At 36.2% G+C, this 57,671-nt stretch carries 54 protein-coding genes (2 of these 54 only partly in view); 33 read left to right on the top strand and 21 right to left on the bottom strand.

The genetic code is table 11. The features are described 5' to 3' along the window. On the top strand, positions 1 to 992 hold the 3' portion of the coding sequence (gene lpdA, locus ACMAYL_RS06600; RefSeq protein WP_103216323.1) for a dihydrolipoyl dehydrogenase. 397 nt of this gene lie to the left of the window's left edge; only the last 992 of its 1,389 coding nucleotides appear in the window; its start codon lies beyond the left edge, outside the window; the stop codon is at positions 990 to 992. A gap of 19 nt (positions 993 to 1,011) precedes the next feature. Beyond that, positions 1,012 to 2,652, top strand: coding sequence for a 2-oxoglutarate dehydrogenase, E2 component, dihydrolipoamide succinyltransferase (sucB, locus tag ACMAYL_RS06595; RefSeq protein WP_412470891.1), 1,641 nt, complete (start codon positions 1,012 to 1,014; stop codon positions 2,650 to 2,652). A gap of 48 nt (positions 2,653 to 2,700) precedes the next feature. Here the strand turns inward: sucB and ACMAYL_RS06590 are convergent, their stop codons facing one another. The 3 genes from ACMAYL_RS06590 to ACMAYL_RS06580 all read right to left on the bottom strand — a co-directional run bounded on the left by ACMAYL_RS06590 (position 2,701) and on the right by ACMAYL_RS06580 (position 4,721). Continuing rightward, positions 2,701 to 3,273 (bottom strand): glutathione S-transferase N-terminal domain-containing protein, encoded by a 573-nt coding sequence (locus tag ACMAYL_RS06590; RefSeq protein WP_103216325.1) that lies wholly within the window; start codon positions 3,271 to 3,273, stop codon positions 2,701 to 2,703. 8 nt (positions 3,274 to 3,281) lie between these two features. Beyond that, entirely contained in the window at positions 3,282 to 3,896 is a 615-nt protein-coding gene (locus ACMAYL_RS06585; protein ID WP_412469909.1) for a hypothetical protein, read from the bottom strand. Positions 3,897 to 3,989: 93 nt separating this feature from the next. Next, a complete protein-coding gene (locus tag ACMAYL_RS06580; protein ID WP_412470890.1) occupies positions 3,990 to 4,721 on the bottom strand; it encodes a class I SAM-dependent methyltransferase in 732 nt (243 codons plus the stop codon). Positions 4,722 to 4,841: 120 nt separating this feature from the next. Here ACMAYL_RS06580 and ACMAYL_RS06575 point away from each other — a divergent pair, with 120 nt between their 5' ends. After that, positions 4,842 to 4,976: a hypothetical protein gene (locus ACMAYL_RS06575; protein WP_255407605.1), complete on the top strand. Its 135-nt coding sequence runs from the start codon at positions 4,842 to 4,844 to the stop codon at positions 4,974 to 4,976. On the opposite strand, the gene ACMAYL_RS06570 is transcribed toward ACMAYL_RS06575, so the two are convergent. Beyond that, positions 4,956 to 5,708, bottom strand: coding sequence for an endonuclease I family protein (locus ACMAYL_RS06570; RefSeq protein WP_158246750.1), 753 nt, complete (start codon positions 5,706 to 5,708; stop codon positions 4,956 to 4,958). The two genes, ACMAYL_RS06575 and ACMAYL_RS06570, sit on opposite strands and share 21 nt — an antisense overlap. 133 nt (positions 5,709 to 5,841) lie before the next feature. Then, positions 5,842 to 6,660 (bottom strand): endonuclease I family protein, encoded by an 819-nt coding sequence (locus tag ACMAYL_RS06565; protein WP_412469906.1) that lies wholly within the window; start codon positions 6,658 to 6,660, stop codon positions 5,842 to 5,844. Between the two features lie 233 nt (positions 6,661 to 6,893). Here ACMAYL_RS06565 and ACMAYL_RS06560 point away from each other — a divergent pair, with 233 nt between their 5' ends. Continuing rightward, the gene (locus ACMAYL_RS06560) at positions 6,894 to 7,298 is read left to right on the top strand and encodes a hypothetical protein (RefSeq protein WP_103216330.1); all 405 of its coding nucleotides are present in this window, start codon (positions 6,894 to 6,896) and stop codon (positions 7,296 to 7,298) included. A 1-nt stretch (position 7,299) separates the two neighbouring features. Here ACMAYL_RS06560 and ACMAYL_RS06555 read toward each other — a convergent pair whose 3' ends face one another. Beyond that, entirely contained in the window at positions 7,300 to 8,547 is a 1,248-nt protein-coding gene (locus tag ACMAYL_RS06555) for a replication-associated recombination protein A (RefSeq protein WP_103216331.1), read from the bottom strand. Between the two features lie 163 nt (positions 8,548 to 8,710). Here ACMAYL_RS06555 and rpsU point away from each other — a divergent pair, with 163 nt between their 5' ends. Continuing rightward, on the top strand, positions 8,711 to 8,935 hold the full coding sequence (rpsU, locus tag ACMAYL_RS06550) for a 30S ribosomal protein S21 (protein WP_021266202.1): 225 nt from the start codon (positions 8,711 to 8,713) through the stop codon (positions 8,933 to 8,935). A gap of 252 nt (positions 8,936 to 9,187) precedes the next feature. Here rpsU and ACMAYL_RS06545 read toward each other — a convergent pair whose 3' ends face one another. Both ACMAYL_RS06545 and ACMAYL_RS06540 read right to left on the bottom strand, forming a co-directional pair. Continuing rightward, positions 9,188 to 10,009, bottom strand: a complete 822-nt coding sequence (locus ACMAYL_RS06545) for a hypothetical protein (protein ID WP_103216332.1) — start codon at positions 10,007 to 10,009, stop codon at positions 9,188 to 9,190. A gap of 57 nt (positions 10,010 to 10,066) precedes the next feature. Beyond that, positions 10,067 to 10,612 (bottom strand): hypothetical protein, encoded by a 546-nt coding sequence (locus ACMAYL_RS06540; RefSeq protein ID WP_412469905.1) that lies wholly within the window; start codon positions 10,610 to 10,612, stop codon positions 10,067 to 10,069. A 211-nt stretch (positions 10,613 to 10,823) separates the two neighbouring features. Between ACMAYL_RS06540 and ACMAYL_RS06535 the strand changes: the two genes are divergently transcribed. Both ACMAYL_RS06535 and ACMAYL_RS06530 read left to right on the top strand, forming a co-directional pair. After that, entirely contained in the window at positions 10,824 to 11,120 is a 297-nt protein-coding gene (locus ACMAYL_RS06535; protein WP_412469904.1) for a hypothetical protein, read from the top strand. 11 nt (positions 11,121 to 11,131) lie between these two features. Next, positions 11,132 to 11,506, top strand: coding sequence for a hypothetical protein (locus tag ACMAYL_RS06530; protein WP_412469903.1), 375 nt, complete (start codon positions 11,132 to 11,134; stop codon positions 11,504 to 11,506). A gap of 3 nt (positions 11,507 to 11,509) precedes the next feature. Here the strand turns inward: ACMAYL_RS06530 and ACMAYL_RS06525 are convergent, their stop codons facing one another. The 6 genes from ACMAYL_RS06525 to ACMAYL_RS06500 form a co-directional block, all read right to left on the bottom strand. Further along, positions 11,510 to 12,352: a pyruvate, water dikinase regulatory protein gene (locus ACMAYL_RS06525; RefSeq protein WP_412469902.1), complete on the bottom strand. Its 843-nt coding sequence runs from the start codon at positions 12,350 to 12,352 to the stop codon at positions 11,510 to 11,512. A 41-nt stretch (positions 12,353 to 12,393) separates the two neighbouring features. Continuing rightward, positions 12,394 to 13,353: a tRNA (adenosine(37)-N6)-dimethylallyltransferase MiaA gene (gene miaA, locus ACMAYL_RS06520; RefSeq protein WP_412469901.1), complete on the bottom strand. Its 960-nt coding sequence runs from the start codon at positions 13,351 to 13,353 to the stop codon at positions 12,394 to 12,396. Next, positions 13,350 to 15,041, bottom strand: coding sequence for a DNA mismatch repair endonuclease MutL (gene mutL / locus ACMAYL_RS06515; protein WP_103216336.1), 1,692 nt, complete (start codon positions 15,039 to 15,041; stop codon positions 13,350 to 13,352). The genes miaA and mutL overlap by 4 nt, the downstream gene beginning before the upstream one ends. Positions 15,042 to 15,049: 8 nt before the next feature. Beyond that, the gene (locus ACMAYL_RS06510; RefSeq protein ID WP_103216337.1) at positions 15,050 to 15,955 is read right to left on the bottom strand and encodes a GGDEF domain-containing protein; all 906 of its coding nucleotides are present in this window, start codon (positions 15,953 to 15,955) and stop codon (positions 15,050 to 15,052) included. Between the two features lie 111 nt (positions 15,956 to 16,066). Further along, positions 16,067 to 17,293, bottom strand: coding sequence for a hypothetical protein (locus ACMAYL_RS06505; protein WP_412470889.1), 1,227 nt, complete (start codon positions 17,291 to 17,293; stop codon positions 16,067 to 16,069). Then, entirely contained in the window at positions 17,293 to 18,426 is a 1,134-nt protein-coding gene (locus ACMAYL_RS06500; RefSeq protein ID WP_103216339.1) for an acyl-CoA dehydrogenase family protein, read from the bottom strand. The genes ACMAYL_RS06505 and ACMAYL_RS06500 overlap by 1 nt, the downstream gene beginning before the upstream one ends. A gap of 228 nt (positions 18,427 to 18,654) precedes the next feature. On the opposite strand from ACMAYL_RS06500, the gene ACMAYL_RS06495 reads away from it, so the two are divergent. Both ACMAYL_RS06495 and ACMAYL_RS06490 read left to right on the top strand, forming a co-directional pair. Next, positions 18,655 to 18,834 (top strand): hypothetical protein, encoded by a 180-nt coding sequence (locus ACMAYL_RS06495; RefSeq protein ID WP_103216340.1) that lies wholly within the window; start codon positions 18,655 to 18,657, stop codon positions 18,832 to 18,834. Positions 18,835 to 18,954: 120 nt separating this feature from the next. After that, positions 18,955 to 19,641 (top strand): hypothetical protein, encoded by a 687-nt coding sequence (locus tag ACMAYL_RS06490; protein ID WP_146037734.1) that lies wholly within the window; start codon positions 18,955 to 18,957, stop codon positions 19,639 to 19,641. Here the strand turns inward: ACMAYL_RS06490 and ACMAYL_RS06485 are convergent. The 3 genes from ACMAYL_RS06485 to ACMAYL_RS06475 are packed head-to-tail and all read right to left on the bottom strand — an operon-like array spanning position 19,638 to position 21,698. Then, complete coding sequence (locus tag ACMAYL_RS06485; RefSeq protein WP_412470888.1) at positions 19,638 to 20,189, bottom strand: hypothetical protein; 552 nt, start codon at positions 20,187 to 20,189, stop codon at positions 19,638 to 19,640. The two genes, ACMAYL_RS06490 and ACMAYL_RS06485, sit on opposite strands and share 4 nt — an antisense overlap. Next, complete coding sequence (locus ACMAYL_RS06480; protein ID WP_103216343.1) at positions 20,176 to 20,913, bottom strand: flagellar motor protein MotB; 738 nt, start codon at positions 20,911 to 20,913, stop codon at positions 20,176 to 20,178. The genes ACMAYL_RS06485 and ACMAYL_RS06480 overlap by 14 nt, the downstream gene beginning before the upstream one ends. A 2-nt stretch (positions 20,914 to 20,915) precedes the next feature. Further along, a complete protein-coding gene (locus ACMAYL_RS06475; protein ID WP_103216344.1) occupies positions 20,916 to 21,698 on the bottom strand; it encodes a motility protein A in 783 nt (260 codons plus the stop codon). Positions 21,699 to 21,998: 300 nt separating this feature from the next. On the opposite strand from ACMAYL_RS06475, the gene ACMAYL_RS06470 reads away from it, so the two are divergent. The 9 genes from ACMAYL_RS06470 to ACMAYL_RS06430 all read left to right on the top strand — a co-directional run bounded on the left by ACMAYL_RS06470 (position 21,999) and on the right by ACMAYL_RS06430 (position 40,412). Further along, positions 21,999 to 23,885, top strand: a complete 1,887-nt coding sequence (locus tag ACMAYL_RS06470; protein WP_392990892.1) for a hypothetical protein — start codon at positions 21,999 to 22,001, stop codon at positions 23,883 to 23,885. A gap of 3 nt (positions 23,886 to 23,888) precedes the next feature. Continuing rightward, positions 23,889 to 29,048 carry a fibronectin type III domain-containing protein gene (locus ACMAYL_RS06465; protein ID WP_412469898.1) on the top strand — a complete coding sequence of 1,720 codons (5,160 nt, stop codon included), beginning with the start codon at positions 23,889 to 23,891 and terminating at the stop codon, positions 29,046 to 29,048. A 10-nt stretch (positions 29,049 to 29,058) separates the two neighbouring features. Beyond that, the gene (locus ACMAYL_RS06460) at positions 29,059 to 34,050 is read left to right on the top strand and encodes a fibronectin type III domain-containing protein (protein ID WP_412470887.1); all 4,992 of its coding nucleotides are present in this window, start codon (positions 29,059 to 29,061) and stop codon (positions 34,048 to 34,050) included. A 165-nt stretch (positions 34,051 to 34,215) separates the two neighbouring features. Then, complete coding sequence (locus ACMAYL_RS06455) at positions 34,216 to 35,637, top strand: hypothetical protein (protein WP_412470886.1); 1,422 nt, start codon at positions 34,216 to 34,218, stop codon at positions 35,635 to 35,637. A gap of 11 nt (positions 35,638 to 35,648) precedes the next feature. Then, entirely contained in the window at positions 35,649 to 36,191 is a 543-nt protein-coding gene (locus ACMAYL_RS06450; protein WP_412462955.1) for a hypothetical protein, read from the top strand. After that, entirely contained in the window at positions 36,178 to 37,071 is an 894-nt protein-coding gene (locus tag ACMAYL_RS06445) for a hypothetical protein (protein WP_392990903.1), read from the top strand. Before ACMAYL_RS06450 ends, ACMAYL_RS06445 begins: the two co-directional genes overlap by 14 nt. Next, positions 37,061 to 37,681, top strand: a complete 621-nt coding sequence (locus tag ACMAYL_RS06440) for a hypothetical protein (protein WP_103216351.1) — start codon at positions 37,061 to 37,063, stop codon at positions 37,679 to 37,681. Before ACMAYL_RS06445 ends, ACMAYL_RS06440 begins: the two co-directional genes overlap by 11 nt. 11 nt (positions 37,682 to 37,692) lie before the next feature. Continuing rightward, entirely contained in the window at positions 37,693 to 38,289 is a 597-nt protein-coding gene (locus tag ACMAYL_RS06435) for a tetratricopeptide repeat protein (RefSeq protein ID WP_103216352.1), read from the top strand. After that, positions 38,289 to 40,412: a hypothetical protein gene (locus ACMAYL_RS06430; RefSeq protein ID WP_392990906.1), complete on the top strand. Its 2,124-nt coding sequence runs from the start codon at positions 38,289 to 38,291 to the stop codon at positions 40,410 to 40,412. Before ACMAYL_RS06435 ends, ACMAYL_RS06430 begins: the two co-directional genes overlap by 1 nt. 33 nt (positions 40,413 to 40,445) lie before the next feature. Here ACMAYL_RS06430 and ACMAYL_RS06425 read toward each other — a convergent pair whose 3' ends face one another. Then, positions 40,446 to 41,588, bottom strand: a complete 1,143-nt coding sequence (locus ACMAYL_RS06425) for an acyl-CoA dehydrogenase family protein (protein WP_103216354.1) — start codon at positions 41,586 to 41,588, stop codon at positions 40,446 to 40,448. Between the two features lie 181 nt (positions 41,589 to 41,769). Between ACMAYL_RS06425 and ACMAYL_RS06420 the strand changes: the two genes are divergently transcribed. Both ACMAYL_RS06420 and ACMAYL_RS06415 read left to right on the top strand, forming a co-directional pair. After that, positions 41,770 to 43,497: a hypothetical protein gene (locus ACMAYL_RS06420; RefSeq protein WP_103216355.1), complete on the top strand. Its 1,728-nt coding sequence runs from the start codon at positions 41,770 to 41,772 to the stop codon at positions 43,495 to 43,497. Positions 43,498 to 43,499: 2 nt separating this feature from the next. Then, the gene (locus ACMAYL_RS06415; RefSeq protein WP_103216356.1) at positions 43,500 to 43,877 is read left to right on the top strand and encodes a hypothetical protein; all 378 of its coding nucleotides are present in this window, start codon (positions 43,500 to 43,502) and stop codon (positions 43,875 to 43,877) included. Here ACMAYL_RS06415 and ACMAYL_RS06410 read toward each other — a convergent pair. Both ACMAYL_RS06410 and ACMAYL_RS06405 read right to left on the bottom strand, forming a co-directional pair. Next, on the bottom strand, positions 43,867 to 44,697 hold the full coding sequence (locus ACMAYL_RS06410) for an endonuclease/exonuclease/phosphatase family protein (RefSeq protein ID WP_412470885.1): 831 nt from the start codon (positions 44,695 to 44,697) through the stop codon (positions 43,867 to 43,869). The genes ACMAYL_RS06415 and ACMAYL_RS06410 overlap by 11 nt on opposite strands. Positions 44,698 to 44,812: 115 nt before the next feature. Then, complete coding sequence (locus tag ACMAYL_RS06405; protein WP_412462950.1) at positions 44,813 to 45,649, bottom strand: endonuclease/exonuclease/phosphatase family protein; 837 nt, start codon at positions 45,647 to 45,649, stop codon at positions 44,813 to 44,815. 150 nt (positions 45,650 to 45,799) lie between these two features. Here ACMAYL_RS06405 and rlmN point away from each other — a divergent pair, with 150 nt between their 5' ends. Next, complete coding sequence (gene rlmN / locus ACMAYL_RS06400; protein WP_412470884.1) at positions 45,800 to 46,864, top strand: 23S rRNA (adenine(2503)-C(2))-methyltransferase RlmN; 1,065 nt, start codon at positions 45,800 to 45,802, stop codon at positions 46,862 to 46,864. Between the two features lie 2 nt (positions 46,865 to 46,866). On the opposite strand, the gene ACMAYL_RS06395 is transcribed toward rlmN, so the two are convergent. Continuing rightward, entirely contained in the window at positions 46,867 to 47,136 is a 270-nt protein-coding gene (locus tag ACMAYL_RS06395; protein ID WP_146037736.1) for a hypothetical protein, read from the bottom strand. A 158-nt stretch (positions 47,137 to 47,294) separates the two neighbouring features. Here ACMAYL_RS06395 and sppA point away from each other — a divergent pair, with 158 nt between their 5' ends. From sppA to ACMAYL_RS06335, 12 genes are all read left to right on the top strand, one after another. Continuing rightward, entirely contained in the window at positions 47,295 to 48,242 is a 948-nt protein-coding gene (gene sppA, locus ACMAYL_RS06390; RefSeq protein WP_392990913.1) for a signal peptide peptidase SppA, read from the top strand. A gap of 10 nt (positions 48,243 to 48,252) precedes the next feature. Next, positions 48,253 to 49,482 (top strand): hypothetical protein, encoded by a 1,230-nt coding sequence (locus ACMAYL_RS06385; protein ID WP_103216362.1) that lies wholly within the window; start codon positions 48,253 to 48,255, stop codon positions 49,480 to 49,482. Further along, entirely contained in the window at positions 49,482 to 49,871 is a 390-nt protein-coding gene (locus ACMAYL_RS06380) for an SH3 domain-containing protein (RefSeq protein WP_103216363.1), read from the top strand. Before ACMAYL_RS06385 ends, ACMAYL_RS06380 begins: the two co-directional genes overlap by 1 nt. Next, positions 49,871 to 50,725 carry a hypothetical protein gene (locus ACMAYL_RS06375; RefSeq protein WP_103216364.1) on the top strand — a complete coding sequence of 285 codons (855 nt, stop codon included), beginning with the start codon at positions 49,871 to 49,873 and terminating at the stop codon, positions 50,723 to 50,725. The genes ACMAYL_RS06380 and ACMAYL_RS06375 overlap by 1 nt, the downstream gene beginning before the upstream one ends. A 1-nt stretch (position 50,726) precedes the next feature. Further along, entirely contained in the window at positions 50,727 to 51,527 is an 801-nt protein-coding gene (locus tag ACMAYL_RS06370) for a hypothetical protein (RefSeq protein ID WP_103216365.1), read from the top strand. Further along, on the top strand, positions 51,527 to 52,225 hold the full coding sequence (locus ACMAYL_RS06365) for a MotA/TolQ/ExbB proton channel family protein (protein WP_158246752.1): 699 nt from the start codon (positions 51,527 to 51,529) through the stop codon (positions 52,223 to 52,225). Before ACMAYL_RS06370 ends, ACMAYL_RS06365 begins: the two co-directional genes overlap by 1 nt. A 14-nt stretch (positions 52,226 to 52,239) precedes the next feature. After that, positions 52,240 to 52,656: a biopolymer transporter ExbD gene (locus ACMAYL_RS06360; protein WP_392990917.1), complete on the top strand. Its 417-nt coding sequence runs from the start codon at positions 52,240 to 52,242 to the stop codon at positions 52,654 to 52,656. Between the two features lie 133 nt (positions 52,657 to 52,789). Next, positions 52,790 to 53,434, top strand: a complete 645-nt coding sequence (locus tag ACMAYL_RS06355; RefSeq protein WP_392990919.1) for a TonB family protein — start codon at positions 52,790 to 52,792, stop codon at positions 53,432 to 53,434. Between the two features lie 8 nt (positions 53,435 to 53,442). Next, positions 53,443 to 54,765: a TolB family protein gene (locus ACMAYL_RS06350; RefSeq protein WP_392990921.1), complete on the top strand. Its 1,323-nt coding sequence runs from the start codon at positions 53,443 to 53,445 to the stop codon at positions 54,763 to 54,765. Between the two features lie 130 nt (positions 54,766 to 54,895). After that, on the top strand, positions 54,896 to 56,443 hold the full coding sequence (locus ACMAYL_RS06345; RefSeq protein WP_412470883.1) for a sigma 54-interacting transcriptional regulator: 1,548 nt from the start codon (positions 54,896 to 54,898) through the stop codon (positions 56,441 to 56,443). A gap of 78 nt (positions 56,444 to 56,521) precedes the next feature. Then, positions 56,522 to 56,695 carry a hypothetical protein gene (locus ACMAYL_RS06340; protein ID WP_158246753.1) on the top strand — a complete coding sequence of 58 codons (174 nt, stop codon included), beginning with the start codon at positions 56,522 to 56,524 and terminating at the stop codon, positions 56,693 to 56,695. 139 nt (positions 56,696 to 56,834) lie between these two features. Continuing rightward, positions 56,835 to 57,671, top strand: the 5' portion of a protein-coding gene (locus ACMAYL_RS06335; protein WP_103216371.1) for an HD domain-containing protein. It continues 594 nt past the right edge of the window; only the first 837 of its 1,431 coding nucleotides appear in the window; it begins with the start codon at positions 56,835 to 56,837; the stop codon falls past the right edge of the window.

Raw genomic sequence — 57,671 nt, 5'->3', positions numbered from 1 at the left:
TTGAAGGAACAAATATCATCCTTGCAACTGGTGCTCACTACCGCTCATTTCCTGGACTTGAGCACGATGGAAAAAGACTGATTGGTGCTTGGGAAGCAATTAAAATGGAAGAGCTTCCAAAGTCAATTGGGATCATCGGAGCTGGTGCTATCGGTGTTGAGTTTGCTTACTTCTGGAATGCATTTGGTGTTGATGTTCATATCTTTGAACTTCAAAAGAATCTTCTGCCAATCGAAGATGAAGAATCTTCAAAAGTAGTTGAGAAAGCATATAAGAAATACGGAATTAAAATGTCTCTTGGTGTTGAAAAAGTTTCAGCTAAGAACAATGGTAATGACGTAACAATCACTGAAGTAAAAGGTGGTAAGACTGTTGAGCATAAATTTGACATGGGTCTAATCGCTGTTGGTATGACAGGAAATATCGATGGTATCGGACTTGAGACTGTTGGTGTTCAAACTGATCGTGGGTTTGTTGTAGTTAATAATACTTACCAAACAAACGTACCAAATATTTACGCAATCGGTGACCTTGCTGGTCCACCTCTTTTAGCACACGCAGCTTCTCACGAAGGTATTATTGCTGCTGAAGCGATTGCTGGTCTTCACCCACATCCACTAGATAAGATGAATGTTGCTGGTTGTACTTACTGTCAGCCACAAGTTGCATCTGTTGGTTACACAGAAAGAGCTCTTAAAGAACAAGGTATTAAATACTCAGTAGGTAAGGTTCCATTTACTGCAAATGGTAAGGCCATGGCATCTAACGAAACAGAAGGGTTTGTTAAAACTCTTATGGGTGAAGATGGAGAAATGCTTGGTGCACACATTGTTGGTACTCATGCAACTGAACTAATTCACGAGTATGTACTGTTCAGACAAATGGAAGGTGTTGATGAAGAAATGTTCGCAACGATTCACCCACACCCAACTTTAGGAGAATTCCTGGCTGAATCTGTGTTAAACGCTAAAGGTAGATCAATCAATTTTTAATTATATATAAGGACTGAATATGAAAAATGATATCGTAATGCCACAAATGGGTGAGTCTATTACAAACGGAACGATTACAAAGTGGCACAAGCAAGTTGGTGACACAATTGAAATCGATGAAATCCTATTAGAGATCTCGACTGATAAAGTTGAATCGGAAATTCCATCTCCATTCTCTGGAAAGATCGTTGAGATTCTTTTTGAAGAAGGTGAGACAATTGATGTTGGTGTAAAAATCGCAGCAATTGATGATGATGCAAATGCAGCTGTTTCAGCAGCACCTGCTGCGGCGGCTCCGGCTCCTGCAGCTCCAGCAGCAACTCCTGCTCCTGCGGCAGCGGCTTCTTCTTCAGATACTCTTGAAGACGTTGTTATGCCACAAATGGGAGAGTCAATTACTAACGGTACAATCACAAAGTGGCACAAGCAGCCAGGTGATATGATTGAAATCGATGAAATCCTTCTTGAGATTTCAACTGATAAAGTTGAATCAGAAATTCCATCACCATATGCAGGTCGTGTTGAACAAATTCTTTTTGAAGAAGGTGAGACAATTGATGTTGGTATTAAAATCGCAGCAATTGAAACTGATACTTCAAAAGCATTTGGTGCAGCGGCAGCTCCGGCTGCGGCAGTGGCAAGTACTCCAGCAGCAGCACCAGCGGCAGTTGCAGCAGCTCCAGTAGTGGCAGCTTCTGTTCCAGCAGGACGTCGTTTCTACACTCCTCTTGTAAGAACTCTAGCAGCTAAGCATGGTGTTGATGTTAATGAATTAGCACACCTTAAAGGAAGTGGAGCAGGCGGACGTGTAAACAAAGCTGACTTCATGAATTTCCTAAATAATAGAGGAGCAGCTCCTGCTGCAACAACTTCAGCTCCTGCGGCGGCTCCTGCTCCAGTAGCAGCGGCACCTGCACCTAAGGCAGCAGCACCAGCTTCTGTTCCAACTGCAACAAGCGGACGTGTTGAAGTTATTCCAATGGATAATATGAGAAAAGCAATCGCTAAGAATATGGTTGCTTCTAAAATGACTTCACCACACGTTAACTCGATTGATGAAGTTGATATGACAAACCTATTTAAATTTAGAGAATCGTTCAAGAAACAATTCCAAAAAGAAGAAGGTTTCTCTCTAACTTATACTCACTTTATTCTTTATGCTCTAGTGCAAGCGCTTAAAGAGTTCCCAACGGTTAATGCTTCAATTGATGGTGACAATATCATCATGAAAAAAGACATCAACCTTGGTTGTGCTGTAGCTGTTCCTGGTAACGGACTTGTTGTTCCTGTAATCAAAGGTGCAGATAACCTAAATATTAGAGGTATCGCTAGAAAGCTAGACGAGCTTGTTCAAAAGGCAAGAGCGAAGAAGCTTACTATGGATGATATGTCAGGTGGAACTTATACTTTCACAAATAATGGATCTTTCGGAATCCTTATTGCAACACCTGTTATCCTTCAACCACAACTTGGTATCTTCTGTGTTGGTACAATGAAGAAGCGTCCAATTGTTACTGAAGATGACTCAATTGCAATTCGTCAGATGATGTATGCAACTCATACATACGATCACAGACTGATTGATGGTGAAATAGGATCGAAATTCCTAAGACACGTAATCAACACTCTTCAGACAACTGATTGGGCGGGATTATTTTAGTAAATTTAAAAAATCAAAATAGAAAAGGCTACCGATGGTAGCCTTTTTTTATATTCTTGGTGCTGATTTTTGGTAACGTTCTCTATCTTTAAGACTTTCATAGAAGTTTTCTAAGGCGAGATGACCTTTCTTCCAGTTAAAAACATCTCGAAATGTCAGCCAATCAAGAACGCAAAGTAGCCAGTCTTTTTCCAGCTGATGAAGTCCACCTTTATCAACTTTCTTTTCAAGTGAGTCTAGAATACTCTGCACTCTTTCGTACTGAACTTTAGAGAATTTAGACTCCCATTTTGTATCACATTCCCAGAGTTTTTGTTGAAACAGAATGATACATGAATCACAAAGCTCATCGATTAAACGAAGCGCTAATTTTGTATGTACATCTAATTGCTTTCCTTGTTTTTCGAGTAAGTATTCACAAATGATAGTTGAATCAAAGATTGATCCATCTTCTGTTTCTAGAATTGGGATTCTTCTTGCAGCATTATATTCACCAATTTTCTTTGCACCATCTGGAGTAAGTGATCTCACTTGTTCAAGTTCATAAGGAATTCCAAGTTCTTCGAGTACGAGAATGACTTTTCTAACAAATGGTGATGTCGTTGATCCAATTAGTTTCATACAGGCCCCTAGTTCAAATCATTATTGATTTTAATTTCTGGTTTATCTGTCTTGATTGTAACGTTAAATTGGCATTGATAGATATCTTTTTTCTTATTCTTTTCTAAGTAGCAATTTAAGTGTTTACCTTTCCTCACTTCGTAATTCTTGGCCCCTATTGTGTGATAGTCATCAGCAATTAAGTCGAGTTTTTGCCAAAATCTTTGGGCCAGGTTTCCATCAAACTTTATCTTTAATGTATTATTTTCAAAGCGAATCTTTGCCTTCCCATTTGTCCTCGATGTTTCTAAAAATTCACTGATAGCTCCTTTTCCAAAATCGGTATCACTATTATATGAAGATAATTCTCCTTCTCCTTTTCCATTTAGATAGAGATGACAGTGAAATTTATGACTTGGTTCGCGCACGCAAAAAAAGTATTTGTGGTAGCGAAAGACGAGGCCATGGACGAGGTCAGCGTAGGTATTTTTAACAGGAAGACCTAAAAAAATTTCTCTTGCATACTTTGAGTCAACGACAGAGAACTCATTTACGTGGCTTGAGATTGCGATACCTGAGATTTCGGTAGCGAATGTTTTAAAGGTTAGAATAAGGGCAAACGATATCAGTAGGAGCTTCTTCATAACTATGAACTATAGAATTCATCGAGATTGAAGTAAAACAAGTTCACAAAAGATTAACAAAGAAAACAATAGGCCAACAAACTAAATCACTAACTACTTAGAAATAGTAATAAGGCTTCGATACATCTTATTGGCCTTGTGGGACTCTACATTCTTGCTAATCTCATTATACTTAGTACGATATAAATTTGAATTTCCTTCAGCAGTAAAATCTGATTCAAGTTTTTCAAGAAGTTCCTTGGCCTTATTATTAAAAATGAGGTCATCTTGAGTGAAGTCTTGAATTTCAAATTTATCTTTATACTTATTTGTAATGGCCTTACCAAGTCGTGTTTTGTGAAATGGTCGCTCTGATGTATAGGTGAGGACAAACTTTCCTTTTGGTTTTAAGCTATCCATAATCTTGTTTAAAGTACGGTAGAGGTCATTGAGCATATAGAAACCATCTAGCGAGATAACAAGATCAAATTCATTCTCTCCGAGCCATGTTGTTTCATAATTTGCTTCTTTATAATCATGATCACTTTCGACGAGATCAAATCCTTTTGCCTTAAGTTTGTATTTCTTTGCAAAGTAAGCCGTTAATTGTCCTGTTCCACAACCGATATCAAGAACTTTTTGATGGGGTTTAAAGTGAGAAGTTAGAGCAGAGAATTGCTTCTTTGATAGGTTATTTTGCATGAAGCATTCAATTCCATGCATCTCTTTACAATAAGTTAGATATGATTGTGATTCTTTTGCAAAACGGTAGTAATTCGTGAAGGCACGTTTAGCTTTGGCGTTGAATCCCTTTTGTGTAAGTAATTTTCTAATAAATTGAAACATAGTTTTTTATACTCCTATTTTCTTTAAAATTCTATCTTCATGAAATCTTAATCAATTAGAATTTGTGAGAACTTTAAATCAGTGTTTAAAATAGACTAAGAAGCCAAATAGGAGGTTCCTATGATTAAGTTTTTAGTATTTTTAGGATTACTTGTGACTTTAGCGAATGCTGCGGTAACGACGGTCTTTATTGACGGCCTCAATATTAAAGGCCGCCAAAAAGTTGAAAATATATTAGAAGTCTTTGATATCTGAAACTAGCTCTGGGAAGTCGATATAAGGATTTCTATTTCCTTGAATCTCTTCAATCTTGTTATTTCTTTCGATTTCATCGCTGTCCACTGGATCTTCTGCGTGCCATCTTCTTAGGTATTTTTCCATTCTACTATTAATCTTCGCTCCATAGCGAGTTGCAAAGTAGAACATTGCTCGAGCAACATTGCCCTTGTGCTCTGTTGGTGGTTCAAAATAATGTCCATCAGAATGAGAAGCAAAACAATCTCTCGTTGCAGCTTTTCCACCTTTTAGGTCAGCAAAGTCATTTGAGCTACGTACGCTATTGGCCTTAGAGTCAGTTGGGAATAAATGGTGAAGGTCACCTTTTTGAAGTTGTGAACTAAATCCGCCTGTGAATTTTGACTGAGGCCATGTGTGCTCACAGTTAACAATTTGATGATTAGGGATTTTCCCATCTCCAATTGGTCCGATATTAGGAGTACTTCCATTGAAAACTTTATTGCAGTAAACACCTTTTACATAAGGTTGGTTACTTTCATCATATTTTAAATGTAATTCGTTAAAAAGGTAGCGCTTAGCTTGAGAGTAGGAATTTTTTTTGTGATTTTGGCTGATAATTCTTTGTAATTCTGTTCTTAGGTTTTCATCTTGTAAAAGGTCATTTGCGACTTCTGCTTTAAATGATTCCGGATAATAGCCGGCAGTGGTCGTTAGTGCCAATAAGGCTGCTACTAAGAGTTTTAATTTCAAAATCTAATCCTTGATATTGTTGCTGTATATAAAAGCATCTCAAAGATGAAAGGTTTTGCAAAATAAAAAATGAAATAGAAAGGCCTTCTTAACAGAAGGCCAATATTAGTACTGAAATGGATTAGTCAAATATTTAGAAATTATCGATTTTATCAGCTAGGTTAGCGATGTCGATAAATGGATTTCTATTGTTTTGTACAGAATAGATAATTTCGTTTCTTTCTCTTTCTTCAGCGTCAACTGGATCAAGCTTATCCCACTCTCTAAGAACTTGCTCTTGGTGGTTTGAGATTGAAATATCATATCTTACTGAGAAGTAGAAAAGTGCTCTTGCAACATTTCCTTTGTGCTCAGCTGGTGGTTCGAAAGCACCGTTACCTTGAGTTTGTGAAGCTGTACAATCTTCATAATCAACTGGGAAACCATCTACATTATCAAATTCATAGTTACCTCTTACAGAGTTAGCTTTTGAATCAGTTGGGTATAGGTGGTGTAGATCTGATTTTTGAAGACCTTTGTCAAAACGACCAGTAAATTTTGATTGTGGCCAAGTGTGCTCGCAGTTAAGAACGTTTGGGCTAGGGATTTGTCCTGGACCCATAGAACGAGTTTGAACTCTTCTTAGTGTCTTTTGGCAATATACATCTTTAATGTAGTAACCTTTATCATCTTCTTTTAAGTGGATTTTTCCGAAAAGTACTTTTCTAGCGCCTTTGTAACCTAGGCTTCTTTGGCTGTAACAACGACCTTTGTTCTTTGAATCACATCCAAGAACATCTTGAGAATTTGTTTCTTGGTGAGTTGTATTTAGAACTTCGAATAGGTAGCTCTTTAACTCTGCTCCACCTCTTGAAAGAACATCATTAGTTTCTTTCGGGTAGTAGTTATTTAATTCTGCTGCATTACTCGTAAGAGTGAAAAGTAGTGTTGATAGAACGATTGCGATTTTCATCTAATCCCCTTTAGTGGTTTGTGTGTGTGAAGCTTTTATAGGACATAATTATTAAAATGGCTAATAGGAATCTTAAGTTTTTCTAATAATTTCTGTCAGGTAATCTAATTTCAATGCTTAGACGCGCTGCCCTTAATGAAAGTTTAATAATACTATCGAAAAATCTGGATTTATTTAGTCGGGTTTTGTATAAGTCACCAAAGAAAATAACAACATTATTAGGGTAACTTAATATGAAATACATCTTAATTGCATCATTGCTTATATCTTCAAGTGTCTTTGCTTACACTAAGACAACTCTTAATTGTATTAAGAAGCTAACGTATGATCTTAATGTCGATAGTCGTGCGTTTAAAATTAATACTGATGAAGTAGATGCTGATATTGATTTCGAGGGGAGACCTCTTGATGAAGCGATTGCTATCATTAGGACAACTCTTGAATTAAATGGATGTAATAGTAATAACGCAATTAACTTTTCTAAAACACCATCTGGACGTGCAAAAAGCCGTTGTGTCGAACTTGTTCCAGGACAAGACTATTCAATGAGCTGTTATGTTGAATCAAATATGGGATTCTTCTTTGTAACAAAAGACCTTCAAACGGATGCGTTTGTTGTTTATTCTCGTTGGGACTAGACTACTTTCCCCATAGTTCTTCTAAACGTTTCTTTATATTATTTTCTACGCCAATCGCTTTTGGTTGGTAGAACTTTGGCGTTCCTTGAGGTGCGTATTGTTGCTTAACAAAAGCTCCCTCGAAGCTATGTGGATACTGGTAAACAACTTTATGATCTTTATCTGGAAAGTTCTTTAAATGCTCTGGAACTTGGATTGTTTGCGAATTCTCTACATATGCTAAGGCTTCGTTTATTGCATTGTAAGCAGCATTACTCTTAACGGTACTAGCTAGGTAAGTCGTAGCCTGTGCTAGTGTAATTCGTGCTTCAGGCATACCAATATTTTGAACAACATGAAGTGCATTTGTGGCAACAGTGAGTGCATTTAAGTCTGCATTACCCACATCTTCACTCGCAAAGATAACTAAGCGTCTGGCGATAAAGACTGGGTCCTCTCCACCATCAAGCATAACTGCTAGCCATAGAATGGCCGCATTGGGATCACTTCCACGCATACTTTTAATGAAGGCAGAGATTACATCATAGTGGCGATCACCACCAGCATCAAAGTTTCGTGAATTTTCTTTGATAATATTTTTAACAGTTTCAAAGTCAATATCTTCGTCTTGTTCAAGAAGAGAGAAAATAACTTCTAAACTTCCAAGAGCAATGCGAGCATCACCGTTTGCGTATTCACAAATTAGATCGAGATATTCTTGCGATAATTCTTTTTCTAATTTTGTGATCGTTCTCTTTATAAGAGAGCGAATTTTGTCGGTTGTGAATGATTTAAGCTCAATAATCTTCATACGAGAAAGAAGAGCGCGATTAACTGAACGACGAGGATTCTCAGTCGTTGCTCCAATAAGAATAAAGCTTCCTTGTTCCACATGTGGAAGAAGAGCATCTTGTTGGGCCTTATTAAAGCGGTGAATCTCGTCAATAAATATAATGGATTTTCTTTGGAAGTCTCGGGCCTCGTCTTGTGCCTTTTGGATAAGCTTCTTAAGTTCTGCTACGCCAGATAAAACTGCGCTAAATTCGTAGAAATTTGCGTGAATTTCACTACCTAGCACCTTGGCCAGCGTGGTTTTTCCACTCCCTGGGGGACCCCAGACAATAAGTGAAGGTATATTTTCACCCTTAAGAAAAGGGAAGCGTCTAGCTAGGGCATCAAAGCCCTCATAATCCTGCTTGCTACTTGGTCTTACTTGATGAGCAAGTGGTGTGACGGATGAATCTTTTGCGCTGAATAAACCTTGTTGCATATATTACCTAAAGTAAGTTGGCCATTGACACATTGTGGGGCCGTCGTGTAATTTAACATACCAATTAAAGCTAGACAAAATTTAGAGCGTTAAAGCTCTGAATAAATCTCATAAAGCTGTCGTTAAAGGTAGTGAGAAAAAAAAATAGAAGGAGGTGAATGTTATGTCTAAAGATTACTCAATCAAAATCGAGATCGATGAAAGATTAAGTGCGGAAAGAGCTCTTAAGAAATTCAAGAGATACTGCGAAGCTTTCGGTGTTATTAGAGAATACAGAAAGAGACAAGAGTATAAGAAGCCTTCTATTAGAAATAAAGAAAAGCTACAAGCGGCTGAGAAGAGAAGAAAGAAAACTCAGACGAAGTACAGTAGAGGTTCTAAAATCTAATTTGATTTAAATTTCTTATATACTTTAAGGGCTCCCGACGGGAGCCCTTTTTGTTTTTGTGGCACATGACCGAAAGCCGCGCCATCGCTTCGCTTGGCTAGCTTTCTTGAGTCACATTCATCTCTGCTTCAAAACTACCCTTGTGGGTACTTTTGCCGCAGGATGTATATACTTTAAGGGCTCCCGACGGGAGCCCTTTTTGTTTTTGTGGCACATGACCGAAAGCGGACGCATGTCTTAAATGGCACGATGTTAGTAGAACATTAATTTTAAAATACTATTCCAACGAGCGTGCATAACTTTAACGTTACGAACATATTCTCTTGGAAATCCTGTCTGACCTTTTTCTAGGTCCATGTGAAATACATTCCATTGCATATTGAGATCACCCAAACGATCGATAAACCAGCGCTTATCTAACTCTGCCATCATTCTTAATTCAAGTGGCGAAAGGAAGTTATCAAGGAATTGTTCAAAGGATGGCTTTAGTTCATTAGGTATAATGTAGATAAAGGCATCATTTGAGTAGTTATACATTTTTCCAACGTAATTCTTATAACTTTCAATATGAGGAACATAGGTTGAAAAATTTGTTCCTTCTGTTAGATGTAGAAGCTGTATATAGGATTGAACACGAAGATTCAGGTTATCAATATTATCAAGTAGAGAGATAAGATTAATATAGTCGTCAACATTTCCATATTGTTGAGTTGGAAGAGAGATGAAGTCTTCGCGAAGCTTTTTAATGTTTCGCTCAGTTGCCTGAATAAGTGGAACGACTTTTTTTATTTCTTGATAACAAGTCTTTTGATTTTTTTTACACTCGTCATAAGCTCCATCAAATTGCAGTACTAATTTAAGAGTATTTTCTCTTAAGTTGATAAAGTCCTGTGATGTGTAAGTAATTCTCTTAACGATATAATAGAAGTCATTCTTAAGTGAGCGCAGTTGCGGACGAACATAGCGACGATAGCTATAGTCATTTAATTTTAGTTTTGAAGAATCAAAATTAAAGTACGGGTATTCCGCAAAACTAGAAAGGGTAAGAAGAATGGCAAAGATTATTTTTTTCACTTCTTAAATGATTGAAGAGGTGGTGCAAAATGTCAATTAGCTTAATAAAAAGTCAAATTAGCCAACGAGATCAAGATCTTCTTGAGGGGCAATGTGACTTAGTTCAATATATTTTGGCTTCTTTTGAAGTGAACGAAACTCCTGAACCCAGCTGTCTGTGTTACATAGAGATATAGAAATATTGTGTTTAGGAATTTTGTGTTTCGCTAAGTTTCTTGGAAAAAGTCTTAGTGGTGAGCCATGTAGCTTGAAGTGCACATCAAGGTGAGATGGAATCTTTCCTGAATAGATGAGTGCTAAGCAAATAAAAGTTCCCGCATTACAAGTTTCAATTTGAATTCTGTCGCTTTTTACTTTTTTAATAAGTGAGAGTAGGTCGCCAGCATATCTTTCAAGTTCTTTTGTATTCAAGTTTTCAAACTTGAAGATGTCTTTTCTGTTTTTTGCCGTTAGAAGTCTCTTCTCATTTTCGGAGAAATTTAGATGAGTAAAATTCGTCATCATTACTTCATCAAAAGTGGGCTCTTGAGTATCGAATTTGTATACAACGTCGGCCCCAGCACCTTTAACTTTGATTTTTCCAGAAAATAAGACCTTAGACACAACGAACCTCGTAGTTACTAAATTGATAATGTTATTTAGTTAATCGGAACGATTGCCTGTTAAGTTAAGTAAAATTACTAGTTTAAGTTTGTTTGTTACTTGTTTAAGTGATTACCAATGAAAAATTAGCTAGTTAGGAGGGGGACAAAAACATATTTTACAAATGTTATTTAAAGCTTTAGATATAGTTAAAACTTAAATATGAGGGCTTATGCACGTAATAGTATCATGGGATATTACAGGATCTTCTGAAGATTGGACTAGAGTAAATAGTTCTTTACTTGATATTATGGCACCTTACCCGTGGGTAAGGCCACTAAGCACTTTTTATATTTTACAGTTATCGAATGATTCAATTAGACAGAGTATTATATCTCAAATGCAGGGTGTTGCTTCTAGGGAAGTTAATATTAAAGTATCTTTTATAGTTAGCCCAATAATTACTTACAGTAATTATGATGGTTGGCTCTCTAAAGAGCTATGGGATTTAATTGGACAAAGAGTGTAGGAGATAGGTCTATGAGTAATTTTGAACAAGATCCTTCACCTGTAGCTTCAGGGACAGCTAACATAGAGTTAAGTGGTGATGCTTCAGGGAGTCCATTAAATAAGTCTCTAAATGTTGTTGTATCAATGCCAAAAGCAATTGAGATAAAGATGGTTGATGCAAGTGAACTACATAATGTAGAATATTATACCTTGATTTCAAGTATTGTTTCTAATTTTGCAGTAGGTTTTATCGTTGCTTACTTTCAAGATATTTCTAAATTTCACTTGTTGTTTACTTCAATACTATTTTTCTTAATATTTTTTGCTTCTGTTTACATGGCATGGAGTAAAAGAAAAAATATGCATAAAGAATCAACAGCTGTGGCACTAAAGGCAAGAGATTAGGGTTTAGTCGTCAGACTCACTCATTAACTGCTTGAAAATATTATTTTTTCTCATTTGAAGCAATTTCATGATATCTGTGGCCGTCTCTTCTAGGGCGCGGTCAGTAACGTCAAACACAGGCCATCTCTTATTCTTGCTAAAGATTTCATTGGCCCATTCTAACTCTTCGATAACCTTATTCGTATCCGCATAATCTCCTGTGTGCTCAGTAGCACCAAGTTTGTTAAGGCGATTCTTGCGAATTGAATAAAGAGCCTCTGGATCAATTGTTAGAGCAAAGATTTTTCTTTGGTCAATTTCAAAAAGTTCCTTAGGAAGATCTTGTCCATTGATAATAGGGATATTTACAACCTTGATTCCGTGTTGAGATAGGTACACTGAAAGAGGTGTTTTTGATGTACGAGAAATCCCCACAAGAATAACATCTGCTAGGTGGAGAGTTTCAACATTCCTTCCATCGTCGTGGTTAAGCGTAAACTCCATGGCAGCAACACGGTCAAAGTATTCTGAGTTCACAGCGTGTAGAAGGCCAGGCTCACTCTTAGGTTCTTGATGAAAGTAATTAGAGAAAGTCGTTAAAACTGGCCCCATTAGATCAAGGGAGCGCACATGCTTTTGCATTGAGATTTCTTTTGTATATTCTCTAAGTTCTGCTGATACGATTGTGTAGATAACGAGGTCGTGATGAATAGCTGCTTCGTCAAAAATTGATTTAATTTGTTCCTTTGTGCGAACATTCTTAAAACCTGTATAGAAGACTTCGCTTTCTGGGAATTGTGTCATGGCCGCGCGACTGATTGCCTTTGCAGTAGAACCTGTTCCGTCAGAAATAATAATTATTTTCATCTTTTTCAAAATTAACCTCTAATAAAATCGTTATAACTACTTTATTCAAGAATGAAGTCTTCGACAAGGTTATAGATGTCATTTCGCTGACTTAATGGGTGAAAGCGAGATAAAGGAGTCACTTTCTTTAGGAAAGTTTTTTGAGACTTCGCAAGCCTGCGAGTTGCAAAATAAATCTTTTCGATAAGTTCTTCTTCAGATGTAATCTCACCATTTAGATATTGAATCGTTTCTTTATAGCCAATGGTTTTTAGGGCCTTAAGCTCTGGCGAGTGATCATCATTGGCCATAATATCTTCAACCTCTTTAAGCAGTCCCTGTTCTAGCATCTGTTTTGTACGCTTCAGTATAATTTCCCAATGCTCTTCTTTTGGAAGCTCAAGGCAAATATTAAGTGTGTCCCAGCCATGAAGATTTGTTGAGAAATCATACGCCCCATGATCATCGGCTTGCTTTTTTTGATCAGAAATCTTCTTCCCCGTCATGCGATGGTACTCATAAGCACGAGTACGACGATAGTGATCGTTCTCATGAAGATTCTCAAGTGACTCAGGATCATGAACCTTAAGATAAGCCACAATTGGGGCCATACCTTCTTTTTCATAAAGATCACGGGCCTCTTGCTGAATGGCCTCATCGGTTGATTCTGATTCATACATGCCGCGAATAAGGCTTCGAAGATAGAAGGCGCTACCTCCAACTAGAATTGGAACAATTCCTTTTGAATGAAGCTCGTTGATTTTAATTATAGCTAATTCGACAAAGTCAGATGCATTTAATTCTTTCGTAATAGGGGAGATGCTAACGAGATGATGAGTGACACCGTCCATTTCAACTTCGTCTGGCTTAGCACTTCCAATATTTAATTCATTGTAAAAGAGAACGCTATCGAAGTTGATAACATGGCATTTCTCAATACCAATACGTTTGGCAAGATCAATGCTAATACCTGTTTTGCCCGATGCAGTTGGCCCTAATAGAAGAATTAATTTCTTTGTCATTTTAGTAATTTTTTTAATTTCTTAGGCGAGATTCTTTTTGCAATTTTCTTTTCTACTAAATCGTAGAAAGAAATAAATGAAAGAAGTCTTCTTACTTCACTTACTTGAAGCTCTAAATCTTCAAGCAGATCATTACCGTTAATAATATTTGCAGATATTTTTGCGTATGGAAGATCTTCGAATACGTGAGACACTGACCTTAGAACACAAGTGTGTGCATCAAGACGTTCAATCTCAATTCCCATTGCCATGTATTGCGATAGGTTTTCCATATCCGTCATATCTTTTGAAATTGGCTCTGAAATTAGTAGAGGAGTCATATTGTCGATATCAATTTGCCCACAAGCTTCATCTAAATATACTTGAGCATCAACAAAGTATGGACCTCTCTCGATGTGATTAAAGAGAAAAATATTTTCACCAAGTGCCGATATCGTTAACTCACTTTGCTGGCCACTTGTGTTTTCTCCAAAAAGAGAGCTTTGGCCATGAAAGTCTGTACCTTGATTAAGTTCATTTTGAAATCTTTGTAGATTTAAACCACCGCCAAAGTTATTAGCAATAATATTATCTCCACCTTGGTTGAATAGGGCACTTGATAGAGAGTTGAAATTTGCTTCATCTTCATTCATTTCAAGAGAGTGGTTCTCATTGATATGATCTTGATTTTCTGAAATGAGCTTTTTCGCTGTAGCACTTGTTAGAGAGAATATCTCATTGCTCTTTAAAAATTTAATAATTGTTTTATTTGGATGAACGTTTACATCAATTTCATGCTCAGGCACTCTGAATTGCATGATGTAGTCGCCAGTTAAGCCTTGAGGCCAAAACTTTTCCATATTTCTAATGATGATCTGATGTATCTTTTTGTCAGTGAAGAGACGGTTGTTTACAAAGAGAAACTGTTGCTTTCCGCTGTATCCTTTTGAGGCATCTTTAGAGACGTAGAATTTACAACTTGAACCAAGGTATTCACCATAAGATTGCATTATCTCTGGAATATTTTTGCGTGATTTCTTTTTGAAGATTTCCCCAACTCGATTCACTGTATGTTCTTGAGCACGATAAATTTCAGGGTCTTGGTCATCCCATGTGATTGAGAACTCAACTTGAGGGTAGTTAATTAAGAACGAGTTAATAACACGCTTTAGGGCATTCTTCTCACTCTGTCCTGACTTCACAAATTTCAATCGAACTGGAGTATTAAAGAAAAGGTCTTTGACATAAGTAGAAGTTCCACACTTATGTGTCGAATACTTTGAATGCTCAACCGTTCTAGCTCCGTGAATAACATACTTTGCACCTTCTTCAGGATTTGAACGAGGAGCTGAGTGACATGATATTCGTGCCACTGATGAGATTGAGGCAAGTGCCTCTCCACGAAAGCCAAAAGTATTTAGGCGGTAGATATCTTCGAAGTTATTGATCTTTGAAGTTGCGTGACGGCAAAAGGCGTAGGGAAGTTCATCAAAGAACATTCCATCACCATTATCTTCAATTGCGATAAGATCTAAACCTGCATTAATAATCGTGACTCGAATTTTAGTCGAGTTTGCATCAATTGAATTTTCAAGTAATTCTTTAAGAACATTGGCCGGGCGTTCAACAACCTCACCGGCCTTGATTTGATCAATTAAGTGTTCGGGAAGAAGGTTAATTCTATTTTGTGTATTCTCTGATATTTCCATTATACGAACTAGTCGCGATAGAAATTAACCTGGTTTCTTCCACCTTCCTTGGATTTGTATACTGCAGAGTCGGCCCTTTTAAATAGGTCTGTTCCACTACTAACTCCCTGTCTGTAGTCAGAAACGCCAATCGATGCAGTTACCGGTAACTTATTATCGTCGTAAATGAAATCGTGAGTTTCTACCGCCTTTCTTAGGCGCTCAGCGATTTCGTATGATTGTTTAATATTTGTTTTAGGAAGTAGAACAACAAACTCTTCTCCACCATAACGTGCGAAAATATCAGTTTCTCTAATTCCGTTTGAACGGATAACTTCAGCTAGCTCTTTTAGTACGTAGTCACCAGCATCGTGTCCGTAGTTATCATTAAGTTTCTTAAAGTGATCTAGATCGAAAACAATAAGAGAGAGTGGAGTACCTGTCACTTTTGACTTCTTCACTTCAAGATCAAGTTTCTTGTTGAAGAAAGACTTATTGTAACAACCAGTTAGTCCATCTGTATTTGCTTCTAGTTGAAGCTTATCATAAGTAAGTCTCTCTGGATCACCTTTTGGAAGGTATTTAAGTGCCATTGCACCCATCTTAATGATGTCACCTTTTTGAAGATCAGTAGGAGCTTCAACTTTACTATTATTTAAAAAAGTTCCATTTCTAGAACCAAGATCAACTACCTGATATCCATCCGCAGATGAAACTAACTTGAAGTGCTCTCTTGAGATACCATTAAACTCTAATGGAATATCACATTTTGCACTTCGGCCAACAGTAATCTCTTCTGCTTTTAAATCAAAAAGAGTGCCGTTTAAATCACCACCAACAACAAGAAGGGCCGCAGGCTTATCTTCGGCTTCTTTATTCGCTGATGCTAGGGCAGCTTTAATGTCAGTCAATACTAGAGTAGCGTCATCACTCATATTCGTCCTTTCAGTACTTTATAATAGATTGTTTTCCCTGTTGATTTTAACTAGCGCCCCGATTTTAATCAAGATTGGAAAACATTTCTATCTGTCTAAATCGTGTATTTCTCATAGGTTATCAAGCCATTCAAAGCTATATATTTTTCCGGCCTCAACTCCTGGTTGGTTAAACGGATCAATATTTAGGCAATAACCTGTGATAGCTGTCAGGTACTCGAAGAATACAATCAACTTGGCCAAATTTACTTCATTTAGTTTTTCTATTTCAAAAGTAATATGTGGAACTCTTTGTTCTGTTAAAGCTTTTTGAGTTCCGTAGAATTCTGAATCGATTAAATTCTTCAGTGTGTACTTTCCGAGTTTTTGTAATTTCGGATGATTGAATGAATTTCTTAATTCAAAATTGTTTGCGAACTCTTTTACATGGACGAGGATCATTACTTTATTTAACGGGCCTTCCATGAATAATTGCATTTGTGAATGTTGATCAGTAGCACCATAAGAAGGAATTGGAGTTATACCAATTCTTTTTCCATCTTCTTTTTTCTTCCCAAGACTCTCTGCCCATAGTTGTACAAACCAAAATGCAAAGTCTCTCATTTTACTCGAATAAGGCATAATAACAGTTTGGTCATAGCCTTGTTCAAGATGATTTAGAAATGTTGAAGTTACTTCTTTTAGTTCTGATGATTCTTTTAGTGACTGTCCATATTCGAAACCGCTTTTGCAAAGAGCTTGAATATCAATTCCAGCAAAGAGAGCAGGTAATAAGCCTACAGGAGTTAAAACACTAAAACGCCCACCAATATTTGATGGGATTGCCAAAGTTGTAATACCTAGCTCATCTCCAAGATCTCTTAGTTGTGAGTTAGCTGGGTCACTTGCAAATACAAAATAATTTTTTAAATCTTCTTCGGCGACTCCTGACTGTACTAATTCATTTGCAAGAATTGCAAAAGAAGCAAGTGTTTCAGCAGTACCACCAGACTTTGATACAACATAGATTAGAGAGTTCTTTAAATCGATACTATCTAGTAGTTCCTTTGTATCGTCTGGATCAATATTATTAAAGAAATGAAAACGACGTTTCATATCTTTTCTAAGTGCGCTTACTAGCATCTCAGGCCCAAGTGCACTTCCACCAATTCCTACTTGGACAAAGTCACGTCGAGAATTAAATTTAGAAAAGATATCAACACACTGTTGTTGATAATATTCTTCACTTAATTTTGAAACAAATTCAAAACGTGGGTTTGATTGAAAGTTTTCAATTTCCTCTAGAATTTGCTCTGACTTGTCTTTATGTTGAATAAAGGAATTAATTGAAACTTTCATTAGGCTCCGTATTCCTTCTTTAGAAGACGAGAGATAACCACTTTTTGAATTTGGTTTGTTCCTTCAACAATTTGAAGAACTTTTGCATCTCTCATAAATCTCTCGACTGGATACTCTTTTGTATAACCAACTCCACCAAGAATTTGAACAGCATCAGTCGTAACTTTCATTGCTGTATCACTTGCACGCATCTTTGCCATTGAAGCAAGCTTTTGATTTGAAGCTCCGTCATCAATTGATTTTGCAGCAGCTTGAACAAGTAGTCTTGCAGCTTCGACATCACAGGCCATATCGGCCATCATGAACTGTAGTCCTTGGAAGTCAAAGATTGCTTGTTTAAATTGTTGTCTTTCTAGTGAGTATTTAATTGCTTCATCTAGTGCACGTTGAGCACAACCGACAGAGATTGATCCAATTGCGATTCGACCTTTATCAAGCCCACTCATTGCAACTTTGAAACCTTCACCTTCTTTTTGAAGAAGGTTAGCGTCAGGAACAAAACAGTTTTCAAATAGAAGTTCACGAGTAGGTGAGATATTCCATCCCATTTTTCTTTCTTTTTTACCGTATGAGAATCCTTCCATTCCGTCTTCTACGATAAATGCAGAAACACCTTTTGCTCCTTCTCCACCTGTTCTTGCCATTACAATATATGTTTTCGCAATTCCACCTGAAGTGATCCAAAGTTTAGAACCATTTAAAATATAGCCACCTTCAACTTTCTTTGCTGTCGTCTTAAGACCTGCAGCATCTGAACCTGCACCAGACTCTGAAAGAGCAAAAGCTCCAATGGCCTGACCACTAGTTAGTTCTGGAAGGTATTTTTGTTTTTGTTCTTCATTTCCAAAAGTATTTAGAATTGATTGAACCATTGATGAAACAGAAATTGTCACAGCATAGGCCACTGATGACTTTGCAATTTCTTCAAGTGCATAACTATAGTCTTGAACTGGAAGATCAAGTCCACCGTATTCTTCAGAAACAGTCATTCCTGTAAAACCTAGCTCTCCAAGTTCATTGAAGATTTCCATGCGAAACTTTCCTTCGAAATCATCGTGCTCCATATGTGGCTCGATTTTCTCTAGGCGAAAGCGCTTAAGTCCCTCTACAATCTCTTTTTGCATTTCATTCATATCTAAACCCTTAGAATTGTTCAATTAATTATAAAATCTACCTACAGTACCAAATAAATCATAAATGGTTAAATTTTATGAAATTTAATGCCGCTTTCTTGAATTCTTAAACGTAATTACAGTATCTTAGATGATGCAGTGATTAACTAGGTTTTATTTAATGGATTTGTGCGATACAATAGAACAAAGGGTGAAAGCCCCTTCCTAAGCGCATGCAAGGAGAATACAATGAGAAACGACTTCAACCTAGTTCATTCTGAGAATGCAAACGGGAATGCGGAAGAGATTGAGTTAACTAATTCGTTTCCTTATATGCTTCTCATTGCTTCAATGGCCGTAATTACAATCATGCATTTAATTTTATATCCTCTGGCCAAGCAGTTTGCAGCGAGATTCATCGGCTATTAGGTATAACTGCCACAGAATTTAGCCGCCTTAAAACTAGTGTTTTCTACACTAAGTATCTGATTTGATTAATGTCCCAATGAAGTTCTTCGTTAAGTCTCATATCACTTTTATAATTTGATTATGAAAACACTACAAGAATTTAGACCAACTCACAAAAATGTAATTAATAACGGTAAGGCCAAGAAAGCCGGCACGTCTCGTAAGTCAAAGAAGGCTAAAAAGGGGAGCTCTTCTTTTAATCTGACGAACGTGGCCCTTGCTGTTTGTGCAGTTCTTATGGGTGTTGGGCAATATAAAAAGTCTTCAGAAGTAGCAAAGTTAAAAGAAGCGAATGCTTCATTAACTCAAAAGGTTGCTAATCTGCAAATGGACTCGATGAAATATATGGCAGACAAGAAGATTCAAGAGATTTCAAAAGAAACTCTTAAGAGTAAAGTCGCTCATGTGGATTCCTTGAATGCCATTATTGCAAAAAGTAAAACAGATCTAGCAAAAGCTAATCTAGAAATTGAAAGTCTTAAAAATTTAAAAATGTCTGCACTAGAATATAAAACGAAGCTTGCTCAAATTGAAAATGAATACCAGAAACGTTTAGATGAGCACAATAGAGCAAGTACTGAAACGATTACACGAATGGGTCGTAAGATGATGGCAGAAGTTGATAATGCTAAGACGCGAGCACCAGCAAGTGCTACACGTCATGTTGTTCAATTTAAAGGAAATCAGCCAGTGAATGCAAAAGTACTTAGTAATCAGAAAAGAGCTGTTGAGTCTGATGAATGGAGCTCAAATAATATGGAGTTCTAATTACTTTCAAACTTAGCTAATAGCTTCAGGGCCATATCCTTACGGTAAGCAATATCAACAGGAAGGGCCCTAAAATCCAGATTATCAATCGTACTCATAAACTTCTTATATCGCTTAGATAGGTCTTCTCTTGCTTTACCAATAAAAAACACGTCAAGGAACGTGATATTATTACGTGCAATTTCAATCTCTCTCATGCTATTGAAGTAAATCGCCATATTTTCTAAATAGAGTAGAGCAGCAATACTTTGATCTTCATTTGTTGAACTATTTTTTAAGTCACGATCATAGAGAGATTGAATGAAACTTTCAATCGAATTAATATCTATTGGCCTAGCAACAGAAATAATTTGTGTAAGATCACGTCGAAGACATGATTGATACTTTGTTATTTTATCTTGTTGAATGCATTTGTCGTAATCCATTTTATCTATTCTCTCTTGTGCCACCGAAGGGTTAAGGAATAGGTAAGTTGGAATTGTCACTCCTAAGAATACGACAAATACAACGATAAATTTTATAAAGTCTCTAAGTTTATTTTTTGTCATTAAAATATATTCCGAATCCAAATTTGATTTTCGATTTTGGATCTTTAGGTTCTACAACTTTAATAATAACTCTTCTGTTTGGGTTAAAGAAAATTTTATTCTTATTTTTTTCTTTTAGTTTCTCTAACTCTTCTGGAGTTATAAGTGGCTCAGAGTCACCCTTTGTCGTTGCTGCTAGCGTGCTAGGAGGGAAACCAAAGTACTCAAAACGAGAAAGAACTTTAGCTGCTCTTACTGCTCCTAATTGCCAAGGACCTTCGATGCCCGGAGCAATACTTCTCTCATCAGAGTCAGTGTGCCCCTCAATCATAATTCGATAATTAGGATTCTTAGTTCTGATAATATCAATCATTGTATCAAGTGATTGCATACTACTCTTATTAAGCTCTGTACTTCCTTCAGGGAAAAGAATACTACTTGAAAATGATATGATGAGTTCATTATCTACAATGGAAATCTTACTATTCTTCTCTAATTCAGGGTGCTTTGAAATTTCTTCTGTAAGCTCATTAAGCTTAACTTCCGAGCTTTTAAATTTTCCCTTTTGAAAAGAAGTCGAAAGATCCTTAGCCTTTTTGTTGAAACCGACAGGATCATAATTTGCAAATGCCATCATCAGGATGAAGAAACAAGCAATTAGAGTCATCATATCTGCATACGATACTAGCCAACCACTCTCGTCATCTCCGCCGCCCTGATTTTGAACTTTCTTTTTAATTGCCATTATTAACTCGCAGATTTCCAGTCTAATCTTTCATTAGGTGCAAGGAAAGAGTTAAGCTCTTCTGCAACTAGTACTGGATTAGACTTTTCTAGAATATGTTTAATACCTTCAAGAACGATATTGTCTTTAGCTTCCATTTGTCTTTGAATCTCTTCAAGGTTTTCACTAATTGGGATAAATCCAAGGTTTGCAATGATAACTCCATAAAGAGTTGTAATAAGACAAACACCCATGGCCGGTCCAATCATCTTCATAGCATCTGCTCCACCAAGGTTTGCAAGAAGTACGATCATCCCAATTGTTGTCCCCATCATCCCAAAAGCCGGTGGAAATTTTCCAAGAGTTTTAATCTTTCTAGTATCTTCACTTCTAAGCTGATTCATATTGACAGCTCTTTGCTCAAGGATCTCAATAATTTTTTCCTTTTGAAGAAATCCGTCTGCAATTAACTCAAGTCCTTCTTTTAGAAATTCATCGGATGCTTTACCAGGAAGGTTTTCAGCAGCTTCGCCTGAACGATAAGCTTCACAAATTTGCATGATCTCTTTAATAACACCTGGAGAGTCCACCATTTTCCCACCAAGGAATTGTTTGATGAAAATCTTAAGGAGAGCTCCAATTTTATTAAGTTGAAATGCTACTGAAGTCGCAGCAAAAGTTCCTCCAAGTACAATGAAGAGGGAAGGGCCATCGAAGAAAAGTTTTAAGTCACTTGATGACATCCTTAAACCTGCAAAGAGAATTACCGCAGAGAGGACCAAACCAATTAAAGAAAAAATGTTCATTTATTCACCTTTGTAAATATTGATTACCAAAATTTTACTATTTTTAACTACTTAGGTTAATTTCTTCTCAGGTCGACACTTTTTTCCGCCTGAAATTATGCGGCCTCAGATTTCTTAACTTTAAGTTTGTCATGGCATCGGTTGGGGAGCGGTAAGGTTGAACAAATACTAAACTAAATATGCGTTCGGTAATATTTTCCTTTAATTTTAGGCACTTAAAATAATTCTCTTTTTAAACTACAATTTTGAGTGAGAAGCGTAGCGTTATTTTTAATTAATGTAAATAAAATGGGTTATCGAATGAATAGAATTTACTTTCTGTTAGGATGTTTTTTACTTTTTAGTTGTGTTGGAAAGGTTGAGGATGCAAATTCTGAATTAACAAAGGGGATTAATGACGGAGAAACAGTCATTAATTACACTGGTATTCAGGATGCAATGGCCGTTGCACATGATAAAGTTGAAATATATTTTCCACCTTCAAATCTTGATCCTTTAAAAGTTACTTATATCATTAACTACGATGGTGCGATTGCTCCAATTACAGTACCTGGGCGTACTCTTGTTCCTGATTATCGTGGTTTTCTTCGTTACACAGTTACTGGTTTAAATATTAATGAACAATATGTTTTTAACGTTCAGGCTAAAGACGATAAAGGGCAGCAGTCAGTTAATGACGCTTTTAAGTCTGTAGCAACTTATTCAAATCAAACAGCTAACTTTACTGGTATTGGTAGCATTAAAAATCTGTCAGGTGGAGCTTCGAAAAACTCTCTATTAATTGAATGGCCAGCGGCAGAGAGAACTGGTGGATACATTCCTGAAGATTCGGATGTTTCAAAGTATGAAGTTGTTTTAATTAATTCTGATACAGCAACACCAGTTGCGTTCGACGACACTTCATTTACAGCACCAACTCGTATTGTAAACTATGTTGATGGAAAAAAGATTTCTCAACAGGTAAATGGTCTTCTTCCAGGTACAACTTATTATGTGAGAGTTAGAGGTATTCACCACGGATTTAGTAAATTTAGTTCTGATCCAAGTTATTATTATGAAAAGAATAATAACTACCTATCAGCTACTACACTAAGTGATAGCGTGGGGGACATACAAGTTGATCTAGATTCTTTTGAAGTAACAACTCCTAGTAATAGTACTGGAAAAACCTCTCTTGATTTAAGTTGGGCAACAGGGATCGGAGCAATCGATCATTACCGAATCTACTATAAAGAAAATGGAACAGGTGAGGCGTGGTCGACATATAAGAATAGTCGCGATGATATTTGTAATGGTCAGGAAACGACAGATCCGGCTTACTTTTGTAAGCAAGTTACATACGAGGATAGTAAGTCAAAGCTTGTTGAGCTAGAGCCTTATACTTCTTATGAAGTATATCTTATTATGTGTTTAGATTCTTTATGTTCTCCGGGTAAGTCAATTATATATAATTCTCCGAACGTTTATCGTACAAGCCCTCCGCTTGTGAGCTTCTCAGGAATTACTGAAATTAATAATCCACGATACCATTGGGCCCTTAACGAAATCTACTTAAGCTTTGAACCTGTAGATCTAGCTAGTGGTGTAATTGATGGGATGTTAATTGAAGTAAAAGGGAGAAGTACTGGTGAGCCATTTATTGATACATTCATTAACTTTCCAGATGGTAATAACCCTACATCGCTAAATCCATCAACTCTCGATTTTACTAATGGAACAGAAGTTTCAATTAGAGGGATCGACATTAACTCGACTGAAGAGTACTGCTTTGCTTTATTACCATTCGTTTACGTTGGTGACGTTGTTACACCTAACCGTGACTCAGAAGTAGTTAGCTGTATTGTTCCGCAGGTAATGACTCCTACATATGAAGACTTTACTGGAATCAGTTCTTTATATTTTGATAGTTCAAATAATTCCGCAGCAATTTCATGGACTCCTCCTGAAGAGGGTGTCTACGACCGATATGTTGTCTTTATGAAGACAACCACTGGAACTTTTAGTTTTAGTGATGCTGTAAATGGGAATAATGATTACTTAAGATTTGAGGCCGAAGAGAATGCTGTTGGTATAACAATTCCTTTTATTCCGCCTGGGACATATTACTTTGGTGCACTAACTTATCTGTACCAAGAAGACAAATACTCTGAATATAACAATAGTATTCAAACACTGGTGGTTGAGTAATTTATGAAATTTCTATCTATTGTACTAAGTTTATTATTACTTGCTGGTTGTGTTGGAAAAGTAGAAGACGCTAATCTTGAAAAAGCAAGAAACGCTGAAAGTGGTAGGCAGACATTTCAATTTGCCGGTATTTCAAAAGTCATACCAATTTCAAATGATAAGATTGAAGTTTATTTCTTTCCTGCGACTGGACCTGCTTCTGAATTAACTTATCTTATTAAAGTTAACGATGCGACGATTCCTATTGAAGTTAAAGCCGACTCTTTATCAGTTAATGATGAAGGGATGTATCGTTTCACTGTAAGAAACTTAAATGTAAACACTGAATATACATTTTCTGTTGGTGTAAGAGACGGAAGTACTGGAAGTCAGAGTGAGAACGATGCAACATTAAGTGCTAAAACATTTTCAAATTTTACTGCGGACTTCGCTGGTATTTCGAGTGTTGAGCCATTGGTAGGTGCTGCTGGCCAAAATACTGTTCTTGTAAAATGGGTACCAGCTGTGACTCTAGGATCAACTTATAATCCTATGCCTAACGATCCAATCGCTTATGAGGTTTCATACATCGCTGCTGATGATGGAACAATTTCGGACTTATTTAATAATACACATCCTGCGATTCAAAGAGATCTAAAGCCTGGTGAAGTAACGGCTTCAACAGGTGGAACAACTGAAAGAGAAAGACAAGTTACGGGATTAATGCCTGGCAAGCAGTATTATTTCAGAGTTAGATCTATTCATAAGAGTTACGGTATTTATCAAGATACACAAGGTTATCGTTTTGAAGAAAATAATAAAATTATTTCTGTTACTACTTTAGGTTCAGGAGGGCTTTTTGACTGGGATACCCTATCTCTAAGAGCAACAACACCAGACAAGAATCTAGGTCTAACTTCAATTGATTTAACTTGGGCCCCTGCAGTAGGGCCATTTGAAAATTATAGAATTTATAATTATAAACTTGGTGAAGCCGAGGAAGACGTTGATCTTGTAAGAGCAAGAATTCCTGAAGAAATTGATGCTTCAATTATTGATCCTCTTAACTTGGCCGGTGATTATAGAACAGCTAATGCAGAAGAATTTTCAAAAAGGATAGGGAGTTTAGAAGAGTATGATTACTACCTAACTTTTGCGATTGCTTGTCGAACTCTAACATGTGGTGATGGTGAAAGAATAATTGGAAAACCTGTTTTCTATCGTGCAATTCCAAAGCTTGCTTCTTTTTCTGGAATTTTAGGGATTCAGAGTCCACAAGATATTAACAACCTAAATCAAATTACAATTAATTTTGATCCACCTGTTATTGAAACAGGGTTTCTTAATGGATTTGATATTTACTGTTATGAGGGTGAAGGTGATGCTAGTCCAACGCTTTTGAATTTTAATGTTGCAAATGCAAGTGGTAAGGCATCGTGTGATGGACTTATCAGATTAGATGATAACCCAGGAGACTATGCAGGATTTGGTGCATATACAAGTGTACGTATCCAAGGAAACTTTTTTGGGGCCGGGGATACTGTTGCTGATAAAGAATATTGTTTTGCGGCCGTTCCTAGTGTTACAGGAAATAACTTTTCACTTAATGATGTTGATAACGCGATCGTAAAGTGTATTACTCCAATTGTTAAGGTTCCTACTGTGGAACAATTTCCTGGTGTAATTAATGCATGTAACACTGGTGCCGATTACATTACAGTAAGCTGGGATGCTCCTACTGGTGGTATCTATGACAAGTATGCTGTTTTCTATAAAGAAAAAGATGGGAAAGTATTTAAGTATACAGATGCTCTAGCAAATGACCCTGCCTATACTAGAGTTGATAACATTGTTGCGACAACTTATACATATACAATTCCATCTCTTGTTCCAGGTAAGATTTATCAATTTGGTGTTCTTCCTTATATTGACGGAGCATCTCCGATTTATGCAGATATCAATACTGGATTAGGTGAGTGTAAGATTGAAGTACCTAAGCCAAGATTTGAAGAGTGGGTTGATATTTTTGCCATTGGTCCTAAAGCAAATGGAATGGTTACTCCAACGGGACCTGATCGTAAAAAAGACTATATTTTAGAAACATTAAATGATAGTGGACAACCAATTGAAGTAGAAGTAGATCCTGCTACACTAGCTCCTACAAGTGGTTTTGAAGATCAATTTGGTATTGCAAATGGTAGTACTCAATTTAGTGGTGCTTATGGATCTAAAGATGGAGTGACAACAAACTCACTACATCAATACTCGAACTCTGGTATCATTCGTATCGCTTGGAAGGATGTAACGTTTACAAGTGGAACACTTTCGATGCAAACTTTCATAGATGCCTATGAAACTGGTTTACAAAAGAAAGATCATAAAATTGGATATCGTGTTTATCGCTCTGATGATAATAAAATCACTTGGAAAGATATCACAAGTGGTGACTTTGATTACCAAACTCTGACGAATAAAGGTTTACTTCACCCAGTTGATTACACAGAAAGAAGTCGTACTAATGAGGTACTTGAAACATATCGTGCCGTGATGTTTACAGACTATTCTGTAAAGCATATTCAAGCGGGTGATGACTTTAATCACGCTCGTGTTTACTACTATAAAGTCGTTCCAGTTTTTAGAGGAGTTGAGCTCGAGTATGAAAGAGAGACAACTAACCCTCAGCATATTATTAAGGTTGTCCTTCCTCCTGAAAATATGGCCCTTGTTCATCGTTTTATGGCAAACCGTCAGCAATGTCGTGAACTTGGAAAGGTTCATTCAAGAGATATTAGCCAGAAATATACTTGTTCTTGGAATGGGGTTGGGGCCAGAGGTCTAACATCTCCATGGATTAAAGGTTCAACAGTTTATGATTTTGGTCCAAGTATGCTAATTGACCGTTTTGAGCTAGGTTGTAATTTTACGAGAGGGGATTACGCATATGAAAGAAGTAATTTCTCTGGAACAATTCCTAATTTTACAGGTTCTAATGATCTAGGTTCTGGTTTTGTGGGTTGCTTTAACGGAAATTCTCCGGGGTACACTTCTGGTGTTAATCACCCAAATACTGGCGAGTCTTATACAGATCGTAGTCAACTTCGTGTAGGTGATTGCTTTGGTGAAGATACAGCTTCAATTGCAATTACAAGTACTACATGTAGCGATCCGGATACTGCTGATCGTAGAGATTTTGTTGCACCAGGAGTTAGTGGTGATTTTACTGATTGTACTGATCCGGCCAATATTGCGACAAACTTCTTTAATCCTTATGGAGGAAATGGAAGTTATGCTTCTTATAATGTGCAAAGTGAGTTTGCGGCAGTTTACTACTCTCGTAATGCTTTAAAGACTTATGAAGATCGTATTAGTCATGGTTACTACAGAGGAGCTGGTGGTGCCGCCCTTGCTGATGGTAATAACCTGAGAAATAAAAACACACTTGGACCATCTCGTTGTATGATTAATATTCCTGTTTCGGATTCAACTGACGGTGATAAGCTTAAGCCGAGATGGCTTGCTGTTAATAATCTTTCAACACTTGCTCATGGGGTAGATGATGTCGACATTCTTGATATGTCGATGAATGATATTCTTACTAATAATAAGTTATTTGATTCAGGAATTAATGCAACTCCTAGTCCTGCTTATACAAATGTCGATACATCACCACGCTATCGTGGAGATACAAAACTATCTCGTGTTTTCTCTTCTAATGATTCAAAGCTTCCTCCATTAACGGGGCTTAGTCAGACGCAGGCCAATCGTGTTTGTAATTCATATGAAGTAAAGATTGGAACATATGATGATGACGCAGAAGAATTTAAGCAAATTGGCCCGGTAAGAGAAAAGAGGCTTATGCGTCGTGGAGAAGGGATTACGGCAAGTCGTTATCCTAAAGATTTTGATGAAGCAGCTGTAGCAGAAGTTGAGACAGGAACAAGAAATGATGCTCCTGTAACAAGTGGTGTGAATTTTCAAAATTCATGTAACGTCTACGATAGAGATGTTATCAGTGGAGCAGCGACAAATCAGCAAAGGTCAGGTGATCGCCTAATGATCAATATGCCAAGTAGTTATCAGGGAACAGTGACGACTCCGCGTCGTGTACCATTTATTACTGGCTCAAGTTTCTATGATAATGGTGGGGCACAATTTACGACTCAAGCTTGTACATCTCGCTTTGGTGTCCAAGATATTATTGGAAATAAGGCGGAAATTTCATCAGAACAAATCTTTTGTGGTTTTGATAGTGAAAAGCTAATGCTTGGAGCAGGACTTGCTTCAAACTCTGTTGAGGTGCCAAATGGTGCTAACTATCTTAATACTTTAATTTCTTGGGTTATGTCTGATACTGATACTGGGCGTTGTTCATTTGTTGAACCAGGTGGTGCAAGAGGTGGTAACTATCTTGTAAACGGTGCCTTTACACCTATCTTTGACCTATTTGGAAACGTGAATACGGGAGTTGCAGAATCTGTAAACTCATTGGACCCAGGAAGTGTTAGTTATTATAGAAATGGTGACGGGTTCTTCTTAGACTTTGGGCAAGATAATTTTGCGCCTAAGCTTTCAATTAATGACACTCTGGCCATTAAGTGGGATCAGGATGTTATTAATCGTGCACAAGATATCTCAACAGACCCTCGTCGTGGCCGCTACTTTAACCCAATTCTAGGTTTACCGCTGGAATGTCAGGGAAGTTTATGTTCTGAGAGTTTGGATAATATGTCGATCTCTCTTGAAACTTTTGTAACGGACTTTAGTCTTGATCCATCATCAATGGATATTCCAAATTTCCCTGTTGGTGATAGTCAGATTTTTTCGGATGGGATGTCTGAAATTTCAATTGCTCGTAACCGTTATATTTCTCCTGCAAGTAGAGAGTATTTCTACGACTTTGTTGAATCTGTTGACCCAGCAACGGATACATATGCCACATATTCAAGCACACACGCTGGAGCGCTAAAGTCATCTCTTGATAATGATGGAACTGCGGTTGACTACGTAAGATGGAGCCTTTCTCGAGAAACTCCTATCTATATGCTGAATTTTGGAGAATCGAACACTAAGAGTAGTGGTCGTTATTCAGCAAGATTTAATGCTAGAAACGAATATGATCAGATGAGAAATGAGTATGCAGCAGTAAGGTGTGTTGTGCGCATCGAAGATGAGTCTTATCAATAAGGTAGAATAAATGAAGAAGTACGTTTGGTTGATCTTATTCTTTATAACAATTATCTCGTGTACTCCGGTGGAGAAGGCAGATGAGACAGCTGAAATTTTAAATGATGGTGTTGACGGTACGGTTGAATTTTCAGTCGTTGGAGATCTTGATAGAGGGGAGTTCCTACTTGGCGGACTCGGTGACGAAATTCTTATAAGAGTTAAGAATAATACTGGTTATAATTTAAGTGATGCTCAATTACTTATAGATCAAACCTCATCTGCTGGAGTTAAATTCTTTCCTGACGAAGCAGGGGAATCAGAAAGTCCAGGCTTTGGTGGAGATTGTGGTCTCGTTATTGCTTCTAAAGCAACTTGTTATTATAAGTTAAGATATGAAGCTCGTACTTCAGGTATTCACACGCAAGATCTTCAATTTAACTACAAAACTCTAATCGATAATTTTTCGAAGTCAACTCAGTTAAAGTTCTTAACAGGAACTCCAGCATCATTAGTATTTGAAGAGGAGACGATTAATTATTCATTCGGTGTTGTTGAAAGAACAGAGCCAAAAGTATTCTCCCAAAGACTTGTTGTCGTAAACACGGGAGAATTAAGGGCCCGTAATATCACAATGACAAAGCTTGATAACACGACTTCAAATGCGATCAGTATTGTTTCAAATACATGTGGAACTGTACTCTTACAAAATGAAACTTGTGAACTTCTTGTTGAATTTGAGGCAAAGAATTATGGTGTTGGTGCACCTGATGGCAATGTTGATGTTGATTACAATTCAAATATTAGATTTGACTATGGCCGTGACCCTGAGGGTGGTGTTAATGCCCTTAACGTTTACTTTGATGCTAAGTCAATTCGAATTGAAGGTGATATTCAAATCGGTGGTCTTCCTAACTTAAGTTTTGATGATCTTGTTGTAGGGAATATCGATACTCAAACATTAAAAGTATCAAATAAGGGATACAAAGAGGCGATTGTTCTAAGTATTGACGTAAGAAATGCTGCAAATACGCTCGTTGCACGTTGTTTAAGAGACGAAAGTACTGGTGGCGATAATCTCGTATGTCGCGATCCTTCAGGAGATTTAACGAGTAGTGCAAGTGATCTTCCACTGACAACAATTCCTTTTAAATTCTTCGATTCAAGTAAGTGTTTTATTGATGTAAATGATTTTAACTATATTCGTGGTGAAGATGGTCGAATTACAAATACAGCATTAAAGCAAGTTGCTGGTAGAACGATTGCTGATCCAGGTGGATCTTGTTTCTTTAATGTTACTTTTCATCCTAGTGTGCAGTTTGAAGCTGATGGTAATTTTAATAACTACCGCTTTAATGTTCGCTATGATTCAACATGGAAAGATAATGTCGTTATTAAAAATGACTTAGATGCTGACGAAAATAATTATATTGTTGAGGATGCTAACTACTTAGCTGCGGCTAAATTAAGCTTTAATGTAATTGAGTATAAGAATACAACATATACTAATACAGATACCGTTGATAACGATCTATTTGATTATGACTTAGGTCGAATCTCTCTAATTGCAAATTCAAATTATAAAGAAAGACTTAGAATCAGAGTGAATAATAGTGGATCAACTTCTGGTGAGGTCGTAAGTATTACAGACGGAGCTCAACCTACTGCTAATGTTATTACAGAAACAAGTTATAATATTAATAACTATTACCAAAACGTGAAAAACTCTGGGTGTGACTACCTAAATCCATATAATGGGCAATGTGATATCTTATTTGATCTAAATCCAATTGTATCAACAAACCCAGATAGTACAGCGGCTGAGAATGAAGAAAACTCAGCAATGTACGATGTACTAGAAGCTTATCCAAATCGTTACAAAATTTTCAGAATCAAATACAAAGATGGGACAACTTATAATGATGATATGTCTCCCCGCACTGATCGTGAAATTGAAATGAAGATGCGTGGCCTTCTCGTTAGAAAAGGATTCCTCTCTTATTCTGATTTTACAATGACAGAAGGGATTACAACTCCTCCTGTTACAGCTAATGAAACACGTTACTTCCATTTAAAATTAGAAAATGTTGGTACAGGTGGTATTACATACATTAATTTGAACACTCCTCTAGTTTTTCCAGGGACTTTCTTTTGGGCCCCTGATGCAAGTACACCTTTATTTGGAGGTGAAATTGTTAATAACCCAAGCTCTGCACTTGTGGCAGGTGTTGATAAGGATTGCTATGACGTTATGGACTTTGGTGGCGCGATGGGGCCAGTATCAACTTCACCAGGGACAAATGCACCTTCACTTCTTGCTCCTGGAGAGGTTTGTAGTTTAACAATTGAATTGGAAAAGCTCTCAAATGATAAAAGAGAAGATAGTTATTACACTACGAACGACCGCAGGTGGCAACGTCACTTTTCTGCGCCTTTAAATGGATCACATGCGCTAAGAGAATATAGTAGTGGAATGATGGTTCAAGATTTCTTCAATTTTGGGTATTTCGATGGAGATGGGATTGCGGATGCCGGTACTGGATACACTCCTGAATTAGATGGGCACGGTGGATACTATATGACTCAAGATTATCCTGTTGCTATAAACTCAAGAAGATCAGCAGCACTTGTACCAGAAGGGGCGCAACCGATGATTAGTGCGGTTTTATGGCGTCAACAAGTAAATATCCCTTCTCATTCTCCTTTGGCCGGAGAATGGGGACAAAGTTTTGGAAGTTACACAATTCCAGCTATGTATCGAGATCTTGCAAAAGGTACTGCTGTAGAGCCTATTACTTATGCACCTACAAAGTCTGTTAATAGAATTGCTCCGTATCGTGATACAACTTATGACTATGTTTATTATGCAGGAACTTTTTATGCTGGAGATACAGTAACATTACCATTTCAACTTTATAATGCTGGAGAAAAACAAGCTTCTTCATTATCTCAAATGTTAAATGGTGACAGTGAATTCTCTGTTACGTCAATGCCTGGGAATGTTGGACAAGCATCTTTGGCAAATATTGAACTAGGATTTGCTCCTACTGTACAAGGAACATTTCAGACTGAATTAGAAATTCAATATAGAGATGGATCTCAAACTCTTACTAATCGTGATACTTATGCTTACACAAATAATATTAAGTCTCTACGTATTCTAGTTGTTGCAGAAGCAGTAGCTGCAAATACAGGAAGACTTTCTATGAAGTCTCAAAAGTATACTGTTGAATATGATGAGCTGACTAATTCACATACTGAAACCCTAGATGTCACTGAAACAACTCATAACCTTGAAATGAATGGCTATGATGTTGCAACAACCGTAGGGGTGGAAGCCGTTAGAGGTTCAAATGTTTATGCAAAAACTCGTCTCGTTTTCACAAACGAAGGAACTACAACAGTTAATAATGTGAAATTTAACTTAAAGACATCTCTTCTTGGGGCCATCCATGATAATAATGGTGCAGGTGTGGGATATTCTCTTGAGTCAGTAAATTGTGGAGCAACCTTAGCTCCTGGAGCATCTTGTTTTGCAGATGTTAAGCATAAGGCCAGTATTGCTGAGTTACCTTTGACTACTCGCTACGGTATTCTCTCTTATGATATTGGTACAGATCAGTACTATGCAGAATCGTTTAGAATTCAATTTACTGCAGTTGATCCGGCCAAAGTTGCGGCAGGGAATTTAATTACAAATAATATTAGTGACGGATCAGGTGGAACAATTCCTAATGCTTACTTTATTGATATTGGAACTTATGCGAATCCTGCGCACCCGATTCTTTCTTCTTATCCAAGTGGATCACTGATTAAGAATATTAATCTTAATAATCCAAGTGATGAGAAAGCAAGTTTCTTGAAAGAGTATAGAGAGTATGTTGGTAATCAAAGTGCGACAATTCCTGCAGGTGACTTTCATACAGTCTATAACCAAGGCTTCATTCAGGTTGAGTTAAATCGACCTTGTTTCTTTGGTGATGATGAAGGGGGAGGTCTTCCAGAGGAAGAGTGGGGTTTCAATGTCAATACGACTAGTACTTGTACGATGAGAGTAACATTCACGTTCGATGAAACATACCTTGGTGAATACGTCGATGAAAGTCAAAACTATGCTATTTTAAAATACTACGATAGTAAGAGGGCATCAGTTTCGACACTGCCGATTTATGTAAAAGGTTTTATTGAACCAAACCGTTCAAATGCAATGACAAATGAAATCTTTAATGTTGAAACAGATGATACAGGAAGAGTTTATTTAGAATGGGTTGATTTTTCACCAATCAATAATGACTGGGGACCAATTATCTCTTATCGCGTTTACTATAGTGAGTTTGAAAGTAGTTTAAATGATTTATATAACTCAACTGGTTTAACTTTTGTTGAAACTGCAGGTGTTACACCGAATGTTGAAATCACAGGACTGCTACAAAATAGATTTTATTATTTAAGAGTTGTTGCTGTTAGAGAAACTTCATCAGGTAAACAATATCTTTCTATGCCTAATGGATTTACGACGAAAGAAGTAGTCATACCTAACGAGACTGCAATTTATGATTACTCGAGAAGATTAATTATAGATAAATTTGCTCTTCCTGAAGGATCTGGTTCTCCTACTTTTATTACAAAATCAGAGGCCATTGAAAATTGTGAGGGATCAACTCGCACAATTAGAAAAGAGGGTGGTAACAGAACTAGAGCAAAAGAGCTTATTGACTTAAATGACTATTACTTAATTAATGCTGACGATACTAATAGTGATTATCCTTTCTTTGCATTCCCACACTGGTTGGCCGACGCACCAGAGGATATTGCACCATTATTTCCTGGCTTTAGTTGTGATTTAACAAATATGCACAATGAAGCTGATAGCATTATGTTTATTAAGAGCTGTGATAATTGTACTTGTAATAGTTTGTCTAAGATTGTTGGTGGGGAAGACTTTCCACTAGATACAATTATTTATGCTTATGATGACTTTAGTGGTGCAGCTAGATGTCGTGTTTCTCAAGATGATTTTTAAAAAAAGAGGGAAGTATTATCCACAATGAATTAGTTGGGTAATACAAACCCTCTTTTTAGTTTAATTCTTAACAAAATCTTCATAAAAAACTCAATAAAATCAGATGGTTTAAGAGATTTTTGCCCTGTATTAATTGATATTTTATTAATTTAGAATATATAGGTGATGAACTCGTTTTACATTTATATTCTAACATTTCTCTTATCATCTCTTTCATTCGCAAAGGATGGAAACGCTGTAACAGCCGATGTTAAGGCCGCTTCAGTGACGACTGTTCAAGATGAAGAGATTACTCCTTACATGATGATTCGAGTTGTTCAGGCAAAGGGAATAGAAAGGCAAGACCTTTCACTTATTCGTAAGTCAGCAATGGAAATCGTTCTAGGAACATCTTCATTTGAAATTTTAATGGGGGATAGTGCTGAGGCCATCTATCAAAATACATTCTCTCTAGATATTTCAACGAAAAGAGAACGTGAAAACTCTTATGTTTTAAATTTTAAAATTCAAGATATCCAAAATGGAAAGATTGTTACAGAAGTTTCAAAAAATAACGTTCCAAGAAAGAGATTTCACTTAGAAGTAAGAAAACTATTGTATGAACTATTCTACGGAGATGGGTCTTCAAGCTTACGTCCTTCAAAAGAAACTCCAGAGAAGAAGAAAATAAAGAAGAAATTAAATTCTGATATAGTTTCTGCAATTAACTCACAAAGAAATTCACAAGTTGTAAATGCTAATGCCGTTAGTATTTTTTCAGTTGAAGAGTCTGCAGCTGTTGAAGAAATTATTGTTGGTGCCGATGTAAAGAAGCTAAAAAACAAAAAATTAGAGAAAAAGAAAAAGAAAAAAGAAGATAAGGTTAAAATTAGTGAGTTTAAATCACCAGATCTAGACTTAAGAATGAATGTAAAACCAGAAAAAGTAGAACCTTCTACTCTTACTCTTATACCAGATAGCTTTTATGCGATTGGATATCTTAAAGAGACAACTTTAGCATCTAACACTCTAAGTACAAATGAAACAGTAGATACAAGAACAAATCTTACGAGTATTAATTTAACATATCTAAGTAATTACAAAGTAGAAGAGTGGCAAGAATACTTTTCTATTGGTGGTGCTTTTTCAAATATTCTTAGTGAAAATCCTTATGGGATATCTCCTCGTATGTCTGTTTTTGGAGCATATAACAAACTTCTTATAGGAGATTCTTTCTTTGCTTCAGTTGATGCTGAATATGAGCGTATTAGTTTTGCCAATATTAAAGATAGAGGGGCCGGGGTTTCTGGTTTTGCCAATAATGTCTTTTGGTTTGGATTTGGATTTAAGTACATTAGCGAGCATTTCGCCAAAAAAACTGTTATCGAAGGTTTTTATAAAAAGGCATTAATTGGATCTTCTGATTTAAGTACAAATGGAGACTCTGCACCACTTGATGGTGATAAATATGTTCTCGATTTTTCAGTTAATTTATATAAGAAATTTGGTCTTGGTGGGTATGTTGAAATTGTAAATCTTGCATCTGCAGCATCATCGGCATTCGATACATCTCATCAAATATTTGGCGTAAGGCTAGTTTATAATTAGGAATAATGATTATGGATTTTAAGGAAAAAATTGAAAGCCTATTTTCTAATGCATCTCCAGAAGTGAGACCAACGCATGAGGAAACACTAATTTATTTTGGTGATAACCAAAGGCAACAAGTTAAAGATTTTTCAATTTTTAGTAAGTCGTTTAGAGATCAATGTGTAAAGGCTCTTAAGATTAAAAATGTGGAAGTTAAAATTCTACAAAATAGTTTAGAGAAAGAACTGATTAATGCTTATCTCGTTCAAAAGTTACTAATCGAAGAAATGAAGCTACTAAAGAGAGTTATTGGTGATATTGGAGCCGTAAAGCTTTACGTAACGCCAAGTTTTATGACTATACAACTTTGTAATATTGGTAATGTTCGTACTACTGTGGCGAATATGCAAAGGGATATCTTTGGCCGTCGTGGATTCTCTAATCTAGTTGCAATTAGACTTACACGAAGTGGGAAGAAAACTAATCTAGTTTTAAAAGTAAAATATAAGAATATTGATGAAAAAGATTTTCTACAGTTTAGAAATCGCGAGGTAATGAATGAAGTTCTTTGATGTGGCAGACAATACAAATCATAAGGTTGATTTAGAAAAAACAGCTAAGAAGACTAAGGTTTTTAAAAATCTTCCAGGTATTGCTTTAGTAGTTATTGATGAAAATGACCAAGTTATCAAAGTGAATTCTGAATTTAGAAAGATGTTTAATAACGTTAATCTAAAAGGTGGAAATTGGGACGCTTTCTTCAAAAAAACTTTTCGCAAAGAGAAGGGATTAGCAGATACAAGTAACCTTTTTAAGAACTGTAATGATATTTTAAATGACTATATCATCCATACATCAATGGATCAGTCGACTGGTTATCGTTATGGTTGGATCTATAAGATTCCTGTTGATGTAATGAATAAGATCTCACTTAAAAGAACAGCTCTAATGGAGTCAAAGAAGCTTGATGCTTATAATTTTATTGAAGATGAAGTGTTTGGAAAAAGATTAAACTGGATTAACAATAATCTAACACTTAATGATTTTCAATATGCGGATGATTGTCTTCTGTATGCAAATACAAATGAAGCAAAAATGCTTTTAAAAGATTTTGTTGAGCTACTTTATGGGGTGCTTAATCTAAAAACTGAAGATACAAAATGTTCGGTTGAGTTTAGTCGTGGGAAGAATGGACTTCAGTTAACTGGTGTTTTTACAAATTTCAATTTCTCAGACGGTGACTTTCAAGCAAATGTAAGTTGGCATGGTCGAAAGATGAGATTAAACGATATTTGCAAGGTGATGGAATCTCGTCTTCCTGATCTTTATACATCAATTTATGTGAAAAACTTTAGAGCTGATCATCAATCAAAACTCAAAATCACATTAAATGTAAACGATATCGATGGTGTTCGATGGCATGTTTCAAAAGGAACAGTGAGTGACATTTAAGAAACTATTGATACTTACTCTCTTGAGTACAAGTATCTTTGCAAATGAAAAGTTCTTTAATTCTGCAAGTATATCACTGGGAATGATGAACTATTCGGTAACACCAAATGAGAGTACTTTACAGAATACTGACGGTAGTTCAACTGGTGGGGAAAGTGCAGATGCTGCTGCAGCTGCTGTTTCTGCAATTTCTATTCAAGTGAATTGGGAATTTAAGTCAGAATTAAAAAAGAGTTACTACATTAGTGGAGTTCTTCCAATGATGTCGGCGGAAGGAACAGGTGTTTACTCAACGACGATTGGAATGAACTGGTACTTTGGTGATATTGGAACTAAGTACACTTATACAAGTAATGGACAGAATCTAACGATTACACCGACTAGTAAGTACTATTGGGGTGCTTTTGTTGGTCCTGGTTATGTTATTTACAATACCGAATCTGCTAAATACTCAGATATTTTCTTTGATTTGGGAGTTAACCTTGGTGGCGGATGGCGCTGGGGGAAGAATAGAACAATTAAAGCTGAAGCGGCAGTTAGTCGTGCAACTGGAATTAAAACAACTGGAATTAAAATGGGGGTATTTGTAGGTATTAGCCAATATCTATAAATAATTTTTTAATGAAGTACTTATTATTACTACTACTATCTACATCTGTATTTGCTGCTAAGTTTAATGTTAAGTCTGATCCTAGTGATTGTGATGTCTATGTTATTGATAAAAATGGAAAAAGAGTTTCTCTTGGGAAAACTCCTTATGAAACTGATGTCGAAACAATGCAAACCAATTATGGAGCAAATGGTCCAGTACAAATTGAAGTATTCAAGCCAGGCTTCGAGCCTTACAGTTTGTCAGTTCCAATGCTTGCGAAATCAGATATTGATATTAGTGCTAATTTAAAAGTTGAAAAAGATATCGAACTAGCACAAGACTTCGATTTCCTAGTAGGTGATTTATTTGACGTACTAAGACTTATGAGAGGTAAGAACTTCGACCTAGCTTTTGCAAAATTAGAAAAGCTAGAAGCAAAATTTCCTCATTTTTCAATTATTCACGAAATGAAGGGCTCTATTTCTTATATGAAGAAAGACTTTAAAAACTCTCTTGCTTTTTATCGTAAAGCATTTGGGATTAATCCAAAGAATAGAGAAGCCTATAAAATGAAGATTTACTTAGAAAAGAAATTTAATGTTTCTAAGAATGAAGGAGGTAAATAATGAAGAAGTTAGCTTTTATCTCATTACTATTACTTTCTTCTGCAGCAATTTCAAATCCGAAGATGAATGTTTTACCAAGTCTTGAGTGGCAAAAGAATGAACTAGAAATGAAGGTTCACGATAAGTTACAAAGAGGTACCGGAGTTATTCTGGGCCATGAACATTTTTTCGTTGATGTAGAAATTGTAACGAATACACCTGAAACTCCAAATTTTAGTATTCCACTCAATCCCGCTCCTCAAGGAAGCAATGGTGGAGTAAACGGGAAAGATGGAAATACTCTTGATATGTCTGATGATGCTGAAATGGCAAAGTCTGATGAAGAGAAGAAAACAAAATCTGATGCTGAAATCAAGTTTACAAATGATGTTCCTGAAACAGACTACGGAGAGAGTATTGTATTTTCTCGCCTTGGTATGGAGGCACCTCTTATTGATGATTTCAACGATTTCTCTCCTTCAGGAAAAATCCTTCTAACGATGGGGGATAGCTCTAAAGATAAAATGAATCAAATGAAAGAAGATTTCTCTAAAGAGAAAGAGAAACTTGTTGAGCAAATTAAAAAGCTAAAAGACGCTACTAAGGCAAAGCCTAGTATGATCGAACAGATGTGGAAGTATAATACTTCAATAGATATTTTTAAAAATATCTCTGAAATTAATATTTCAGTACGTCTTCCAAATGATATTGCTAAGGATGAAAGAGTTAGAATTGAGGGTCTTATCAAGTCTATTAAACTTGGTGTGAATGATATTACTCCTAACTTTAAATTTTCTTACACTATTAATGTTCCTCAAAAAGAAGATGTCATTTCAAAAGGTGACTTCTTAAAAGCATTAAGTAGTGTTTCAAATATCATTGCAATCGTCCTCGGTGTGTTACTTATTGGATTTGTTGGTAACCGTCTAATTTCAAGATTCTTTGAATTAAATAGTGCTTCACAAGCTGGTGGTAATTTTACTATGCAAAGTGACAAGTCTGAATCTGATGATGAGTCAGGTGCGGGCGAGATGATCTCTGCCGGTGGTGGTAGTGGAGATGGCCTTGCAGGTGTTCACTCTCTTAATGGTATCGAGAGATTTAAAGTTTTTGCTAATAATACACCACAAGAAGCTATCCTTCTTGTGAAAAAATGGATTGCTCAAGATTCTAAAAGTGGACATGCTGCTCTTAGAGCACTTGTACAACAAATTGATAATAGTGCACTAGCAGATGTTTTCAAGATGTTAAGTGAGCCAGAAAAAGCAACGTGGAGAGACTTACTAAATAAGCCTCTTACTGCAAATGAGCTTTCTATTGCAAATGACTTTATTAGTAACCAAATCGTACAAAGTGTAATCCTACCTTCAGTTATTGAAGATCCTAACACTTACGATTTATTACTAAAGCTTAATGCTGATATGATCAATCAGATCTATGAAAAAGATCCATATATTGTTTCACTTGTACTTAATGCTTTAAGTGAGAGTTTTATCGCTGAAGTTCTTTCTAGTTGTGAACCAGAAACTGTTGATCAGATTTTAATGTCTTCAGTAATTATTCAAGAGAGTGAGGTTAGGGATAACCAGGCTCGTATTAAAGAAGTTCTTTCACAATATGTTGAATCGAAGTCAAAGCTACCATTTGTTGAGAAGCTTTATGATATTCTTCCAAATGTTTCTTCTGCTGTTGAAAGAAGTATTTTCAATACACTTAAGCAGAATATTAATGTTGAAGAGTTCACTCAACTTAGCCAGAAGAACTTTCCTTCCGAGCTAGTACGAGAGTTACCGACAAAGTTCTTAAAAGAGTCTCTAGCTACTTATGATCTAGGGAAGAAGGTTTCACTTCTTTTTGCAATGGATGAGAATGAGAGAATGTATTATCTTGATCTTTTTGCTCCTGATGGAACGAAGGCCCGTGATCTAATGCAGATTGAATTTGAATCTGTTGAACGTGATGAGATGAGAAAGAGTAAAATCCTTGCTGGTAGAGATGATAGCTGGCGTGATTTTGTTAAGTTTGTTCGTACACGTATTACTAAAGAGAAAGATGAAAAGACAGAGATTGAAAATCTCGTCCATACTTGGGCCCTTGATTTATATGGTTCAGGTGAAACACAAACTGAATTAAAAGTAGCATAAAAAAAGCAGCTCTTAGAGCTGCTTTTTTATTATTTACATTCTTGCTTGTGCTAGAAGATTTTTGGCAATAATCATAATCATTACCTCATTTGTTCCCGCTCCGATTTCGTTAAGCTTATTATCTCTCATCATACGCTCTACCGGGAACTCTCTTGAATAACCATATCCACCGTGAAGTTGGATTGCATCAAGTGCAATTTTAGTTGCCATCTTTGGAATAGCTAATTTTACTTGTGCAGCAACTACTGGACCTTTTTCTCCTTGATCGTAACGGTAAGCTACGTTGTATAGGAAGTTTCTCATCATCTCAGTTTCAGTTGCCATTTCCGCAATCATTTTTTGGATCATTTGGTACTCACCAATAGTTTTTCCAAATTGTGATCTTTCGTTTGCATATTTAATACACTGATCAACACAAGCTTGTGCGATACCAAGTGAGATACCTGCAATAGTGATTCTTTCAATCTCAAGGTTTTTCATCATGTGGTAAATTGAATCACCTTCGTTGCCAACAAGTTGCTCTAGACCAACTTTAGCGTTGTCAAAGATTAGCTCACCTGTAGGCGATGCACGCATACCCATCTTGTGAATTGGGCTTCCAAAGTCAAAGTGACCTTTGTCTTTTTCAAGAATGAATGTTGAAAGATTTTTTCTCTCTTTACCTGTTCTTGTGTATACGTAAGCAATATCTGCATATTGTGCATTTGTGATCCACATCTTCGTTCCATTTAGAAGGTAGTGGTCATCTTTTTTCTCAGCTTTTGTTTGAATACCAACAGCATCTGATCCATATTCTGGTTCAGACATACCCATACAACCGATGTGCTCACCAGTGATTAGTTTTGGAAGGTATTTTTCTTTTTGTTCTTTAGACGCGTTATTTTCAATATTATTAACACAAAGGATAGAGTGGGCAAGGTAAGAAAGAGTTGAAGAAGCACATGCTTTTCCAAATTCTTCCATAACGATAGTTGCGGCAAGTGCACCCATTCCAGCACCACCATATTCAGGATCAGCAGTTATTCCAAGAACTCCGATTTCACCCATTTTTTTGAAAGCATCCATATTGAAACTTTCTTCAGTATCATGCTTTTCTGCAACAGGAGCTAGTTCTTGTCTTGCAAAGTCACGACACATTTTTTGGATTTGTTTTTCTTCCTCTGTGAAATACCACATATATATGATCCCCTCTGTCTATTTTAATCAAAATAACTTACCGTGTCTTACATCCTATGGCAATAATCCCAAAGATGTTTTTAGACAATATCCAATATTTAGGCTTAAGATAAAAATTGTAAGTCCTTGAAATTGTCAAAGTGTTTTACATGACCTACAATTTTTTTTAAGGAGTCGATTGATGCTTACAACACCTGTAGTCAAGGATGAGGACACGGTATTTCCAGGAGAGAATTGGTTTTTCTACTGGAAAACTTCAGCTTCTCTTTGGAAATCTAAAATTGAACAAACGTCTTTAACGGACAAGATTATCGTACCGATTAATTGGAGCTTCCATACTGATACGGGGGATAAGATTGATTTTGCAAAGCAAAAGCCCGAGACGGACTTCAAGCGCCTTTATGATATTTGCAAAGAGCTAGATAAGGAAATTATCTTTCTTTTACCTGTTTCACCAGTACCTTATTTACCAAATGGTGGAATTCCATATCTTTTAGCAAGAACAGCTAGCTGTGATCAATATGGCCTTAATCGCGCAAGTGCTGATAGTGACGGAACAATTCATAACTTTTATAGCTTCTATGATCCACGTGTTTATAAGGGATTTACTCGCTTTTGTTCTGAGCTAAACTCATATTTTCAAGAAAGTGGAATTAATGCTCCTTTATGGGGTGCTAATTGTGGTCATTATTCTCATGGACACTTTCATTCTTATATTTTTGATCGCTCAATCGCATTCCAAAGTGGATTTAGTCGTTTTGTGGAAATGAAGAAGGCGGAACTTAAGCTTGAGAAAATAACTGCTGAACAAGAGCATGAGTTTATTATTGAATATAATGAAACAATCTCTCATATCTATATTGATATCGTTAAGCATTCTTTAGACAAGAACTGGCAAGGTGTTAAGAACTTTTCCTTCTTAGAAGGATCGATGAATTCAATTGAAAACCGAATGCTTGATCAAGTAAGTGATACGAAGATTATTGATGATGCCCTTAAGAGTTTGGATAATGGAATTCTTCCTTCATCAATTCTTCTTCCAAATCGAAATAAGAATGGGATCTATTCTGATTTAAAGAAACAAGTCATTAATTCTTCTCGTTTGGACGAATTCTATAACGATAAGACGATACTTTCAGATAATGAATTTATTTTTAAAACTTCAAATGCGGTTAATATCTTTCATAATGTGAAAGACTTTAAGAGCAAAGAGATCATTGCATTTTCTGGCTTTATTGATTTTTGTAAAAGTCAATTTAGTTGGAATTATAGCTATAGCGATATAAATGAGTTCCACTGGGAAGATTTTGTTGAAAGCCCATTTCAATTTTTCTACTTCAATGGAAAAGAAATCAACGCTGAACTTTTAGGTAAAGTGTTGAAACTCTTCATGAGCGGTGGAAAAGTACTTATTGATATCGCATACCTTGAAAAGAATTTAAGAAGAAGACTGGAGTCATTCTACTTAGAAAATGAATTAAGTGTTGAAAAGATTCGCTTTCTAACTGAGATCAATACTGTCACAATGGGTGAGGGAAGACTTCTTATTTTTAATTCAAATGATTTTCAAGAGTGTAGTGATGATGAGTTAAATACATTTTGGTCAAAAGTTACAAAGAGCATAGGTTATGTTGGATGTGATATTTCTCAAAGTGGTGAAGTTAGATACAAGTGGCAGGAGAGGGCGGTTGCGTCTTCAGACCTTAAGTATGATAAGGTAAAGCGCATCAGCTTTTTTAATCCTTCAAGTTATAAACAGAAACTTAATATTAAATATCCATCGGAATACGTTTTCCAAAAAATGATCGATCAAAATCATGTTGAGATTAATAATACTCCACATGAGATCGAGCTAAGCTTTATGCCTAAGGGAAGTATTTCATTAGATTTTGGGATAATTTCGGAGTAGAGATGGGTGGAAGTGATAAAGTTTTATATGTAAGTTATGTCTATAGTGAAGAGCACAGTCTTTTCTTTATCCGATCAATATTTACTGCAAAGTCATCAATTGATTTTAATGAAGTTGAGCTTGGTCCCCGTATGGAAATTACTTCTGATGGCTACTTAAGTGGTTTCTTCGATGAAGAGGAGCTTACGAAATTTGCTTATGATTTAAGTGATCGACTAAAGCAAGACAAGGTTTGTCTTATTTCCCCAGAGTGTTTCAACAAAGTATTAGAAGTTACTAAGAAAATTGGTGGGCTATTAGAAGCATTCATTGAACATGGCAATGTCTTAGAAAATCCAGAAAGAACAAAGAAAGGATTCCTATCGAGTTTTATTCGATAGGAATTCTGAAACTTGCTTGTAAAGGCTTATGATCTGAGCCTTCTACATCTCCGCGAACCTTAGCGCTAATTAGCTCAAGGTCGCGGTACCAAATATAATCAAGTTTATTACCAAGCCACTTCATACGATCATCTTCACCAGTATATTTAACTTCCTGAAAGCCTTCACTACTTAGAATATTTCTCATCATTTTTATTTTAGATTTAGAGTTGGTATTGAAGTCACCGGCAAAGATGACTGGACCGTTTGTTGTTCTAATGTAATTAACGACTTGATTGATTTGTTTTTTTAAAGACTTCTTTTTTACAAAATTAATAGCGTGAATATTGATAAAAGTAATACTCCTACCGTCTTCAAGTTTATACTGACTTGCAAGAGATAGTTTTGGTGTGCGAATAAATGGTTCTCTAACTTTACTTCGTAGAGGAGTTATCTGAATCGTTGGATATTTAGAAATATTAGTTACACCTGTATTGTGCTTACCCCAACTAATAAATGAAGTTGCAAGAATAATCTCTTCATCTTCCGGATTAAAGAGACGCGCTTTCATTTTTCCTTTAAAGCTAAATTCTTGTCCTAGAAGAATATCACTTTCATTCATTAATTCTTCAAAGTCTATTTGCCAACTATCTTTCTTGCCTTTATACATATTCCAAACCGTCAGTTTGAATTCATTAGGAAATGGGCAATCATGACAAGAAAGTCCTTGTTTAACTTGAATGATTTTATCTTCGCTTGGTATTTTGTGTACGAGCTTTTCTTGGGCAAATGATGGAGTTGCAAATAAAGCAACGGCTAAGCTTATCATAAGCTTTTTCATAACAAATCCTTTTGTTTGAATATACTTAATCTTAATTATCTATAAGTGAGCACAAATGTGCAAAGAAATGCAGCTGAATTTTTCTTTTTATCAGCTAAACTGTCAAAGCTAATACTTAATCAATTAGCTCGAACTCTGCCTGCATAGGTTTGTGATCGGAGCCTTCGATTTCACCAAGAACTCTTGCTTCAATAAGATTTAGCCCTCGATACCAAATATGATCAAGAGGTTGTCCCAGAAAAGTCATGCGATCATCTCTGCCAGTATATCGGGCCTGTTTGAAGCCTTCTTTCTTAAATAACATATTCATTATGAGAGTTTTTGTCGGAGCATTTGTGTTGAAGTCTCCTGCAAATATAACTGGTCCTGCATTATCTTTAATTGCACTAAGAAGTGTTGCAATTTGAATTGTGAAAGGTTGGATTCCCACAAAGTTTAGAGCATGGATATTTATAAATGTAATGATTTGTCCATTATCAGCAGGGTATTTTGAGATTAGCGCTAGTTTTGGTGTATTAACTATAGGCTCACGGTCGCTACTTTGAAAGGCTTGTTTACTTACGGCCTTTACTGTTGAGCTTGTAAAAACTCCAGTTGCTTGTCCATTTGTATCATAAAATGAAGTTGCCAAAATATTTTCGCGATTAGCATTAGATAAGACGTCCTTCATTTCACCTTGAAGTAAGAACTCCTGCCCAAGGATGATTTCACTCTCACTAGCTAATTTTAAATAATCTGCTGACCAAGAATCTTCTTTACCTTTATACATATTCCAAATCGTGACTGTAAATTTAGAGGGCATTTTACAATCGAAACAGTTAAGAGAGCCTTTTGTTGAAAGTATTTTATTTTTTGCCGGAACTTTATAAACCAGGTTGGCCATATTATTTCCGGCCAGAGCATGGCCTTGAAGTAAAAGTAGGGAAGTTATTAATAGGCTAATTTTTTTCATCTCAGTTCCTATCTGTCCTGATGTCATCAGATTTTGTTGTATTTCAACCTTAATAGACCAAAGAATAGGCTAAATAGCAAAAATTCTACAGAGGAGCTTGTAATATTTAGTCCCTGACCATATAAATGTCACCTAATATTGGAGAATCATATGCAAAAGCAGCTTTTTTACTCGCTTTCACCTAAGTCTTTGAAATCATTCCTCGTTGAGAATGGTCAGAAGGCTTTTGTAGCAAATCAAATTCTTCAATGGGTCTATGAAAAACACGAATATAATCCTGAGGGATGGTCAAATATTTCTAAGAATCTTAAAGAGCTCTTAGAGGAAAACTTTGATTTCACACTTCCTAAAATTGTTTGGAATGGACTATCTAAAGATGGAACGAGAAAGTTTCTTGTGGCCATGAGAGATGGGAAAACTGTTGAAACAGTTATGATCCCAGCTCGCTCAAATCGCAAGACACTTTGTGTATCATCACAAGTTGGTTGTGCTATTGGTTGTACATTTTGTCATACAGGTACAATGGGACTTATGCGCCACCTTGAAGCAGGGGAGATCATTGGACAATTCCTTGCTGTAACTAAGTTCCTAAGAGAAAACGTTGGACCTGAAGAAAGACTTTCAAATGTTGTATTCATGGGTCAAGGAGAGCCTCTTCATAACTTTGAACAAGTAAAGGCCTCAACAGAGCTTATGGTTGATGAAAAGGCATTAGGTCTTTCTCAAAGACGAGTGACGATCTCAACATCTGGACTAGTACCGGCTATCAAGAAATTAGAAGAGTTTCCACCTGTTAATATCGCAATCTCACTTCATGCAGCTCACAATGAAATTCGTACAGAACTTATGCCAATCAATAAGGCGTATGATCTCGATAGACTTCTAACGGCCATTAAAGAGATTCCTCTTAAGGCCCATCGTTATATTACATATGAGTATCTTTTAATCGATCAATATAATGATCGTGCCGAAGATGTCGATGCACTTTTAAAGCTACTCCCTAAGAAAGTATCAAAAGTGAATTTGATTCCTTTTAATGAGTATCCCGAGTCTAACTTTAAACGCCCGAGTGTAAGTCGTATCAATTGGTTTAAAAATCAACTCGATAATGGTGGAATCACGACGACAATTCGTACGACAAAGGGGAGTGATATCTTAGCTGCCTGCGGCCAGCTTAAGAGTGAGCTTGAAAAAGATCTAAATCTTTGGAAGTAAGATTACTTCTTATTCTCGTAATCCCAATACTTAACTTTTGTATTCTTTGAAGATGGAAGACGCTTTGACTTCTCTGATTTAGAGTCATCTTCCACTTGATAAGAGTCTTCCCAAGATTCTTGACTCTTATGGTGAACTACTTTCTTTTTGAATGAAATTGGCTTTTGCGCTTCTTGATAAAATGCGGGTGTTTCATACTTCTCAGCAAATACAATGCTAGACTGAATTACTAGAGTAATTATGGCAATTGTCTTAATGCTGAAACCTTTCATATATCCCTCACTTCGCATTTGCGGTTTGATTCCTATACCTTTTCGGATAGGGACAAATTTACTTTAATCGGCAAGTTTGTAACTTGTTAAAAAGTTTACGAAATCCAATATTTTTGGGAAGATAGAGGGGTAGGATTTATAAGCTCAGGGAGGATGCTTTGTCGAAATCAAAATCAAAAGATCGTGCGGTCATAGGCCTTATGGCAATGGTTGCAGTTTTCTTTGTCGTATTAATTTTATTTTCCGCTTATACGGTAACAATTTTCAAAGGAAATAATGATCTTGCTTCGTCGAGTAAGAAGTCTAAGGATAAGATTGCTCTGATTGAGGTAGAAGGTGTCATCATGGACGCGAAGAAGACTATTCAACTTCTTCATCGTGCAGAAGCTGATGAATCGGTAAAGGGAATTATCCTAAGAGTTAACTCACCAGGTGGAGCTGTTGCACCTACTCAAGAAATCTATCAAGAAATTTTAAGAATTAGAGGAGCGGGAAGTTACGCTGAAGTAACAAAGAATCCAAAGCCAATCTATGCTTCTTTCTCTTCGATTGCTGCAAGTGGTGGTTACTATATTGGTGCGGCAACAGAGAAGATTTGTTCATCACCAGGAACTCTTACTGGTTCAATTGGTGTGATCATGCAATTTGTTGACCTTTCTGAATTATATAAATTCGCCATGGTTAACCCACAAACAATTAAGGCCGGACGCTACAAAGATATTGGTCAACCAAATCGCTCAATGACAAAGGAAGAAAGAGCTCTTATGACTGAGATGACTCTTGATGTTCATAAGCAATTTAAAGACGATGTAGCAGCACAGCGTAGTGAAAGAATCACAGTAGAAATAGATGAGGTTGCTCAAGGTCAAGTTTTCTCAGGTGCACAAGCTAAGAAGCTTGGACTTGTTGACGATCTTGTTGGACTTTGGCCATGTGCTCGCCAACTTCATGCAAAACTTGAACTAGAAGGGGACTTAAACCTTTCAGAAATGAAGATTAAAAAGAAAGCTAATTTCTTTTCAATTATAGAAGATTTAGAAGATGTTAAAGGGGCCGTTAAAAACTTTGTTAAGGCTAACAGCTCGACAACATTAATGTACAAATAATAGAGGCATAATGCATATATACTTAAATTGGCTACAAGATCATATCCTAGCAGTTGTAGCATTCGTATTTACACTTATTCTGATCTATCACTATTTTAGTGAGAAGGACACAGGTGTAAAACTATCGAAAAGATATCGTAACTCGATTTTTGAAGCCCAATCAAAAGTATTCCTAAATGCAACTCAGTACTTAATTTCTGGAAATCGCGACCTTGCGATTAAAGAGTTTCTAAGTGCAGTCGATATTAATAGAGAAACAATAGATACTTATTTTGCACTTGGTGGTCTATTTAGAAGTAATGGTGAAATTGAAAAAGCAATCAGTATTCACCGCTCCCTTATTGCCAGAGATAATATTTCCGAATCTCATCGTATTCGTGCCCTAAAGGAATTAGCAATTGATTTTGATAAGGGTGGATTTGTTGATAAGGCCATCGAAACTTATAAAGATGTCTTAAAAATTAACCGCGATGAATATGATGTAATCCAATCTCTTTGCCGTATCTATGAAGATATTGGGGACTGGGATCAAGCTTATAATTACCGCATAATGCTTTCAAAAGTAGGGCATGAGAATCAATCAGAAACGATTTCACATATTCTAGTTCAAAAGGCCAAGAAGTTCTTTGAAAATGGGCAACTATCAAAAGCTATTGAGGATTTAGAAGATGGTTTTCGTTTTGCTCCTTCTGTTTCAGCAAAGATTTTAAAACTTAGAATTCTTCTTCATGAAGGAAATATAGATGAGGCGAAGTTTTATCTTGTTGAGCTATTAAAAGAGCAACCAATGTATGCTTCATTTGCATTTGAATCACTTGAAGAAGGTTTTAAGGGAAGTGAAGAGGAAAAAGAGAAATACTTTAAAAGATTGAATTTACTGATTGAATACTTTTTAGAAATGAATGATGAAGAATTACTTTCTAATGAATCTATCATTCTTACTAAAATCAGACTTTATAAACAACAAAGTAAACTACATAAAGCATACGAGTTGCTAAGTGAGTGGGATAAGAAATCAAATGCAACTTCACAAGCTTTAAAATCAGAATATATTAAAATTTTAATTGAGCTTGGAAAGAAGGAAGAGGCTGTAACTCAGACAAAGGATCTTCTGGAAAATATGCACCAAACTCTTACGAAGCACTACTGTCGTGAATGTGGATACAACTCAGATGAAATTTTCTGGCGTTGTCCTCAATGTCACGAATGGGAAACAATTCAATTTAGATGGAAAGTTTAATGAGAATATTTGTAGTATTTTTTCTTCTTCTACCGGCCTTTGCTCAAACTAAGGCTCAGTCTACTAGTGAGCAGAAGAAGACGATTTACTACGTGCAGTCAGTTTATTCTCAACTGCATCAAAACCCATCAAAGTTCTCACGAGTACTTTCTACATTTGAGTGTGGACAACCTTTTTATGTATTAAGTTCACCAATCTCAGAGTTCTATCAAGTAGAGTATTCGAATTATAAAGGCTTTATGAGTACTAATGTTTTGGCGCAGACAAAACCAAGTAGCTGCTGGCAAGATATGTATCGACGATTTTTTGATCAAATTGATATCGGTGTTACTGAAATACATTACTGGGGAAGGCTTCAAGACCTTCTTATTAAAGGGGAGAGTAAGTAATGAAATACTTCTTATCATTTCTCCTTTTATTTAACATAAATGCACAAGATAACCTTCCTGTTGAAAATGAATTTGTGAATTTTAATAAAATTCAAAAAGTTCTAAAAAAAGACGGGCTTGAAAAAGCTGCAAAAGAGAAGGCCAAGCAAGCAAAGAAAAAACAAGTTGATGTCGATGCTCAAAAGAAGGCCTTTTATAATACACCTGCTGGAAAAGATTTTTGGCATATCATGACACAATATTGGTTAGTAAAAAATGTTGGTGTTCTTAAATGGGATTTCCATAAGCCGGATTTTGGTGTTCGTGAATATTATGCAAAGTTTCTCAAGGAAGTAGGCTATTTTGGTATTAAGTTTGATATTTTATATTTAAACTCACCTAATGTGACACACTTTGGTTTTCCTCTATCAACTAATCACTATTTATTTGTTATTAGTGTCCCATTTATTAGGGCAATGGATTTATCGAAACTACAAATATCTCTATTACTATTTGAGGATTTACTTAGATTAGAGGATCAACAATTTATTAAAAAATTTGATGATGAAACACTATTGAAATTAATGAATAATAATTTTTATAAGAAGCAATTTCCAAAAGAAGAATTTCATAAGGTATTGGCTCGATTCAGTGATATTGTTTTTAACACTGGTTTTACTTTCAAAGATCAGTTCAAGACAACTAAGAAAATGGATATTATTTTAAAAAATAATCCAAAGTATTGGAAAAACTATTATCACTTATTAGAGAAAATCGATTCTTTAACAAAAGGGAATTTACTTTATAAGAATTATTCAAAGATTTATCCAGCGCCTGAGCTGCAATTGAATTGGATAAACCCAACGACGAATTAGTATGAAGTTATTCGCCAAAGAAAAATCTATTTATCTGGCAAAGTACGCCACATCGACAATAATATACTGGATTATTTACTTTATTCTTGTCTCAATTATTACGTTCTTCCACTTTAGGCTTGGGCATAAGCTTATAATTGTAGAGAATTGGCTTTATGATTTTTCATGGCAAGTTTTAGTAACGGCCAGAGTTCTGGGATATCTCGTTTCAATCTATTTTTTCTCAGATATGAAATTTAAAGATATCAAGAGTCAGCTATCTTTCGATTGGTACAATAGTGTAAATGTTCCAACTTATTTAATTTCGATCGCAACTTTGATTGTCTTTGTATTTTTTAGTCGACCTTCGCATATGGAGAATGTTCAATTTAGTTTTTGGCAATTAGTTGTTCATAATATCTTAATCTTCGTATTTTTCTTCTTTGAGTTCTTAAATTCAAAAATCTTTTTAAAGTCTAGAAGAGTAGGTAAGGGATTTCATATTCTAACTGAGGGATCTTTCTTATATCTATCTCTTTTTGTTTTATTCCCAAGAAATACAAGTCTCGAAATTGGGCATATGTTCTTATTTTTCTTAGCTTATGCTCATCTTTATTTATTTAATTATTCAGTTCTTAAGGGAATGATATTTATATCAATTGTCTTTGTACCTCTTTTTGCCTTCTTGGGTCATGACCCATTATGGGGTACATATTATTCGATATTCTTTTCAAAACTAAGCAACCTAATAGTACCAGCTATTAGTTTATTAATTGTTACATCCGCATATTCATATATTTTAAAAAAGCAAGGAGAAGTATAGTGGAAGGTCATAATTTAGATATTTTCCAAATCCTTTTAGATTCAAGCATTGTTGTTAAGTTAGACTTACTTCTTTTAATCGCGGCATCTGTGCTTTCTTGGACTATTATTTTTCAAAAGAGATCACTCTTTAATAAAACAGAAAAGGCCAATCGTGAGTTCAAAACATTCTTTAGTGGTGTTAACTCGTTAGAGGAGGCTTATCATGATGCTCAAACAATTGAAGATAGTCCTTTAAGGAGACTATTTCTTTCAGGTTATAGAGAACTTAAAAAAACAGAAATTGCTTTAGGTGAAAACTATGGACTTATTAAAGAACATTATTCGTCTATTGCGAACCAATCAATGGAGCGTGCTCTATCAAACGAGGCAGTTGAAGTTGATCAGCAAATGAGCAATGGGCTAACAACTCTTGCTTCAATTGGCTCGATTACACCATTTGTTGGGTTATTTGGAACAGTTTGGGGGATCATTGATTCATTCTCTGGACTTGCAAGCGGTGGTGCAACTCTTGAAACAGTTGCTCCAGGTATTGCAGAAGCACTTGTTGCAACTGCAGTAGGTCTCGTTGCTGCAATTCCTGCAACTTGGTATTTTAATAAATTTGGACAAAGAAGAAATAAGTTAAAAGAACAACTTCATATTTTTGGTAATCAATTTATCAACGAAGTTGAAAGATATATTTCTTCAAAATCATAATTTAGGGGTAAGCAATGGGTATGAATTCTGGTGGTAATGGAGATGGACCGGTATCAGAGATCAACGTAACACCACTTGTTGATGTTATGTTAGTTCTACTTGTTATCTTCATGATTACAGCGCCCTTGATGTTAAATGGGATTGAACTTACTTTACCAAAAACGAAAGAAGTAAATGTCATGAGCTTAAACTCTTCTCAGGTTGTTTTAAGTTTTACAAATTCAGAAGAGTATTATGTTGGAAAGGATAAAATCCTATTAAGTGAGCTAATTGCAGTACTTTCAAATAAGTTAAAGGAGACTAAATCACAGACTCTTTTCCTTAGAGCTGACTATCAGCTTGAATACGGTAAGGTAGCAAAGCTTATGTCTTATTTAAAATCAAATAATATAAATGATATTGCTCTGGTAACAGAGTTAGAGGATAAGTAGTATCGAAAAGAGTTTTAATAAATACATTTCTATCTCATTAGGGGCCCATGCAATCCTAATACTAGGACTGTATCTTCTATCGATCTTCAAACTAGGAACACCTTTTGATCCAAAGAGGGCCAACCTAGATAAGGTGCGTGTAATTGGAAAGGCCATTAAGGTTGATGTTGTGGCCATGCCAAAAATGACTTATCAAGAGCTAAAAAAAATGGTTCCTCCGCCTCAAGAAAAAGTTGAAGTGATTAAGGAAAAGGCAAAGGAGACAGGCGGAAGCGATAAGGCCGTTCTTGAAAAAGCGGCAAAGCAAAAGTCTTTAAAAGATATGCTGTCAAAATTTGCGAACCGTAACGTAAAAACAGATACGAAAGCGAAATCAAAAGTAAAGCCTAAGCAAAAGGTCGTTGAAGATACAACTGACTATAGCAACATTATTGCAGCTGGAAATAAGTTAAGTGAGGGGTCCTCTTATACAGGAACTGGTAGCGCCCAGGCACAAGGTGACTTTGACAATTATGTTATCTCTGTAATGGAAGCCGTTAGAAAGCACTGGAGACTTCCAGCGTATCTAGCGAATCTTGAATTATCTTGTCACGTTCAGGTTTTCATCAATTCACAGGGTAAATTATTAGAATATAAAATTATAAAATCGAGTGGGAATGCGGAATATGATAGCAAGGCCGTGGGATCAATACGCGCGGTAGGCTCATTTCCTCGTCCGAAGAAAGAAATTACTAATAGGCTAGTGGCAGGTGAACTCGTTCTTGCCTTTCCTATATAGGAGTTTTTATGAAGTATTTAGTTTTTTTACTTATATGTTTTAACGTTATTGCTGATGGTGGACTGACTGTCGTCTCTGTAGGAGATGCTGAAGTTGTTAAAGAAAGCTTATTAGTTGAAAAAATATTCTCTGAAGGAGTTTTTACACCTAATGAAGTCGAGCAGTCAGAGAATTACATCAATATAGTAAGAAATGACTTTAAGTTTTATCAGAATTATTTCAACGTTCTGCCACGTCGTATCTCTCAGACATCTTTTGATAATGTACGATTTACAAATTATAAAACGAAAGAAACGAACTTCTTAGTTCGATTTAAGATTATTAGAAGTGCAACGCAAACGACATTATCGTATAAGCTTTGGAATATCGCTGCGGAACAAGAGCTTATATCAAAGTCGATTCCTTATGATGCCAATGATCGAGCTGCCATTCACGCTGTTTCAGATGAGATTTATCGTGCAATAGTAGGCAAGCCTTCTATCTTCAAAGATAAGATTGTTTTCGTTTCTGATTATAAAATGCCAGATGGTAAGAAAGAACTATTCATGATGGATTTTGATGGTGCCAATCCAAAGAGATTAACATGGCACAATGGTGTTGTACTTTCTCCTGCGGTTTCACACGATGGATCTAAAATCGTTTACAGTTTGATTGATGAGTCAGTTAAAGGAGCAAAGAAGAACGTCAACCTAATGCTCTATGATGTAGCAACTAAGAAAACTAGTATTCTATCAAAGAGGCAAGGGATTAACTCTGGTGCAATCTTTACGAATAATGGTGATGAAATTATTCTTACGCTATCACATCAAGGTAATGCTGAGCTTTACCGTATGAACTTAAACACTCGTGCGATCACACGCCTAACGAAAAGCTATGCTCCTGACGTTGATCCATCACTTAGTGCGGATGGTTCAATCCTAACGTTCTTATCGGGAAGACCTGGGAAGCCAATGATCTACACAATGGATCCAGGTGGACTAGAGAAGAATGTGAAGCGTATTAGTTATGTCGGTAAATACAATGCAACTCCACGTTTTCACCCAAGTGCTTCAGAAATTGTTTTCTCAAGCTGGTTAGATAATCGTTTTGACCTCTTTAAGGTTGGTTCTGATGGCCAAAATCTCGTTAGATTAACAAAGGATTTCGGTTCAAATGAGGATCCAGAGTATTCAAAAGATGGACAGTTCATTATTTTTACAAGTTTGAGGGTTCTTTCACAGTCTAAGGCCACTCAAAGTGTCTATATTATGGACACTTGGGGTAAAATCCTAGGGCCACTGACCTCAAATTTCGGAAAGTGTACAAGTGGTAGATGGCTTAAGTCATTATAATCACAGTATATCTATATTTTTTTTGAACAACCGAGTATTTTAGTCTTGTAAAAAATTCAGACGCGCTGTATCATGAATTTAGATTAACGCTTCGCAAAACACACACTAAAAATTACACGGGAGTTTATACATGACAATCGAAATGAAAAAAGAATCAACAAAAATTGAAAATCTACTGTCTACACTTCTTACAACTTTAGATGAGCAGGTTTTCTTTTCTGAACTATCAAAATTCTTTAAATCAGAAATCGTTTGTGATGAAATCATCGTAAACCTTGCACACGAAGACGGAAGCTGTCGCATGGTTGCTAAAGATGCTCGCGCTGTAAAGAACGCACAAAGAATTTCAAAAGGTCTTGGTGCAGTAGGACACGTAATCAAAACTAAGCGTGCTTACTTCTCAAACAACGTACAAAGAGATCCTCTATTTGCTTCGACAAAAACAGAAGTATCTCACTCTGAACTGTGTGTTCCAATGATCATCGATGGTGTAATCATCGGTACTATTTCTTTCAAAGGAAATAGCGAAGAAGTTAACTTTAAGAAAGAAGACATTAACATGGTTATCGATAGCCTAAACTCTATCCAAAAGCCACTTAAGAATATGAAAATGTATCTATCTGCTAAGTTCCTTAACGAATCACTAAAGCAGAAGATCGAAGAAAAAGAAATTGAACTAAAGAACTCTGTACCAGGTGTTACTCTATCTCGCTCAACAACTCAGGAGAAAGAGATCATCGGTAAGTCTGAAATTATGCAAGAGCTTCTAGTTGCAGTTGATCGTGTAGCTGCATCAGATGTTAACTCTTACATGGCAGGTGAGACTGGTGTTGGTAAAGAGATGATCGCTAGAAGAATTCACTGTCGTTCAGAGAGAAAGAATCACGCTTTCATCGTAGTTGACTGTTCAATGGGTAATGATGAGTACCTAGAATCAGAAATCTTCGGAAAAGAAGAAGTTGATGCTGTAAGAGGTTTCAGAATTAAAAAAGGTGCTCTAGAAGCAGCGAATGGTGGAACAATCTTCATTAACAATATTGATAAAATGCCAGTTAAAGTACAGGCAAGACTAATGAGCTTTATCAACGACCTTGCTTACTCAAGAGTTGGAACTCATGAAAAACTAAGATCAAACGTAAGAATTATTGCAGCTTCTTCTCTAAACATGAAAGAAAGTGTTGCACTAGGAACTTTTAGAGAAGACCTATTCTACAACCTATCAACAATTGGTTTAAGAATTCCTTCACTAAGAGAGAGAAAGTCAGATATTGAAATTCTAGCTAACCACTTCCTAAACCTAGGAAAGTTACCAGAAGCTCAAAAGTCTATGTCTCCAGGTGTTGTTAAGCTTCTTGAAGACTACAACTGGCCAGGAAACGTAAGAGAACTTCACTCAATCATGGAAAGAGCATATGTTCTATCTTCGGGAATGATTGTTGAAAGAGATCACCTTGCAGATAGCATTAAAGTTGAGCAAGCTGAAATTAATGAAGAAAAAGAAGAAATTAGAATTTTTAGAGAAATGACGCTAGGAGAAATTGAGAGAGAACATATCTGTCAAACTCTAGATCACCTAGGTGGTAACAAGACTAAAACAGCTAAGGTTCTTGGAATTACTGTTAAGACTCTTTATAACAAGCTGCACAGCTACGGTATGATTGAAGCAAAAGAAGCTTAATCAACCTTTAAAGAAGCTTAAAGAGAATTGATAAAGCGTACTTTTGAAGTTAATATGTCAGTCTAATAAGGAGAGCCCATGTCAACAGAAGACAATAGACTACCAAAGAACTTCAGAAATTCACCAGATTTAGAGAATTTCTACCGCTTTATCTATGAAAATAACTTAAGAAGTGAAGCGAAGAAAATTTTTGAAGCGTTAAAAGTCGCTACAACTCCTGTAAAGAAAAGAGGAAGAAAGAAAAAGTCTTAATCCTTGTATCTATCAACAAATTCATTATAAAATATAAGATGCCCGTTAATTAACGGGCTTTTTATGTACAGGATGTACGGTATGTCCACGGAGGCAGGAGCCGAGAGTGAACCAAGTACATTTATATTAAAGGATCAACATGGAAGTTGTCTCAAACGCTAAATTAGGTCTAAAAGTTTATGATCCATTATATGGATTCATCGACTTAACTCCACTTGAGATGGAGATTATCCACAGCCCATTTTTTCAAAGGCTGCGTTGGATTAAACAATTAGGATTTTCATTCTACGTTTTTCACGGTGCCGAGCATTCTCGCTATGGACATTGTATTGGCGTACTTAATAATGCTCATCTTATTCTAAGGTCAGTTGGCCGTGGTGTTGAAGATAATGAACTCTTTGTAAAAGAGCAGAAATCAAAAGAGGCCAAGTATCATCAGGCCATTCGAGTCTCAGCTCTTCTTCATGATATTGGAACATTTTGTTTTTCTCATACAACTGAGATGGCCTATATCAAGATAGGGGAGACAACAAATAAGAAAGGTGGAAAGGGATTACAAGACGATCACGAAAACCTAGGCTCATTCATTATCAAGAATACTGACTATGAAGGTGGCCTAACACGAATTCTAAAAGATCATGGAATTGATCCACAAGAAGTTTCAGATCTTGTTAAAGGAACACACTCGTCAATCCTTGCTAATCAAATTCTTCACTCTGAAATTGATTGTGACCGCATGGATTATCTTTTAAGAGATGCTCACTACACAGGTCTTAAGTATGGAACTTATGATAGGGAATATCTACTTCATCACTTCACAACAGAGAAGGTAGCAGGTCACGACATTCTTGCAATTAAAGAAAATGCTCTTCACTGTGTGGAAGACTTTTTAAGTGCACGCTTTGCTTGGTACTCGCAAGTTATTCGCTCTCCACGTGGATCAAAGTATGATGCAATTGCAGATGCCCTTTGCTAT

Source organism: Halobacteriovorax sp. RT-2-4 (genome assembly GCF_047085445.1).
Lineage (GTDB): Bacteria > Bdellovibrionota > Bacteriovoracia > Bacteriovoracales > Bacteriovoracaceae > Halobacteriovorax_A.
This window is presented reverse-complemented; position numbering and strand designations above follow the sequence as displayed.

Coding starts and splice junctions, on each gene's coding strand:
- sucB (WP_412470891.1), top strand. CDS start 1,012: ATGAAAAATGATATCGTAATGCCACAAATGGGTGAGTCTATTACAAAC.
- ACMAYL_RS06590 (WP_103216325.1), bottom strand. CDS start 3,273: ATGAAACTAATTGGATCAACGACATCACCATTTGTTAGAAAAGTCATT.
- ACMAYL_RS06585 (WP_412469909.1), bottom strand. CDS start 3,896: ATGAAGAAGCTCCTACTGATATCGTTTGCCCTTATTCTAACCTTTAAA.
- ACMAYL_RS06580 (WP_412470890.1), bottom strand. CDS start 4,721: ATGTTTCAATTTATTAGAAAATTACTTACACAAAAGGGATTCAACGCC.
- ACMAYL_RS06575 (WP_255407605.1), top strand. CDS start 4,842: ATGATTAAGTTTTTAGTATTTTTAGGATTACTTGTGACTTTAGCGAAT.
- ACMAYL_RS06565 (WP_412469906.1), bottom strand. CDS start 6,660: ATGAAAATCGCAATCGTTCTATCAACACTACTTTTCACTCTTACGAGT.
- ACMAYL_RS06560 (WP_103216330.1), top strand. CDS start 6,894: ATGAAATACATCTTAATTGCATCATTGCTTATATCTTCAAGTGTCTTT.
- ACMAYL_RS06555 (WP_103216331.1), bottom strand. CDS start 8,547: ATGCAACAAGGTTTATTCAGCGCAAAAGATTCATCCGTCACACCACTT.
- rpsU (WP_021266202.1), top strand. CDS start 8,711: ATGTCTAAAGATTACTCAATCAAAATCGAGATCGATGAAAGATTAAGT.
- ACMAYL_RS06535 (WP_412469904.1), top strand. CDS start 10,824: ATGCACGTAATAGTATCATGGGATATTACAGGATCTTCTGAAGATTGG.
- ACMAYL_RS06530 (WP_412469903.1), top strand. CDS start 11,132: ATGAGTAATTTTGAACAAGATCCTTCACCTGTAGCTTCAGGGACAGCT.
- ACMAYL_RS06525 (WP_412469902.1), bottom strand. CDS start 12,352: ATGAAAATAATTATTATTTCTGACGGAACAGGTTCTACTGCAAAGGCA.
- miaA (WP_412469901.1), bottom strand. CDS start 13,353: ATGACAAAGAAATTAATTCTTCTATTAGGGCCAACTGCATCGGGCAAA.
- mutL (WP_103216336.1), bottom strand. CDS start 15,041: ATGGAAATATCAGAGAATACACAAAATAGAATTAACCTTCTTCCCGAA.
- ACMAYL_RS06510 (WP_103216337.1), bottom strand. CDS start 15,955: ATGAGTGATGACGCTACTCTAGTATTGACTGACATTAAAGCTGCCCTA.
- ACMAYL_RS06505 (WP_412470889.1), bottom strand. CDS start 17,293: ATGAAAGTTTCAATTAATTCCTTTATTCAACATAAAGACAAGTCAGAG.
- ACMAYL_RS06500 (WP_103216339.1), bottom strand. CDS start 18,426: ATGAATGAAATGCAAAAAGAGATTGTAGAGGGACTTAAGCGCTTTCGC.
- ACMAYL_RS06495 (WP_103216340.1), top strand. CDS start 18,655: ATGAGAAACGACTTCAACCTAGTTCATTCTGAGAATGCAAACGGGAAT.
- ACMAYL_RS06490 (WP_146037734.1), top strand. CDS start 18,955: ATGAAAACACTACAAGAATTTAGACCAACTCACAAAAATGTAATTAAT.
- ACMAYL_RS06485 (WP_412470888.1), bottom strand. CDS start 20,189: ATGACAAAAAATAAACTTAGAGACTTTATAAAATTTATCGTTGTATTT.
- ACMAYL_RS06480 (WP_103216343.1), bottom strand. CDS start 20,913: ATGGCAATTAAAAAGAAAGTTCAAAATCAGGGCGGCGGAGATGACGAG.
- ACMAYL_RS06475 (WP_103216344.1), bottom strand. CDS start 21,698: ATGAACATTTTTTCTTTAATTGGTTTGGTCCTCTCTGCGGTAATTCTC.
- ACMAYL_RS06470 (WP_392990892.1), top strand. CDS start 21,999: ATGAATAGAATTTACTTTCTGTTAGGATGTTTTTTACTTTTTAGTTGT.
- ACMAYL_RS06465 (WP_412469898.1), top strand. CDS start 23,889: ATGAAATTTCTATCTATTGTACTAAGTTTATTATTACTTGCTGGTTGT.
- ACMAYL_RS06460 (WP_412470887.1), top strand. CDS start 29,059: ATGAAGAAGTACGTTTGGTTGATCTTATTCTTTATAACAATTATCTCG.
- ACMAYL_RS06455 (WP_412470886.1), top strand. CDS start 34,216: ATGAACTCGTTTTACATTTATATTCTAACATTTCTCTTATCATCTCTT.
- ACMAYL_RS06450 (WP_412462955.1), top strand. CDS start 35,649: ATGGATTTTAAGGAAAAAATTGAAAGCCTATTTTCTAATGCATCTCCA.
- ACMAYL_RS06445 (WP_392990903.1), top strand. CDS start 36,178: ATGAAGTTCTTTGATGTGGCAGACAATACAAATCATAAGGTTGATTTA.
- ACMAYL_RS06435 (WP_103216352.1), top strand. CDS start 37,693: ATGAAGTACTTATTATTACTACTACTATCTACATCTGTATTTGCTGCT.
- ACMAYL_RS06430 (WP_392990906.1), top strand. CDS start 38,289: ATGAAGAAGTTAGCTTTTATCTCATTACTATTACTTTCTTCTGCAGCA.
- ACMAYL_RS06425 (WP_103216354.1), bottom strand. CDS start 41,588: ATGTGGTATTTCACAGAGGAAGAAAAACAAATCCAAAAAATGTGTCGT.
- ACMAYL_RS06420 (WP_103216355.1), top strand. CDS start 41,770: ATGCTTACAACACCTGTAGTCAAGGATGAGGACACGGTATTTCCAGGA.
- ACMAYL_RS06415 (WP_103216356.1), top strand. CDS start 43,500: ATGGGTGGAAGTGATAAAGTTTTATATGTAAGTTATGTCTATAGTGAA.
- ACMAYL_RS06410 (WP_412470885.1), bottom strand. CDS start 44,697: ATGAAAAAGCTTATGATAAGCTTAGCCGTTGCTTTATTTGCAACTCCA.
- ACMAYL_RS06405 (WP_412462950.1), bottom strand. CDS start 45,649: ATGAAAAAAATTAGCCTATTAATAACTTCCCTACTTTTACTTCAAGGC.
- rlmN (WP_412470884.1), top strand. CDS start 45,800: ATGCAAAAGCAGCTTTTTTACTCGCTTTCACCTAAGTCTTTGAAATCA.
- ACMAYL_RS06395 (WP_146037736.1), bottom strand. CDS start 47,136: ATGAAAGGTTTCAGCATTAAGACAATTGCCATAATTACTCTAGTAATT.
- ACMAYL_RS06385 (WP_103216362.1), top strand. CDS start 48,253: ATGCATATATACTTAAATTGGCTACAAGATCATATCCTAGCAGTTGTA.
- ACMAYL_RS06380 (WP_103216363.1), top strand. CDS start 49,482: ATGAGAATATTTGTAGTATTTTTTCTTCTTCTACCGGCCTTTGCTCAA.
- ACMAYL_RS06375 (WP_103216364.1), top strand. CDS start 49,871: ATGAAATACTTCTTATCATTTCTCCTTTTATTTAACATAAATGCACAA.
- ACMAYL_RS06370 (WP_103216365.1), top strand. CDS start 50,727: ATGAAGTTATTCGCCAAAGAAAAATCTATTTATCTGGCAAAGTACGCC.
- ACMAYL_RS06360 (WP_392990917.1), top strand. CDS start 52,240: ATGGGTATGAATTCTGGTGGTAATGGAGATGGACCGGTATCAGAGATC.
- ACMAYL_RS06350 (WP_392990921.1), top strand. CDS start 53,443: ATGAAGTATTTAGTTTTTTTACTTATATGTTTTAACGTTATTGCTGAT.
- ACMAYL_RS06345 (WP_412470883.1), top strand. CDS start 54,896: ATGACAATCGAAATGAAAAAAGAATCAACAAAAATTGAAAATCTACTG.
- ACMAYL_RS06340 (WP_158246753.1), top strand. CDS start 56,522: ATGTCAACAGAAGACAATAGACTACCAAAGAACTTCAGAAATTCACCA.